Source organism: Pleomorphomonas sp. NRK KF1, assembly GCF_023721755.1.
Lineage (GTDB): Bacteria > Pseudomonadota > Alphaproteobacteria > Rhizobiales > Pleomorphomonadaceae > Pleomorphomonas.
Genome location: NZ_JAMDLH010000013.1, coordinates 5,715 through 63,385 on the forward strand (window position 1 = coordinate 5,715; position 57,671 = coordinate 63,385).

Here is a 57,671-nt window from a genome sequence, read left to right on the forward strand (position 1 = left end):
TGCTCGCGAAAGGGCAGAACGTTCCGGCCGATGTAGATAAGGGCCTCGCTCTGATCCAAGAAGTCGCCGAAAGTGGCAACGCCAACGCGCTCTATCAACTTGGCGATCTCTATACGCGTGGCGGCGCGGTTCCTGTCAACGGCCAGAAGGCGATCGACTTTCTGCAGCGCGCGGCAGATGAAGGCAACATTTCGGCCTATATTCGCCTTGGTGAACTCTATCGCGACGGAACGGTAGTGCCTGCTGATGGCACCAAGGCAACAGAGCTGTTCCAGAAAGCGGTCGAGGCGGGATCGAAGTCGTCCTTTACCAGCCTTGCGGACGCCGCCTTGCAAGGTATTGGTCAGCCGCGCGATGTGGACAGAGCTATAGACCTGCTTGAGCAGGGCATCGCCATGGGAGACCTAAATGCAACGCTCAAGCTAGCGACTGTTCTCTATAATGGAGAGTATGTAGCCACTGACAAAGAACGTGCTCTGCAACTCTATGAGGACGCCGCTACAAAGGGTAGCATGGCCGCACGTTACCAGCTCGCCATCATAAATCGTGACGGCGGGAAGGGTATACCAAGGAATCCTCAGCGCGCCCTGGCTCTCTTGAAGCAAAACGTTCTCGCAGGCCATGGATTGAGTATGTTAGCGCTGGCGGATGGACATCTCAATAAGAGGTTTGGCTCACTCTCAGATACAACATTAGGCGTGATAACGTTGCGTAAAGCTGAAGAACTTGGGGTTGAGGGAGCTGCACCAGCGTTAGCGGACGCGTACATGAGCGGCAGAGGGGGACTCCCCAAGGCGCCGCAAATGGCCATAAAGCTGTTGACCGATGCGGCGGAGGCCGGAAATCGCCAGGCCGCTCGTGCTCTAGTGACGCTTTATAGGAATGGTCGCGGCGAAGTAGTCCGAAAATCGCCAGCGACTGCCGCTCGCCTTATTGACCGCTATGCAGCGGCTTATGATCCCAACAGTTTGATGCAAGAAAAAGTGTTAATTGAAGCTGCCGCAGCGGCCGATAGTAAGGCATTTGCGGCGGTGTCAAAGCGTATCTGGGATGCGCCAGCACCGCTCCAATTGGGTATGCTTAACTCTCTCCGTTGGGCTAACGAGAATGCTTTCGTTTACGCGCTACAAGATAAGATGAAAGTCGCAGGTCTTTACAAAGGCCCACTCAACGGTCTACTCACGTCATCTACAATCAGGGCGTTATCAACTCTTTGCGATCAAGGGCCGGCTGGCGATCGCTGCAGATTAGGCCCCCTGAGCAATAGCGCTGCGAGAGTTTTGGCAATTCAGGCGCAATCCTTGGACATGTAGTCCGGAGCACGCAGTGGCTCGATGCGAATCTTCCGTGGTAGTATTATCGGTAGTATCGCGCGCCCCAACAGACTAGAGCGAACATTCTCGGCACCGAAGCTCTAGTCGATTGCAATCCTTCTAGTTATGCGACCAGCATGGCTAGAAGGATGCCTTACACGCCGAGGGAGTCAGAAAGAGCGTTCCATCCATCAGTCGCGACAAAGTCGAGAACGCATCTTTGGACCAAGAGCGTTCTCATGAGTTCGCCTCTTTCGCTCGCAGCCCGAGACCGGCTTGAGCCGTTACGGAGTCAACCATTGCGCTTGTCAGTAGACAGCAGTGATCAAACAATTTTCCGCATAGCGTCACTCAAATCACCCGGATAGATAGCCTCCACTCAGAAGGCCCCTTGAATCAAGTTCCCCACAGGCCAAAGGCAACTCTTTCAACTTAGCTTAAACAGGGGACGATTCGATGTAATATTTACCGCTCCGTCAATATGATTCTCATTTGAGCGAGTAACTCTTTACACTGGCGTTCAACTGACAAGAGTTCGCGCACAGCAACAGGGTCCCTATAGTGTCGCATCTGACCAGCACACGCCGTCCGAATCTCCAGCAATGCCCTGTAAAGATCACGCGCATCTCCCATCTTGAACAAACGACTATGCGTAAAGAACTTGGCAAGTTCCGCTGAAGCGCCAACATCGCTCGCCACCAATGCGGACTGACAATAGAGCGCCTCTGCGGTGACGCGTCCAAATGGTTCAGGCCATAGAGACGGCATTACGAAGATGTCGACGGATTTCAGAAACTCGATGGCGTTCTGAAACCCGATCAGTTTGGCATTGTCCGGTAAGCGTTGATGTAGCGTAGCTACATAGTCGGCGGGGCCGTTGCCCGCAATTAAGAAGGTTGCTGGAATTCTATTCTCGGCGAAGAAGCGCGCCGCGTCAATAAACTGGTCCAGTCCTTTCTCAGGCGTAATTCGACCAATATAGCCGACACGCAAAGCCTCGAGCGACGAGAACAGCCGGCCCTCTGGTAACAGTTTTGGGTCGTGCATGATGCCATTATAGATCACGCAACTTCTTCTGTTCGTTAAGAGGCCACGTTGCAAGAAAATTCTTCTCTGGGCTGCACTTATAAAGACCTGGCAGTCAATCTTCCGAGACATCCGCTTACGGAGATAGTACTGCGGCTTACACATAGCGCAAGTATTCTTGCACTCTTGGCCGCGACGAAAAATGCTGCCGCGCACGCACATTGAGAAATAGTCGTGGTTGACCTGCAGCGTTGGCACACCACTCAGCCGGCACGCTACCAATAGCCAGGGCGAGAACTCCTCTATGACATGCAATTGTATGAAGTCAGGCCTCACGCGCCAGATGAGTCGCAGGAACTCGACCACTCGATAGAATGACAGCATAGATACCAGATACCACAGTATCTGAAAGGGCAGGCTGTGCTGGGCATTACCGAAGCGCCAGTAGACATTGCGCGAGCGTAGCTCAATAAGTCGATAACCATCGCGACGTCGTACAGGGCAAGGACGTCGCGGCACAGACGTTACGACCGTCACGGCATTACCCATTCGCACGTATTGCTTCGCGATCTCCTCCGCGGTGGCCTCCGCTCCCCCAATTCGATACTCCCGCCACAGGGAGGAGAATTGCATAATGCGCACGCGGCGGGGAATAGACTGACTCATGTCGTCAACATCCTTGATGATTAAAGCGGAAGAGACTGGCCTCGTCCCTCCCTGGATTGACCGGTGGATAATTGTCAAGGGAGCTGCCTATAAGAGGGTTGATAGAATAAATAGAGTCATGGCCACATATATGACTATACCCACTCTGTCGGTTACTGATCCCGATATATGAAATTCTTCGGCTTGATTGGGCGGGCGCACAACCTATCCAAATAACAACCCCATATACGGCGGCTTGATAGGGGAAAACATTTCACACTCCTAGCCGAGTTGGGATATACCTTGACGACATAGCAGATCAGTTGCGTTGGGCCGACATTCCGTAGCCTAGCACAAAGGCAATGACTATTGTCTCAAGTCCCCCATTGGTAATGCAGGCTATGAGCGTGTAAAGGAGCATTAGTGCGACCGCCGCTGATATAGCCGGCATCTGCGGTTGTGTTCTAGCGAGAGACAGTAAGAGCATTGTCAGCAGCGGCAACGCGAATAGGCCAACTGAGACATACAGAAATACAAACAGGTTATCGGCCGAGTTCGGGTGCAGATATCGGCCAACGAACTGTACTGCGCCGATTCCACCTATACCACGCCCGAAGATATACTCGATCGGGTTCTGGTCCAACTCAACAAGAAGGAACGCGTTGGGCCACATCTCCGTCAGACGCACTTTGAATGAGTTCGTTGTATTACCCACTCCACCAAGAAAACTGTTGAGTTGGTTCAAAGCCGTTGCCGGAAACAGGGGAAGTAGAATCATAATGATGATGGCGGTGAGGCCGAGGACAAGAGTAAGTAGCTTAAAGTGCCTGGGTTTGTGGGCGAAACGTAGCCAGTGATAGCAAGCTGCCATCACCACGCAGATCAGAAAGGCAAGCAGCGGTCCCTTTGACGTTGTCAGGTAGATAACGTACGTCGAGATCGTTGCTACACCAGCGAACGAAATAACACTGGTCGTTAGACAAAGCAATGCGACAGCAGTAATCGCTATTTGATTAGCGGCATTGTCGCTTGATCGCGCAAAACCTGCCAGACGGCTGACACCAAAATCCTCCCAAACACGCGAAGTCACTGTCACCACATCGTTGACAATAAACGAGGTCCCTGCCCATGGCATTTCGACCACCGAGTTGATCGACACGCCGATGACAGCGGTGATCCATATTAGGATCGACAGCCGCGTCGTAAAAAAGTGGAACGTTGATGGCGACGTAACAAGGCCGAGAAAAAACGCCCCGACGACATACAGTGAGAAGAATATTTCAAATGGCGTGCGGCCGACGGCGGCACTATATATCATATAGAATAGCAAGATTATACATATAAAACTATCTCTTCGCTGACTTTGCGCACGCTGAAACATCGTAAACATCGAGTACGACAAAGCTGAAGCAAGAACCGCGTATATTAGTAGGGTTAGGCCGAGCGAGCTCAATGCAAAGCGCACGAAACCCGCAAAACAATCGTAAAGCAGAACAATAATCACAAGAATTAGCCCAGTGCGAGGTTTGATCGCTCGACCTGGAGACGTAGCGCAGCATTGGGACATTTGGCATCTTTTGCTTGAAGCTGATGGCCGGCACTCGGCGACTCTGGCAGTATGGTGCGTGGCCTAGCGATTGATGTCGACGTTGAGGTCATTTGCCTTCCGCAAATGGCGAATGTATGGGCCAATTGCCCCGGCCGGATCATCGTACACAACGGATCAGCATAGCGAAACCGACACAAAAGGCCGCGATGCATACGCCAAAAGCGACAACGGCCACAACCGGGGACACCGAGAGTGGACTTAGCGCTCCGAAGACTGCCTGACCAGCGATCGTTACGAGCACAATTACGCAGGCAAAGGCGAGCGGCCCTATGTATTTCTCACTACGCAACAGGTAAAATGAAAGCCCAATAGCTACCGAATTACCAATTACACCACCAAATGCTGAAAGGAACGGGATATCGAGCACGTAAGCCGATATCCATACAGCCGATGAGCAGCCAAGAACCAAAAGACTATTGTTAACCATCTGACGCGGGTTCCCAGCTGCGAAGAAAATAGCTTCGAACAGCATGTTGCGCAGCAAGTATAACGTTCCATAACACAGAGAGAGACTCAATGCCATGGGGCTGACCTGCTTCTGGCTGGCGCTATAGATCAGACGGATAAGGTCAGACTGAAACACAGGCAGCAACGCCCCGAACACGACAGCAGGCAGCACTTGCAGCGAACCGTAGATAACGATATTGCGGCTACCGAAGCGATTCTGACGCCTGAGCGATAGGAAATAGTTGCTGACAGCCCCGCCGTAGATTGAATAGATGCGAAACGCTACATCGATCGCGAACAGATAACCCGGCGCAAAGGATGACGGCAGCAGCGCAATAAGCACGATTCGCTCTCCGAAGACCGCCAGAATGTTTGGAATCGCTACCGCGCCGAAAGTAACGGCGCGTAAGCGCAGGTGTGGTTGGGCAAACAGCGCAAAGTCCCCGCGTTTGGCAGTCCAGGGTTTCGTGAGGAAGCTAACCATTGCTAAAGATAGGACACCGCCGAAACCAAGTAGAGTCCATACCCCTTGCGACGTTCCAAATACAACCAGCGCAAATATGACAGGAATAGTGATCATCAGCGCCTTGGCGATTTGAACATATAACGCAGCGAGCGAGCTTCCCAATAGTCGATCAAGATATACCAAATGGTCAGCACTAGCACTTCCAAGACAATAGAGCAGTAGAATGGGCAGAGAAGAAACTATAGGCCCCGCAACACCACCGTAGAAATATATTATAACTAAAGCTAATGACGCCATGACACTGTTTGTTGCAACTATTATCTGAATAACCCTATAGGGCTCGCCTTCCAGAATAAGAGATCCAAACAATAGACGCGCCCATTCGAAGCACATTATTGTCAATATACTTGCGACCGAAAATTTGTACGTAAATTCCACGTAATTTGAATTATCAAGATAAATGCCAGTCAGGAGCGAAATCGCAGCTGGCCCGATTGAGCCGACAAGATTGCCCAGAATGTTTAGGTAGGCTCCGGAACTGCTGACTCGCGTCTGCGACATAATAGCTCCCGTGCGTTCCGAGTACTCAATTTGAGGTTGGCGTTTCATCTCGAACCAAGTTACACTCGCAGGATCTGCTTAGCCGTATCGCCATGTGCATGAGAAGGGGGCCGCGTCCTTGACGGTCGGCAGCTCGCCGAACCTGGCTAGGGCAACCATCAACTGGTTTCTTCAATATCCCGAGCGAGGTTTTGAAAGAAACTGCTAAGCACGCCTTTGGTCTGGCTAGTAGCTATCGGAGGGGGTAGATTCTCCGGAGTCTGTGACGCGAAGCAAACATTGACAATTGCATCAGCAATAGATGAGACGGACAAAGGATCCACAACCCGGTCCCCTGGCTGTACAAGATCCACCATCGGGTGACGATTCGAAGTAATAACCGTTTTTCCCGCCGCATGGGCTTCGATAATAGGCAAGCCGAATCCCTCCTTCAGCGATGGAAACAGGACCGCTACCGCACCGATAAGCAGGCTGCACTTCACCTCGTCTGCAACTCCGTGAAGCGGCTTTATACCGACACCGCCGTATCCCGAGAAGTTCTTCGCCGCAAACTGCGGAGACGTCCCGAGGACTATGAGATCCGGAGCAGCACTCCCGAGCCGCGTTCGAGCAGCCATAAATGCCTCGATGACCCGCAGTGTATTCTTCGTAGAAGCGTCTCCGCCGATATGTAGTAAATAGCGCTTTGTGTGTGGGTAGGGCCTAGCTCCGACCAATATTGAGCGTAGATGATCGCAGGAATTCGGGCAGACCGTCGCACGAACGCACAAGTGTCGCCAGATAAGTTTCGCCGAGTGCTGGCTCACGGTAATGAAAAGATCACTCTGCCGAATCCAGCGAATAACTAAAGATCGATATAGATTGCCGACCTTCAGTTTTAGTGGGCCGGCGATACGCCACCAATGCAAGAATATGAGGTCGTGTAGAACAATGATTCGCCGAGTTTGGCCAAGGGTCACCAAGGGATAAGTGTTGTTCGGGCAGATTACGAAGGCGGCGTTAAGCGACCGCGCGGTGACGGGAACAAGGATCTGCTCCCAAAGTACCGCGCCTATGAGCCCTGAACCCATTATGAATCTTATATTAGGCAAGAGAGACGCATATTTGGCGGCTTGTTCGCGCGGCACAATACAAACGAAACGAAACGGCAACGTTGGCTGCAGTTGACTTAAGTGAAAAAGCAGCTCGCGAGTAAAATGGCCGATTCCACGCTTCTTGTCTACCTCACGGCCATCGATAAGAATTATGGGCAGCACGACATGGCCTCCTAAAACGGATTGCAGCTTGGCGGCCGAAGTGCACTATTGCCGCAACTAATTGGTGTTTGTCCGGTGGGGCCAGCCTCCTTCGCCGCCGCTAGCTCGTTTGCCTTGCGTAACGCCCTTAGGAAGCTCAGCAGGGATTTAGTGACGTCATTTAACGAATGACTCGCATCAATGTAGGCTCGGGCATTGCGCGAGAGTTCAGTACGAATCCCGGGCAATCGCGCCAGATCCAGCGCGTCCAAGTATGCATCTACAGTCTCGGCGATCAAAAACTCGCAGCCTGCACGCGCATCCAGCCCTTCGACGCCAATACTGTTTGTGAGCACGACCGCACCGTAAGCCATCGCTTCAATTATCTTGATCTTTATTCCCGTACCAGATTGATATGGCGCAAGCAAAAGATCGATAGAACCGTAGAAATCATCCACCTTCGTCACAAAACCCATGTAATTTACGTTTGCGGACTTGAAGCGTTCCACTAGAAACTTGGGAGCGCGGCCGGCAAATATCAAGCTTATATTTCGTGACGCCATCACTGGACTTAACTTATCAAGAATAAAAAGTGCGGCGTTTTGATTAACAGATGTTCGCATGTCGCCGATAAAACCGACCCGAAGATATGGAGGAGTTGACGCCGGGTCAGTATTGTCTTCTCTCGTTCTCCGCGAGATGTGATTCAGTTCGATTGCAGGCGGGAAATGGATAATTCTACCCTGCGGGCAATTATATTCAAGTAGATTCGCCTCATGTTTTGAAACTAGGTAGACGAAATCAAAGCTTCGACCAACCATCAACTCTCGGCGAGCCATCCGCCTTGCCTCCTGACGCAGAACTAGATTTCTTGCTAGCGCCAGCATTGGTTCTATAAACGACCAGAAGATACTACGATCGTAGGTGCCGAAAAAATCAACCTTCGTGGCCGATGTTTGTAACTGCTTATATCGCCGGGATAACAAATCGTCCATGTCGCAACCGATTAAAGGGCATTGTCCACTGGTGTCATCGCGCACACGGAATGCATAGCTAGCCGTACGAACCATATCGCATATTAGAATATCGGGCTTGACGGCCTTAACGATGTCGGAACATTCTCTCCCATTCTGAGGAGAATAGAACAAAGCCTCCTGCAACGCCGCAGATCTGCGAGATATCAGATTTACCAAAACCTGGAGCGGCGACGGCGGTTTCAGCACGACAACGTCTTTTATTATTTTCGGAATCTCTGGTGGATACTTTTCTCCTATGTATACGTATGTAATATCATAATCTATGTTCAATGCATTTAAACCTTGCGAAATCATAAATTCACGACCAGATCTGATCGGCCACGGCCAGCGTGTCGAAATATATACTAATTTATTACGCATCAGAATCTCTTATTTTGCAGAAGCGCAAGGTACAGTTTACTAGAAAGATTCCACCCGTTGATTATACGCTACATCCCGACGAAATTCTTTTTCTCCGCCCCCCATTCCCAACTCGCTCATAAAAGAACCCGTGCTTCTCGATCTCCTCGGGGCGATAGATGTTCCTGAGGTCGACCAGCACCGGTGCCTTCATCACGCCCTTGAGGCGGGGGAAGTCGAGGGCGCGAAACTCGTTCCACTCGGTGACGATGCAGAGCGCATCGGCTCCCTCGGCCGCCTCGTAGGCACTGCCGACATAGGCGATGTTGTCGATCAGCTTCCTGGCATTGTCCATGCCCTCGGGATCGAAGCCGCGGACCTTGGCGCCGGCATCCTGCAGTGCCTGGATGATGGAGATCGCCGGGCTGTCGCGCATGTCGTCGGTCATCGGCTTGAAGGTGAGGCCGAGCACGGCAATCGTCTTGCCGCGCACCTCGCCGCCCACCGCCTGGACCACCTTCCTCGCCATGGCCCGCTTGCGCGTGTCGTTCACCGCCACGGTGGTCTCGATCAGGCGGATCGGGCTGTCATAGTCCTGGGCGGTCTTGACCAGCGCCAGCGTGTCCTTGGGGAAGCACGAACCACCGTAGCCGGGGCCGGCATGCAGGAACTTCGCCCCGATGCGGCCATCAAGGCCGATGCCGCGCGCCACCTGCTGCACGTCGGCGCCCACCTTCTCGCAGAGATCGGCGATCTCGTTGATGAAGGTGATCTTCATGGCGAGGAAGGCGTTGCCGGCATACTTGATCAGCTCGGAGGTGCGGCGCTTGGTGAACAGAAGCGGCGCCTGGTTGAGATAGAGCGGCCGGTAGACCTCGGTCATCACTTCCCTGGCCCGCTCGTCCTCGTAGCCGATGACGATGCGGTCTGGCCGCTTGAAGTCGTCGATGGCGGCGCCCTCGCGCAGGAACTCCGGGTTGGAGACGACGGCGACGTCGGCCTCGGGGTTGGTCTCGCGGATGATGCGCTCGACCTCGTCGCCGGTGCCGACCGGCACGGTCGATTTGGTGACCACCACGGTGAAGCCCTTGACCGCCGCGGCGATCTCGCGGGCTGCCGCGTAGACATAGCTGAGGTCGGCATGGCCATCCCCGCGCCTGGACGGCGTGCCGACGGCGATGAACACCACGTCGGCCTCGGCCACCGGGCCGGCAAGATCGGTGGTGAAGGTCAGACGCCCCGCCTTGACGTTGGCGGCGACCAGCGCATCCAGCCCCGGCTCGTAGATCGGGATCTCGCCACGCTCCAGCGCCTCGATCTTCTCCACCGCCTTGTCCATGCAGACCACGTCATGGCCGAAATCGGCAAAGCACGTTCCCGATACAAGGCCGACGTAGCCAGAACCAATCATCACGATCTTCAAAATCGATACTCCAATCCGATGACTTCAAAACGTAGGCCGCGCCGCAAACAAGGCCAAATCTCGAAACATGCCGGCGGCCTTACCCAGACAAAAGCTACCGCACTCCGGGTGAAATCGCTTCACGCGGACCAAATTCATTATCGCCACATACGAACAGCCGCAGGATCGCTCTCCCACGCCTCGAACGGAGGCTATCAACGCAACAGCTAGCAGCCGGTCAGGCCACCTTCAGGACCATGTCGCGAGAGACACCCGCGCGCACCTGGCCACTCATCAAACTCATCAACAACACCAATCGGCCACCGCCATCGAGCCGTTCGATCACCCCGAGCTCGTCGGCGAATGGCCCCGCCCTGAGGCGCACTATCGTTCCAGGCTGCAACGGATCGATGAACTCGAGAATACCCTCGCCGTTGGTGGAGGCGACCAGGGTTTCCACGACGCCCGGCTTGATCGGCAAGGGAGAGGCGCCGTTGGCCACCAGGGACCGGACGCCCAGCGTTCCGTTGATGGAGCGCCAGCGCGCCCGCGTCGGATCCATCCGGACGAAGACATAGCCACGAAAAACAGGCGCCGTCGTCGCAATCGTCTTGCGCGCGTGGCGGCGCACCACCTTTTCAAGGGGAGAGAATGTGTGGAAGCCCTGGCGGCGAAGGTTGTCGACGGCGACCCCCTCTCGCTGCGGCTGGGTCATGGCGGCGAACCAACGCTCGCCCTCCAATGGTCGATCCGAAGCAGACCCCGATATGTCAGCAGCCTCTTGGGACAACGAACTTTCCATAAGGCCCCTTTTTGCGATTACCGCACACCCCTTGATCCCAAATGAAACTCCTGCGGAGTCATTGCGATCACCAAATAACTTAAAGCAATTATCGCGCCACTTTTCGCGAAAGCACAAATGCCGACGTCAGAGTCACAAACCAATCAGTCATCGTTCAGGCTGGCGCAGGCACGATGCAACACCAAACTCAACTTTGGATCGCCGCAATAAATCCCCGAACTTACTGCGCCAATTCTGAAACATAAAAGCCATGGTCCTATACGGAACCATTCAAGCCGAGCCCGTCTAAGACTAATAGCTAATGGTACTTTCAATTACGGCACAGTGTCAACCACATCCAGCCAAACTGTCTTCCGTGAAGCAAACCGGTCACGGTTCAGCGGCGCGGCAGGGGGGCGAGGTTCAGGAGGTATCTTCCGTACTCGCTTTTTCCGAGCTTCCTGCCGAGCGTCTCCAGTTGGTTGCGATCGATGAAGCCGTTGCGGAAGGCGATTTCCTCGGGGCAGGCGATCTTGATGCCCTGGCGACGCTGGAGGGTGCCGACGAAGTCGCCGGCTTCGAGCAGGCTGTCGGGCGTGCCGGTGTCGAGCCAGGCGTAGCCGCGGCCCATCAGCTCGACGTTGAGTTTGCCTCGTTCGAGATAGGCCTTGTTGACGTCGGTGATTTCGAGTTCGCCGCGCAGCGACGGCTTGAGGTTGGCGGCGATCTCGACGACATCCTTGTCGTAGAAGTAGAGCCCGGTCACCGCCCACTGAGACTTCGGCTTGGCCGGCTTCTCCTCGATCGACAATGCCTTCATCGTGCCGTCGAACTCGACCACGCCGTAGCGCTCGGGATCGGTGACGTGGTAGGCGAACACCGTCGCCCCCACCGGGCGCGAGGCGGCGCTAGCGAACAGGTCGGTGAGGCCGTGGCCGTAGAAGATGTTGTCGCCGAGGATCAGGCAGGACGGCTCGGAGCCGACGAAGTCGGCGCCGATGATGTAGGCTTGCGCCAAGCCGTCCGGTGACGGCTGCTCGGCGTAGCTGAGCGAGATGCCCCATTGCGACCCATCGCCCAAGAGGCGCTGGAAGCTCGGCAGGTCGTGCGGCGTCGAGATGATCAGGATGTCGCGGATGCCGGCCAGCATCAGCGTCGACAGCGGATAATAGATCATCGGCTTGTCGTAGACCGGCATCAGCTGTTTGGACGTCACCAGCGTCATCGGATGGAGCCGCGTGCCCGAGCCGCCGGCCAGAATGATCCCCTTCATCAAACGAACTCCTTCAAAATATCCGTCTCAAATCGAGTGGTGCCAAAAAGGCTGCGAGCGTCAGCCGGCGAGGAGCCGCCGGACGACCAGCTCCGTCGAGCCCTGCCAGTCCGGCAAGCGCACGCCGTGCAGCCACTCCAGCTTGCCGCAATCGAGCCGCGAGTTGCCCGGCCTCTTTGCCGGCGTCGGATAGGCGCTGGTGGGGATCGGATCGATCGTCACGGGCTTGCCGCCGAGCGTGGCCGACAGGCGGAAGATCTCCGCCGCAAAGCCCGCCCAGCTCGTCTCACCGCGACCCGTCATGTGGAAGGTGCCACGGAGTGCCGGATCGTTTGATGCGATGAGGTTGTCGGCCACCTTGAGCAGGCCGTCGGCGATGTCGAGGGCGGAGGTGGGGTTGCCGACTTGATCGGCGACGACGGCGACGCTGTCGCGCGTCTCGCCGAGGCGCAGCATGGTCTTGACGAAGTTCTTGCCGAAGGGGGAGTAGACCCAGGCCGTCCGGAGAACGGCGTGGTTGGGCGTGGCAGCGGCCAGCGCCAGCTCGCCGGCCAGCTTGGTGCGGCCGTAGGCGCTGAGCGGCCCCGTCGGATCCGTCTCGACATAAGGAGAGGGCTTGTCGCCTGAGAACACGTAGTCGGTGGAGAGATGCACCACGGGCACGCCGAGACGGGCCGCCGCCGTGCCGATCTCGCCCACCGCCGTGCCGTTCACAGCCAGCGCCGTCGCCTCGTCGCCCTCCGCCGCATCGACCGCCGTATAGGCGGCGACCGACAGGATGACGTCGGGCCTGAGCGCCTCGATCGCCGGGACGATCTTGTCGGTGGCGGTGAGGTCAAGCTCGGGCAGGCCGATCAGCGTGAGCTCGATGTCGTGGCGCCCGGCCGCCGCCTCGACGAGCGAGCCGACCACCTGCCCTTCGGTGCCGGTCACCAGGATGCGGCGGGTCATGCCTTCACCTCTTCCGGCTTCAGCAGACCCAGGCGGCTGCCGTCATAGCCCTTGCGCAGCGGCGCCCACCACCAGTCGTTCGCGAGGTACCACTCAACCGTCTTGTCGATGCCGCTGTCGAAGGTCTCCTCAGCCTTCCAGCCAAGTTCGGTCTCCAGCTTCGTGGCGTCGATGGCGTAGCGGGCGTCGTGGCCGGGGCGATCGGCAACGTAGGTGATCAGGCGATCGTGCGGCCCGCCGGCCGGATGGTACTTGTCCATCAGGGCGCAGATCCGCTGGACGACGTCGAGGTTCCTGCGCTCGTTGCGGCCGCCGACGTTGTAGGTCTCGCCGGGGCGGCCACGCTCGGCGATCAGATCGAGGGCACGGGCATGATCCTCGACGTAGAGCCAGTCGCGAATATTGGCGCCGGTGCCGTAGACCGGCAGCGGCTTGCCCTCCAGCGCGTTGAGGATCATCAGCGGGATCAGCTTCTCGGGGAAGTGATAGGGGCCGTAGTTGTTGGAGCAGTTGGAGACCACCACCGGCAGCCCGTAGGTGCGCTGCCAGGCCTTGGCGAGGTGATCCGACGACGCCTTCGAGGCCGAATAGGGCGAAGAGGGATCGTAAGGCGTCTCCTCGGTGAACAGCCCCTGCGCCCCGAGCGAGCCGTAGACCTCGTCGGTCGACACGTGCAGGAAGCGGAAGGCGGCCTTGTCCTCGGCCGACAGACCTGTCCAGTAATGGCGTGCCGCCTCCAGCATGGTGAAGGTGCCGATGACATTGGTCTCGACGAAGTCGCGAGCGCCGGTGATCGAGCGATCGACATGGCTCTCGGCGGCGAGATGCATCACCCTATCGGGCCGGAAGCTGTCATAGGCTTCAGTGATCGCTTGCCGGTCGCAGATATCGGCCTTGAGGAAACGGTGGTTCGGGTGGTTGTCAACGGCGCGCAGCGAGGTGAGCGTGCCGGCATAGGTGAGCTTGTCGACGGTGAGCACCTCATAGCCCCTGACGAGCACGAGATGGCGGACGACCGCCGATCCGATGAAGCCGGCGCCGCCGGTGACGAGAACGCGCATGAAACCACCTTGCGTCGGAGAATGACAAAAAGGAATTGGCCGGAGGAAGGCTCAGCCGGCGTAGATGAAATCGGCATCGAGTTCTGAAAGAAGCGGCTGCACACGGTCCTTGGCCGACAGGATTGCCTTATCCTCGGCCACCGGCCAGTCGATGGCGAGCGCCGGATCGTTCCAGCGCAGGCCGCGATCATGCTCGGGGCTGTAATAGTCGGTCACCTTGTAGGCGATGACGGTGTTGGGTTCGAGCGTGCAGAAGCCGTGCGCGAAGCCCGGCGGCACCCAGAGCTGCTGGCCGTTGTCGGCGGAGAGCTCGACCTTCACGTGCTGGCCATAGGTCGGCGATCCCCGGCGGATGTCGACGGCCACGTCGAGGATTGAGCCGACGAGGCAGCGGACCAGCTTGCCCTGCGCCCGTGGGTTCAGCTGGAAATGCAGGCCGCGCACCGTGCCGACCTCGGCCGACATCGACTGGTTGTCCTGAACGAAATGAACAGGACCGACAGCTGCCGAGAACAGGTCCTCGCGAAACGTCTCGACGAAATAACCGCGACTGTCACCGTGGCGATGGGGAACAACAACAAACAGGCCGTCTATGGCGGAACGTTCGAACTGCATCTTTGCTTCTGGGCTAGAGCCATTGTTGCGACAATGCATCTACTCAGCAGCGAAGGTCGTCAACGAATTTCGGCGAAAAGGCGGGTTATGGAAACGGAGGACTGCTCGCCGTATTCTCCTTGAAAACCCGCCTTTCCCTGGCCGCCGAGATGCCTGCTGCCTGAAACCATCGGTTCCCGGAAAGAACACCAGGTCACCGATGCGACGGCCGGTCGATCACCCTTTCGCTCTTGGCCTCGGGTGCAGCGGTTCGGCGCGGTGCCAGTTTTCGAGGATGCGGCCGTCGGTGTGGGTCTGTTTCACCCAGCGAATGCCGTTGGAAATGACCTTGTGAACCATCGGATCGTGGTAGATCGGGAAGGTCTCGTGGCCGGGACTGAAATAGAAAATGCGGCCACGACCGCGCTGGAAGGTACAGCCGGATCGGAACACTTCGCCGCCGGAATACCAGGACATGAAGACGATCTCGTCCGGCTGGGGAATGTCGAAGGGCTCGCCATACATCTCTGAGGCCGCCACCTCGAAATAGGGCGGCAGGCCCTCGGCGATCGGATGTGACGGATTGACGACCCAGACGCGTTCGAGGTCGCCTTCCGGCATCTCGCGCCAAGAGAGATTGCAGTTGGTGCCCATCAGCCGCTTGAACAGCTTGGAATGATGGCCCGAGTGCAACACCACGAGGCCCATGCCCCTGAGCACGCGCTGCTGCACGCGGTCGATCAGGCCGTCGCTGACGTCGTCATGGGCCATGTGCCCCCACCAGAGCAGAACGTCGGTATCCTCAAGAAGGCTCTGCGGCAGTCCTTCGTCGGGATCGTCGAGCGTGCCGCGACGGATCTCGAAATCGGCCTGGGCAATGCCCTTGGCGATCGCGCCGTCGATGCGGTCGGGATAGATGTCGCTCACCGCCTTGTGGACCTGTTCGTGACGGCCCTCGTTCCAGATGGTTACCTTGATGGACATGCGTTCCTCTTCGGATCAGGCAGCGTTGGCGGAGCGGAGGATCCGCCCGTCGGCGCTGAAGATGTGGCAGGCGGTGGGATCGGCGGCGAGCGGCACCCGGTCGCCCGGGCGGAAGGTGACGTCGCCCTCGACGCGGACGACGATCGGTTGATCGATCGAACCGACGGTGAGATAGGTCTCGACACCCAGCCGCTCGACGATCGCCACCTCGGCAATGAAATGGGCCGCTTCCTCAGCGACCACCCTGAGATGTTCGGGCCGCACGCCCAGCTTGGCGGCGCCATCGGGAAGCGGGGCGTTCGCGTCGGCCAGCGTCAACGCCATGCCGAGCGGACCGGCAAGATGGATGCTCTCCGAGCCCTCGCGGGTCATGGTGACCGGCAGGACGTTCATCTTCGGCGAGCCGATGAAGGTGGCAACGAACTCGTTGTCCGGCCGGTGGTAGAGGTCCATCGGCGGGCCGGCCTGGGCGACGGTGCCCTGGTTGAGCACGACGATCTTGTCAGCCATGGTCATGGCTTCCACCTGGTCGTGCGTCACGTAGACGACGGTGGCGGACAGCTCGCGATGAAGTCGCTGCAACTCGGCGCGCATCTGCACGCGCAGCGCGCTGTCGAGGTTGGACAGCGGCTCGTCGAACAGGATCAGCGACGGTTTCTTGATGATGGCGCGACCGATGGCGACGCGCTGACGCTGACCACCGGACAGTGCGCCCGGCCGCCGGTCGAGCAACTCGCGCAGTTGCAGGATCTCGGCGACTTCCTCGACCTGGCGGCGGATCTCGGCCGGCGCCACCTTCTTGAGGCTCAGCGAGAAGCCGATGTTCTCGGCCACCGTCATGTGCGGATAGAGCGCATAGGACTGGAAGACCATGGCGATACCGCGCTTGTCGGGCGGCACGTCGTTGATGCGCGTGCCGTTCAGCACCAGGTCTCCGCTGTCGATGCCCTCTAGACCGGCGATCATCCGCAGCAGCGTCGACTTGCCGCAGCCCGATGGACCGACGAAGACCGCGAACTCGCCATCGTCGACGGTCACGTCGACGCCCTTGATGACTTCCAGCGCGCCGTAGAACTTGCGGACGTTGTTGAGGTGAATCATTGGCTCGAACTCTTGTTTGGTCTCACCCCTTCACGCCACCCGAGAAGGTCTGGACGAGGAAGCGGCGCGCGAAGCCGAAGGCGACGACGGCTGGAACCAGGTAGATGAAGGCAAGGGCCGTCAGCAGGCCATAGTCGATCTCGTTGATGCGCAGGAAGGCGCGGAAGAGACCGAGCGGCAGCGTCTGCAGTTCCGGCGACGACAGCAGGATGAGCGGCAACAGGAAATCGCCCCAGGCCGACATGAAGGCGAACAGGCCGGAGGCGGCGAGGCCCGGCAGGGCCAGCGGTACCAGCACCCTGCGAATGCGCTGGATCATGGTGGCGCCGTCCATCAGGGCGGCTTCCTCGTAATCGCGCGGCAGACCGTCGAAGAAGGTCTTCATGATCCACAGCGACAGCGGCAGCTGCATGGTGGCGAGCACCAGGATCAGGCCGAGATAGCCGTCGATGAAACCGGTCCAGCGCATGATGTCGCGCGTGGCGCTGCCGAAGATGGGGCGCAGCAGGGCGCTTTCGGCGTTATTCAGCGTCAGCAGGAACTTGTAGAGCGGCACGATCAGCGCCGTCGACGGCAGCACGCGGATGAGCAGGATGGCGTAGAGGAAGGGCAGTTTCCACCAGGCGCGGGTTCGCGACAACGCATAGCCGCCGAGCCCTGAAAGGACCATCACGAGAAGCGTAGCGGAGCCCACGACGAACAGCGAGTTGAACAGCCACTTGGCGCCATCTTCCTTGGCGAAGACGCGCAGGTAGTTGGCGAAGGTCCAGGTTTCCGGCCAGCGCAGGAACAGCTGGGCGTTGCCGTCGAAGGAGGCAATCAACAGCCAGAAAAACGGAACGGCGCAGAAGATGGAGATCAGCGACAGCGTCGCATAGGCCATCAGGTCGCCGCGAAGGCGGTTGGCGGATTCGCCGGGGGGAGCCACGGACATGTCAGATCTCCACCTTGGCGGCGCGAACGTAGGCGATGCCGAGCATCAGCGACACCAGCAGGGCGATCACCGCCACCGCCGCGCCATAGCCGAGTTGGTAGGCCGTGAACGACTGGTTGTAGATGTAGATGCTGATGAGTTCGGTGGCGCCGCCGGGGCCGCCACGGGTCAACGCATAGACGAGGCCGAACACGGCGATCGTCGAGACTGTCGAGATCAGCATGTAAAGAAGAATGGTCGGCATCATCAGTGGCACGGTGATGCGGCGGAACATTTGCGATGGCGTGGCACCATCCATCCGGGCCGCCTCGTAGATCTCCTGCGGAACGGTGCTGAGACCGGCGGTGAGCAGGATCATCGCCGTGGCGATGCCGCGCCAAGTGTTGACCACGATGATCATGGTCAGCGGGAACACCTGCAGCCAATCGGCGGTCGGCAGGCCGAAGAAGGAAACGACGCGGCTAAGCGTGGCATGATCGCCTCCGGCCAGCATCGATATCCACATGAAGCCGGCCACGACTTCCGGCGCCGCGTTGGGCAACAGGATGATCGATGAGAACAAGGTGCGGAAGACGAGGCGACGGCGCAAAGCCAGGGCCGAAACGAGGCCGAGAACGAACTGGCCGATGATCGCCGACCCCAGCACGAAGACGAAGGTGACGAACAGGGCGTTCCAGAACTTGGCGTCGTTGAAGAGGCGCGCGTAATTGCGCGTGCCGACGAAGCGCGGCGCACGGGCGGCGGCGCCAGTCAAAGCTTCGTTGGTGAACGACAGATAGACCGAATAGATGGCCGGATAGATGACGAAGGCGAAAAGCAGCAGCAGCGACGGCAGAAGCACGATCATCAGCTGCCGTTCGGCGCGCCGTTCCTGGAGCGTTTTGGCCATGGGTCTCACTTGGCTGTTCGAAAGACCGGGGGACGCGAGGCGAGGCCCCGCGTCTCCTTGTTCGATGAGTGAGGTTCACTTCACCGCTTCGTCGCCGAGCGTTTCCTTGACGTAGTCGACGAGGATCTTCTGAGCGCCGGCGGCGTCGACTTCCTTGCGCAGCAGAGCGTCGGTCGCGCGAGCGACGCCTTCAGCCACTGTGCCGAAGCCGGCCGCCTGCTTCAGGAACGTACCGTTCTCGGCGGCGGCGTGGATCGGAACGAGTTCCGTGAGCTTCTGGAACTCGGGGTCAGCGGCGGCATCCTTGCTGGCGGGAATGTTGCCGATGCGGGCCGCGTAGGAGACCTGCGTCTCGACCGAGCCGATCTCGAGCAGCGCCTTCTTGGCGAGCTCGACGTTGGCCGAGTCGGCATTGACGGCCCAGGGCGCGGCGAGATTGGCGAGCACGAACTGGCCGCCTGACTGGCCGGGAACGGTCCAGGTGCCGACCACCTCGGTCACGTCGGGTATCGGGTTCTTGCTCTCGCGACCCCAATCGAAGATGTAGCACCAGGAGCCACATGTGGTGGCAACGAGCTTGCCAGCCGGGAACTGCTCATACTTGGGAATCACCCAGGGTTCGGGCCCGAGCAGCGGCTGTACCGGCATCAAGTCCTTGTCGATCAGCGTCTTGTAGACATTGAACACGTCCTTGACGCCCTCGCCGGTGAGGTCGAGCTTGCCGTCGTCGGTGACGATCTGAGGCGTCTTGGAACCAACGATCAGATGCTGGAAGCCCTCGTCGAAGGCGCCCGATCCCCAGCTGATGCCGGCCGGGAAAAGCAGCCCGTAGGCGCCGGTCTTGGCCTTGATCTCCTCGGCGCGGACGAGCAGGTCATCCCAGGTCTTCGGCTGTTCGGTGGAAATGCCGGCCTTATCCAGCACATCCTTGCGATAGTAGATCTCCTGGATGCCCAGCATGTAGGGCATCACGTAGGTCTCGCCGTCGGGGCTGACCGCCAGCTTCTTGGCGACGTCGTAGAAGTTCTTGTAGCCCTCCCAGGCGTTGATCTCGGCGGTGATCGGCGCGAGATAGCCGGCTTCGACCATGTCGGCCACGGCGGCCGTCGACGGCATGGAGAACAGGTCCGGACCATTGCCGGCGCCAAGCTCGGTCAGAAGCTTGGAAAGATAGTCCTTGTCGGGCGCCGGGTATTCGACAACCTCGACCTTGACGCCGAGCTTCTTCTCGATGCGCTCTACCGTCGATTTCATCGCGTCGATACCGGCCTGGCCGTGATTGGCCAGACGGAGCGTCTCGGCCTGCACGAGCGTGGACGTGCAGCCAAGCAGGATGGCGCAAAGGCCACCAAAGACCGTCTTTTTCAACGGACAATCCTCCCATGATGGACGACCCGGCGCCCTCCAGCGTCGGTCGCGAGGAGTGTACACGTTTTCGCAATATCGACAAGTAACCCTATCCTTTCGTCTGATACCCCTCACAACATACTGAAAAATCCCGATAAAAATCGACTTGTCAGGAAAAATGCGCCCGTGTACACGTTTGCACAAAGAGATGCGGGGATTTCACAAAATGATCACGCGGTTGCGGATGGGGGTGATCGGCGCAGGCCTGAAGGCGGCCGAATATGCCGCAAGCTGGGTGGCGATGCCGGACATCGAGTTCGTCGCGCTAAGCGACACCTCGCCCGCCTCGCTCGACAGGCTGGCGGATATTTGTGAGGCCGCCGGCGCAGCGCGGCCGCAGTGCTTCTCCGACTATCGAGACATGCTCGCCACCTGCGGCGACAGGCTAGACATCGTCTACGTCTCGACGCCGCACGCCTTCCACGCCGAACAGGCGGTTGCCGTTGCCGAGCGCGGCATCGATCTGTTTCTCGAAAAGCCGATGGTGACGACCGTTTCCGAAGCCCAGGCGCTGATCGCCGCGCAAAGGCGCGGCAAGGGAACCATCGTCACCGCGTTCCAGGGCGGGCTGTCGCCGCTGGTGCTCGATACGCGCAGGCGGTCACTGGCCGGCGAGTTCGGGGAACTGGTCGCCATTTCCGGCATGATCTGGGAGAGCTGGGCCAGCAACTACGCCGGCCATTGGAAGCAGAAGCCGGAAATCTCCGGCGGCGGTTTCATGTTCGACACCGGCGCTCACCTGATGAACACCGTCTGCCTCCTCGCCAACTCCGATTTCGCCAGCGTCGGCGCCTATATGGACAATCGCGGAGCGCCGGTCGACATCGTCACTGCCGTATCCGCCCGCCTCGCCAACGGCGCTCTGGCGACGCTGACGGCGGCGGGAGAGGGGCCGAAGGGCTGCGCCTCGTTCATCTCGCTTTTCTTCACCAAGGCCATCGTCCGCATCGACGCCTGGGGCAGCTGGCGCGAGCTTATTCTGGACGGGGCGTCACAGCCACGCGAGACCGCGGAAATCCTCGACAATCCCCTCAAAAGCTTTCTTGCCATCCGCGCCGGCAGCATGGAGAACACCGGGTCGGTGGAGATGGGGTTGAGATTTGCCCGGTTGTGGGATGCCATAAAGGCGTCGGCACGGGCAAACGGCGCCCCGGTTCACATCGGCAGAGATGAGGGGCAGGCGGATCGATGAGCAGGAAGCGCATTACGTCGAAAGAACTCGCGGAACTCGTCGGTGTGTCGTCGGCGACCATCTCGCGAGCTTTTTCGCCGGATGCCCGCATCGGCGAGGAGACGCGGAGCCGCATTCTGGCGGCGGCGCGCAAATACGGCTACCAGCCGAACGCCATCGCCCGTTCCCTCAACAATCAGAGATCGCGCCTCGTCGCCGTGGTCGTTAATGCCATCGGCAACCCTTGCGAAGCCGAAGAACAGCAGTTGCTCGTTCACGCCCTTCAGGCGCGGCAGCTGCTGCCGATCATCCTGTGCTGCGGCGACCATAGCGACCGCTTGCAACTGATGCGCCTCGCCGCCACCTATCAGGTCGATCATGTGGTGATCTTCTCCGACATGGTGTCGCTGCGCGACGCTGTTGACATCTTTCCCACCACCAAGCCGATCATCGTTTCCTTCGAGCCGCTCGACAACGAGGATGTCTCGGCCATTCGTATCGACGGTTCGGCGGCAGTGGACGAGATCGTCGACAGGCTGACGACCAACGGCAAAAGCCGTTTCACCTATCTCTCCGGCACCAGCTCGAGCTGGATCGACAAGCTCCGGCGCAAGTGGTTCGCCGACGCACTCGCGCGGCGCGGCCTCGCCTTCGTGGCCGACGCCACCGGCACCTACTCCTACGACAGCGGCTTCAAGGAAGCCGTGCCGCTGGTCCACCGCTTCAAGACCGACGCCATCATCTGCGGCAACGACGTGATGGCGATCGGCGCCCGCGACGCCGTGAAACGCGTGCTGGGCAAGTCGGTGCCGGAGGATGTTGCCGTCGTCGGGCAGGATGGCATTGCCATGGCGGCGTGGGATTGCAACGACCTCACCACGCTCAGTCTCGACCATGTCGCCTTCATCAACGCCGTGGTGGAGCTCATCGAACGACATCAGGCCGGGGACGACAAACCCGATACCATCACGCTCACCTGCTCGACCCGATGGGGTGCGACGGCCTGACGCGTCTCGACCACCCTTTCCTCCTCCCGACCGCCTTCCAAAGGACAGTCGTCCACCCTCACCGACTGGAAATCAGACATGCGTCCCTACCGCGACCGCCAGAGAAGCCTGGAACAGCTTTCCCATCACATCGCTACCTGGATGGACGAGCTGGAGGCATTCGAGCTGAAGGCTCGCCGACATCTCGGTCCATTCCTGGAAATCGGCCCTGACGGCGCGCGGCGACAGGTCGCCATCGGTGAGGGATGGGGCGACCGCCACGGCATCCATCGCTTCGAACTCGACGAGCCGGTGACGCTGCCGGAAGGGCCGGGCGTCGAACTCCGCTTCGACTTCGGCGGTGAGTCCCTGGTACGCCTCGTCGGCAGCGACGGAGCCCTCATCGACAGCTTCTCCGCCAATCCGCGCCATCGCCGGTTCGACGCGCCGCGCGGCGTTCCTTTCCGCATCGTGGTGGAGGCCGCCGCCCGTACGCTGTTCGGTATCCCCAATCGGGAGCCGCGCCTCGGCATGGCCGAAATCTACGAGTACTACCCGGAAGTTCGCCATTTGCGCCGCCAGCTCGCGACACTGAGAGCGACGGCCGATGCCGTTGACGACAAGGAGTTGGCGCGGTCGCTATTCGAAGCGGCCTCTGTCGTCGTTTCGGGGTTGCGCTTGCCGACAGTGACCTCCGAAATCGGGCCGCGCCTCGCCGATCGCGCCTGGGCACGCGACATCTGGGAACGCAGTTTCGAGCCGTCATCCGAGCCGGTACCACTGTCCGACGAGGTCATCGCTTCTGTGATGGAGGCCAGCCGCCGGTTCGACGAGCTCGTCGCCGAGCTACGCACCGCCTATCCCAAGCAGGGCAATGTGCTGGTCAGCGGCCATGCCCACATCGATTACGCCTGGCTGTGGCCGCAGCCGGAAACCGTGCGCAAGATCGTCCGCACCTTTTCGAGCGTCAACTCACTGATGAAGCGCCACCCGGATTTCCGCTTCCTGCAGTCGTCGTCGATTTTCTATGCCCATATCGAAGAGGAAGACCCTGCCCTTTTCGAGCAAGTCCGTCGCTGGGTCGCCGAAGGGCGATGGGAACCGATCGGCGGCATGCTGATCGAGTGCGACACCAACATGCCCTCGGCGGAAGCCTTCCTGCGCCAGTTCGTGATGGGACAGGGCTATTTCCTGAAGCATTTCGGGCGCATCAGCCAGGTGGCATGGCTGCCGGATACCTTCGGTTTCACCGGCGCCATGCCGCAGATCATGCGCCACGCCGGCATCGAGGCGCTGGTGACCATCAAGGTGACCTGGAACGAGACCAATCGGCTGACCGACAACCTGTTCCGCTGGCAGGGCAACGACGGCTCACGGGTGTTCGTGCACACGTTCGACGCCTCGGCGCATGAAGGCTACAATATGACCATCTCGCCGCCCGCCCTCCTGGAGGTCTGGCGCAACCATGGCGGCAAGGACCTGTCCGATACCGTCATCGCCTCCTACGGCTGGGGTGACGGCGGCGGCGGACCGGATCCCGATCAGATCGAATCCCTACCGCTTCTCAACACCATGCCGGCGATCCCGACCGTCAGCCACGGCGCCCTGGAACCGCATGTGCTCGGCTTGGCCAAGAGCCTTGAAAACAGCGCGCTGCCAACATGGCGGGGCGAACTCTACCTCGAATACCATCGCGCAACGCTGACGACGCAGGCGCGGGTCAAGCAGCTCAACCGGCGAGCCGAAGCCGGCCTTGTCGCCGCCGAGGCGCTGTCGGTGATCGATGCGCTCGATGGCGGAGCGCCTGAGATGCCCGACCTCACCTCCGATTGGACGCTGCTGTTGCGCAACCAGTTCCACGACATCCTGCCGGGTTCATCGGTCCGTGAGGTCTACGAGCAGACCGAAAAGGAGCTTTCCGGCGTGGTTTACCATGCCACGGCCATCGGCCATCAGCGCCTCGCCGCGATCGCTGCCCGACGCTCGGGCCCCTGCGATGGCGTGCTTCTCGCCAATATCTCGGGCTCGGCCAAGACGGCGCTACAACTCGAAAGCCGGGATCCTCTGCCCGCCGGGTTCAAGCCGCAACGGATCGAAGGCGGCTATGTCGCGGCCATCGATCGCCCGGTTGCCCCTCTGTCGCTCGCCTTCATGGGAACAGCCGGCACACGCACCGTCACGACGGATGGCAACGTGATGGAGAACGACTTCGTCAGAGTGACACTCGACGAGTTCGGCCGCCTCGCAAGCCTCTTCGACAAGCGATGCAGCCGTGAACTGCTCGACGGCCCCGGCAACCGGCTGATGCTCTATCGCAACGATCTGCCGCGCCAGTACGATGCCTGGGATATCGAAGCCGGATTCGAGCTCGGCGAGGAGGAATGGCTGTCGGTCGAGAGTCGCCGGGTGACGGCGGAGGGGCCGCATCTCGCCGAAGTCGAGATCGTTCGCCGGCATTCGGCCAGTACCATCCGCCAGCGGCTGCGCCTCTGGGCCAACAGCCCGCGCCTTGAGGTCGTGACCGATCTCGACTGGCACGATCGCCGCACCTATTTGCGCGCCACCTTCCCAGTAACCGTTCTGGCCGAGGAAGCGGTGTTCGACCAGGCGATCGGCGTCACCCGCCGGCCAACTCATGACAATACCACCTGGCAGCGCGCCCAGTTCGAGGCCTGCGGCCACCGCTTCGCCTCGCTGTCCGAAACTGACTGGGGAGCAGCGCTGCTGTCGGCCGACAAATACGGCTTCTCGGCCAAGGGCAACCTGTTGACGCTGAGCCTCATCCGCGGGCCGATGTACCCGGACATGCTGGCCGACGAGGGGCGTCACCATTTCGTCTATGCGATTCTGCCGCACGACGGCCGCTGGTGGAGCGAAGCGGTGCAAGCCGAGGCCGATTGTCTCGCCACACCGCCTATCTTCGTCAGCGCACGTTCCGATACCGACTACGACATCGCGCCGATCGGCCTTTCCGGTCAGCAGGTGCGTTTGCATGCGCTGAAGCCGGCCGAGGTTGGAGAGGGCTACGTGGTGCGCCTGTCGGAAGCGGCCGGACGGCGCGGAGCCTTCTCGCTCGCCTTGCCAGAAGGCAGGGTCGCAACGCCCGTCGATGCGCTCGAGCGAAATCTGGAGGAGGGAGATGGCGCGCTCGCGCGTCCGTTCGGTCTCGCCAGCTATCGGTTCTAGCCGCCCACGATCGTGCCCGCGCGTCGACTGCCGACGCGCTGGCGCCTACACCTGAATGACGAAGTTGACCCGATTGCTGGGCGTCAGGAGCAGCGAGCGCTGTAGCGGGGTGCCCGCGTCGTCGAACACGATCTTCTCGACCTCGAACAGCGGCTCGCCGCTGCGGCAATGAAGATGTTCGCGCTCGTCGGGGCCAGCGAGGCGCACGTTGATCACCCGGCGGGCGTGCCGGACCTCGCGGCCATAGCGGATCTTGAGCAACTTGTAGATCGAGCTGGCGCCGGCAATTTCATCGGCAAGGCCGGGAAACAGCGCCAGCGGAAAGTCCGAGATCTCGATGGTCATCGGCGCTTCGGCCGCCATGATCAACCGCCGGATGGTCAGGATCGGCGCCCCCTTTGAGATCGCGAGCTTCTGGGCAAGGGCGCTGTCGGCAACACCCTCCGTGACCCCGAGAAGCACCTTGCTGACCTTGTAGCCCCGCAGCGAGTAGGTCTCCGAAAAGCCGGCGAGGTCGACGAGGCTGGTCTCCATGCGACGGAAGGACACGAAGGTGCCCTTGCCGTGCCGCTTTTCCAAGAGGCCTTCCTCTTGCAGCTCGCTGATCGCCCGCCGCACGGTAATGCGGCTCACTGCATACTGCTCGCAGAGCTGCGTCTCGGTCGGCACCGGCTCGCCGGGCGCATAGCGCCCGCTCCGGATCGCCTCCGTCAGGCTGTTCTTGAGCTGGAGATACAGCGGCGAGACATCCTGCCTCGCGAGACCGTCGGCGGACTGGGACAAGACGAGTGTTTCTCCCCGGCTACGGATTGCAATACGGGTGACCGTGCCACAGAACACCTGCCGAGTCACCGCCTCCACGTCGAGCCATGGGCTCTTGCGCTTGCTGACACTCCACCTTGAAAACGCCGTTGACAGACATCGACCAGCCATATTAGCGTATATGACGTCATAGGACGTTATCAAGGAATCAATCATGACGGAAGTGGTGAAGAACGTCGAGGCGGCGGTGAAGGCAGCGGCCGCCCGCGAAGCGGTGACGGACATCTTCTTCGTGGCCTGCGGCGGCTCCAACGCCCTGCTCATGTCCGGCCATTACGCGGTCGAACGCGAGGCCGAGAAGATCGCCAGCTTCTCCTACAGCTCGGCCGAGTTCCTGGCCCGTGCGCCCAAGCGCCTCGGGAAGAGTTCGGTCGTCATTCTCTGCTCGCATTCGGGCAACACGCCGGAGACGGTGGCCGCCGCGAAATACGCCCGCAAGGCCGGCGCGCTGACCATCTCGTTCACCAATCTCGAGAACTCGCCGCTCGATCAGGCGTCCGAAGCGACCATCCTCTACCAGTACAATCCGTTGGCCGTGTCCGAAGACCACGCAGCGCCGATGCTGATGCGCCTCGTCTTCGGCATCCTGGCCGCCCGCGAGGGCAACGGCAAGCTCGCCAAGGTCGAGAAGGCGCTGGGCGGCATGGCGACGACCATCGAGAATGTCATCGCACGCCACAAGCCATCGATCGCCGCCTGGGCCGAGAGCTACAAGCGCGAGCCGGTGATCTACACCATGGGTTCAGGCGCCAACTGGGGTTCAGCCTATTCCTTCGCCATCTGCATCCTGCAGGAAATGCAATGGGTGCATTCGGCGGCGATCCACGCCGGCGAATACTTCCACGGCCCCTTCGAGGTAACCGACTTCGACGTGCCCTTCATCATCCTCAAGGGCCTTGGCAATGCTCGCAAGATGGATGAGCGAGCAGTCGCCTTCGCCGAGAAGTACTCCAAGCGCCTGCTCGTGCTCGACGCCGCCGAGTTCGGCCTTGAGGCACAGGCCGGCGACGCCGCCGAATATCTGACGCCGATGCTGTTCACGGCGCTGCTGCGCGCCTATGCGGTGGCGCTCGCCGACAGCCGGGGCCACCCGTTGACCGTTCGCCGCTACATGTGGCGCATGGAATACTGATAGTTTGCCGCGGGGCGGATTGCCGCCCCGCGCATGCTTCCTGTGTGGCGTGGCCGTGCCGCGACGGCCGAAAGGATGAATGATGGTGGCTTCGGTGTCCTCGTCGGCCCTGCTCGGCATCGGCGACAACGTGGTGGATTTCTACAGGGATCGCGGCGAGTTCTTTCCCGGCGGCAACGCCCTCAACGTCCCGGTGCTGGCCAAGCGCTATGGTCTTGCCCGTGCCGGCTATATCGGCCTGATCGGCAACGACCCCGAAGGCGCCCACGTTCGCGACAGTCTTGAGCGGGAAGGCATCTGGATCGACCGCCTCCGGCAGGCGGTCGGGCCGAACGGCAAGGCCGTGGTTTCGCTCGACGACAAGGGTGATCGCGTCTTCCTGGGCTCCAACAAGGGCGGCATTCAGCGGGCCCTCTCCCTTCGCATGGACGGCGAGGATATCGACGCCATCGAAAGCTTCGGCAACGTCCATACGTCGGTGTTCAGCTACATCGAACCCGAACTCCCCAAGATCCGGGCGCATGCCAAAACCCTGACATTCGATTTCTCGACCCACCGCGATCCTGCCTATATCGCCTCGGTCGCACCGCAGATCACAGGCGCTTTCCTGTCCGGCTCCGGCCTGTCCGACGGCGATGTCGACGATCTCATCAACTATGTCGCCGGCTTCGGCGTCACCACGGTCGGCGTGACGCGCGGGAGCGACGGCGCGTTCTGGCTTGCCGCCGGGCAGCGTTATCGACAAGGGATCAAGCCGGCGAAGGTTGTGGACACATTGGGAGCCGGCGATTCGTTCCTCGCCGGCTATCTCACGGGGGTCCTGACCGGCCGCTCCATAGAATCGGCACTCGATTTCGCCGCCGAATGCGCCGCCGCGACCTGCGGCTATTTCGGCGCTTTCGGCTATCCTCACCCAGCCAGCGACTGAGGCCGCCTTGCCCGCCGCGACGATCCAGCGCTTCCCAGGAGCCACGACAGACCGGCAATCAGATAGCCGCCAACAACCGGCGCGGCGCACCGATGGACTCCCTCGCGATGAAACGGGTGGGCAGGATGCATTGACGAACGGGCGACGTTTCGCCGTTGATGCGGGCGATCAGAAGCTCGGCGGCACGCGTACCCATATCGTAGACGGGCTGATCGATGACGCTGATCGGCGGCGTCGTCACCGACGTCCACTCGGCGTCATAGAAGGAAATCAGCGACAGGTGATCGGGGATGCGCAAACCCCGCGCCTGGGTCGCCTTGAATATCTCGAAAGCAACGAGACTGTCGGACGCCAGGATCGCCGTCGGCGGCTCGGGATCGGCCAGCAGCCGCTCGACCGATGCTCGCTGCTGGCCGGCAATGGCGCCGCCGGCAAGGCAGATGCCTTGCTCGGGCGCCTCGATGCCGGCGGCGTGACAGGCAGCGAGAAAGCCGTCGATGCGCGCCTTGACCGACGACGTATAGAGCTGCTCCGGACCGATGAAGACAGGTGGTTCGGCGTGGAGCGCGGTCACATAGGCAAGGCGCCGATGACCGGCCTCGATGAGGCGCATCGTTGCAGCGTACGCGGCATCGCGATCATCGGTAGCCACCACATCGACGGAGAGTCCTTCGATGGGGCGATCGAACAACACGAGTGGGCGTCGGGACCGGACGATATCCCGCAAATGGGCGATGGTCCGGTTGTCGGCCGGCGTGACGATCAGGCCGTCGACCCGCTTGCCGACCAGCACCTTGAGTGCCGCTTTCTCCGCCTCCACCTCCTCGCCCGAGTTGGCCAGGATGACGTTGAAACCGTGCCGATGGGCAGTGTCGGAGATGCTGCGAACCGCGATGCCGAAGAAGGCGTTTTCGATGTCGCCGACCACGATGCCAATGGTGCCCGACTTGCCGGTGCTCACCGAGCGGGCCAGTTCATTGGGACGGTAATCAAGCGCCTTGGCGGCGGCCTGGACGCGCAGTTTCACCTCTTCGCTGACCGGGCCATAGCCACCCAGCACACGCGCGGCCGTCGCCTTGGAGACTTCGGCTCGCCGCGCCACGTCGGCCACCGTCACGGGGCGAAAGGGAGACGTTTTTCTGTCCATGGGCTGTAGCACTACATAGCGATTGACGTCACGTCAATGTCGCAATAACCTCCCAATTGAGACCGGTCTCATAATACATCCGAACCGGTACCAACGTTGAAAACAGGCATGTCCGATGGATGCGAATCAACATTCATCGTCATGAGGGACAATCACAGGTTATACCACCGGTCCGCAGGGTTACGGAGCGCGTTGGAATCTTTCCCGGGCGAAGCTGAGTGTCTTTTACTTCGTCTTTCGAAGAAATCCGGCCGGGATACCGAAAGGACATCCGTCCGGAGCGAAGTCACCGCCACCACGAATGAAACGGCGGAAGTCGACGACAACAAGCTAAACAACAAGGAGAACAGCACATGATCAGCAGTGCAATGAAAGGGTTGGGCCGCCAGATCCGCACCTTTGGCCTTATGGCCGTTCTCGCCGGAACCGGCGCCTCGACCGCCCTGGCCGCCAGCGACAATCCCTATGACCTGATCGATCCGGCGACCATCAGCGTCGGCACCATGGGCGACGCCAAGCCCTATGCCTTCGTCGACGCCAACGGCCAGTTCAGCGGCTTCGATATCGAGTTCTTCCTCAACGTCGTCTCGCGCATGGGCTTCGACAAGGATCACGTGACCTTTACGGGTCAGGATTTCTCGGCCCTCATGCCGTCGGTTGCCAACGGCCGCTTCGACGTGGCGGTCGCCGCCATCGGCACCACCGAGGCGCGCAAGAAGAACGTCGATTTCTCCGATGGTTATCTTGCCGGTTACCTGACGGTGTTGACGTCCGAGGACTCGATCACCGACGCCGACAGCCTGAAGGGCAAGCGCCTTGGCGTGGTGCAGGGTACGCTGCAGGAAATCTATGCCGAGAAGAACTTCACCGAAGCCGACATCGTGAAGTTCCCCGACAACAACTCGGCCGTCTCCGGCCTCAACAACGGCACGATCGATGCCCACTTCCTCGATTACGAGGCCGCCAAGCAATATGGCGAGACCTATCCGGCCCTGAAGCTCGCCATCAACATTCCGTCCTTTGACGCGCCGGCCGGCTTCGTCGTCCGCAAGGGCAACGACGCCTTCCGGGAAGCCCTCAACGAGAACCTGCACGCGGCCATGGAAGACGGCACGTGGCGGGACCTTTACCAGAAGTGGTTCCCCGGCTCGCCGATGCCGGACCAGTACCTGCCGTCGAAGAAGTAAGACGGCCATCCGCGCCCGGACTTGGGTTCGGGCGCGGCGACCGGTCCCCGTGAAAGCCGTCCGCCCCCTGCCGGACGGCCCCCTTGACCGGGACGCTCTCTCGCGTGCCCGGTTTCTTTTTGTCTTGCGCAGCAGCCGACTTGGAAAGTCTTCCACAATGGATTGGTTCGAGAACGTTCGTCGCAGCTTTCTGGACTTCGATGCGATGGCGGCCGTGTTGCCGAACATGCTGTTCATCGGTCTCAAGAATACGCTCATCCTCGCCTTCGCCTCGACGATTCTCGGCGTGCTGGTCGGTATCGTCCTCGCGGTGATGGGTATTTCCCGGTCGCCCTGGGTGCGGTTGCCGGCCCGTATCTACACCGACATTTTCCGCGGCCTGCCGGCCATCCTGACCATCCTGATCATCGGGCAGGGCTTCGCGCGCATCGGTCGGGAACTCTTCGGCCCCTCCCCCTATCCGCTCGGCATCATCGCGCTCAGCCTGATCGCGGGCGCCTACATCGGCGAAATCTTCCGCTCCGGCATCCAGAGTGTCGAACGCGGCCAGATGGAAGCCTGCCGGGCGCTGTCCATGAGCTACGGCCAGGGCATGCGCCTCATCGTCATTCCCCAAGGCATTCGGCGGGTGCTGCCGGCTCTCGTTAACCAGTTCATCGGCAACGTCAAGGACTCGAGCCTCGTCTACTTCCTCGGCCTGCTCGCATCCGAACGCGAAATCTTCCGGGTCGGCCAGGACCAGTCGGTGGTGACGGGCAATCTGTCGCCGCTGCTGCTTGCCGGCATCTTCTACCTCGTCATCACGGTGCCGCTCACCCACCTCGTCAACTATGTCGACAACCGCCTCCGGACCGGCCGGCGCCCGACGACGCTGGTGTCCGGTCTCGAGGAGGTCGGCGAGCTTCAAGGCAGCACCGCCTCGGCGAAGGAGACCGAGAAGCTCCCGACCTTCAAGGGCGGCAGCCTCACCGTGCGCGGTCTCGGCATGGCCTATGGCGACCTCGAGGTGCTGAAAGACATCGACCTCGACGTCAGGGCCGGCACGGTGACCTGCATCATCGGCCCATCAGGCTCCGGCAAGTCGACGCTCCTGCGTTGTCTCAACCGGCTGGTGGAGCCCAGGGCCGGTGACGTGATGATCGACGGCGCGTCCATCCTGACCATGAAGCCCGAGACGCTGCGTCGGCGCGTCGGCATGGTGTTCCAGCAGTTCAACCTGTTCCCGGACCATACCGCGCTGGAGAACGTCATGCTGGCGCTCACCAAGGTGAAGAAGATGCCGCCGGCCGAAGCCCGCCGCATCGCCGAGGCGCGGCTCTCCGACGTGGGGCTTGCCAGCCGCATGGATCATCGGCCGAGCAGCCTTTCCGGTGGCCAACAGCAGCGCGTCGCCATTGCGAGAGCCCTTGCCATGGCGCCCGAGGTCATCCTGTTCGACGAGGTGACCAGCGCCCTCGATCCCGAACTCGTCAAGGGCGTCCTCAATCTGATGTCCGAACTGGGCCAGCGAGGCATGACCATGATCGTGGTCACCCACGAGATGGGCTTCGCCCGCAAGGCGGCCGACCAGGTCGTTTTCATGGACGAAGGGCGCATCGTCGAGGCCGGCACGCCCGACGACATCTTCGACCGGCCGAACAGCCCGCGCCTCCAGCGCTTCCTCAACGAGGTGCTGTAGCGGGCAGCGGCTGCCGCTCGTCGCGATGGTGGCGGCTGGTCAGAGCAACGGGCTGACCAGCCGTGCCAGATTCTCGGCAAGGCTCACCGCCATCGGCCGGCGCCGCCACTCCCGGAGATCCAGGCGATCGCTCCGCGCCATGCACTCGGCCTGCCTGGCAACCAGATCGGCCACGTGAGCCGGGTCGTAGAGCAGCATGCTGACCTCGGCGTTGAGCATGAAGGACCGGAGATCGGCGTTGCCCGAACCGATGACGCCGACTCGTCCATCGATGGAAACATGCTTGGCGTGCAGGAGGTGGTCGCGATAGCGGTGGATGCGAACGCCCATCGACATCAACTCGTCGTAGAAAGAGCGCTGGGCGAGACGAACCAGCCTCTGGTCCACCACACGAGACACGACGAGGTCGATGACGACGCCGCGATAGGCCGCCGTCTGGAGAGCGGCAAGCAGCGCCTCGTCGGGTATCAGATAGGGGCTGACCAGCGTCACCTGCGTCTTCGCGGCGTGGATGAGGGCGACCAGAAGGCGCTCGAAGCCCGGCACGCCGTAGTCCGGCCCGCTCGGCATGATCTGAACGGGGGAGAGGGCCTCTTCCGACACCGGTGGGGCCGACAGGATCTCTCGGGTTTCGAGATACCAATCGCTGGCGAAGACCCCGGCGACGGTCGCCGCTGCCGCCCCCTCCACGCGAGCGACCAACTCGTCGTTGACGATGCCACGGCGAAAATCGCGATCGACGATGTTCTGCGAGCCGACATAGGCGAGGCGGCCATCGATTACCGCGATCTTGCGGTGATTGCGCAGGTCGGCCCGCGCCCTCCGCACGGTCGTCCACCAGCGCACCGGCAAGGTAAGCCGGCATTGTACCCCTTCGGCTTCGAGCATGGCCAGAGTTCGTCGCGCCCAAGGACGAGACCCGATGGCGTCGATCAGGACTCGAACGTCGGCGCCGCGACGAACCGCACGGCCGAGCGCGGCGGCGACCTTCCGGCCCGTTGCATCGTCGGCAAAGATATAGGTCAGCAGGTGAACGCTGGCCTCGGCCGCGTCGATATCGGACACAAGGCGGTCGATCGACTGCTCATAGTCGCCGATCAGCGCCAGGCTTGAGGCGCCCGTCACGGGAAACTCGCCGAGCCGCTCCGCCAGGTCGGCGATTCCGGGGACCAACTGGGCCGGCCGCGGCAGGGAGATCGCCACGCGCCGGCGGACAACGGCGGCCTCGGCGAAGCGTTGCTGCCGCCAGGCAGGAAAGCGCGGTCGGCCGATCAGGCGGTAGAGAACTAGGGCCGGCAACGGCAGGAAGAAAACCAGGAGGAGCCAGCTACGCGCCGCTTCGGGCGGGCGGCGCAGAGGCACCACCACAACCATGACCAGGCGGATCGACCACTCGACCAGAAAGTAGACGAGCGCCAGATGCTCGGTCCAGGCCAACGACGCCCCTCCCCCTCAAACCGGAGCCGAGCGATGCCGGCCCGCCTTTTCTCTATGACCGAAACCGCGGCACTTATCCAGAGCCACCCCAGCGCTGCAACCTGCGGAACGGCGCGGAAGACGGCGGATTTCCGCCCTCATCCCCTCCTCAAAGCGGATTGGTGAAAGATGCGGGCGCGCCTATGATCGGCTTGGTTGCGAAGGCGCCCGGAACGGCAGGCGTGCCGAGCATCGGCGCAAGCGACAAAGGGAGGGCGACATGGACAAGGTTGATCATCTCGGCGCCGGCAAGTGCCCGGTCATGCATGGGGTCAGTCCCAACGCGATTTCCGCCGGCCGGTCCAATCGGGACTGGTGGCCAAACCAGCTGAATCTTCGAATCCTCCACCAGCACTCCAGCCGGTCGGACCCCATGGGACCGGACTTCGACTATGCCGAGGCATTCAAGAGGCTGGATCTCAAGGCCGTGAAGGCCGACCTCTACGCGTTGATGACCGACAGCCAGCCCTGGTGGCCGGCCGACTGGGGGCATTATGGTCCGTTGTTCATCCGCATGGCATGGCATAGCGCCGGCACCTATCGGCTGATGGATGGCCGTGGCGGTGGTGGCACCGGCAATCAGCGCTTCGCCCCGCTCAACAGCTGGCCCGACAACGTCAACCTCGACAAGGCGCGCCGCCTTCTCTGGCCGATCAAGCGCAAGTACGGAAACAGCCTGTCCTGGGCTGACCTCATGATCCTCGCCGGCAACTGCGCCCTGGAGTCGATGGGCTTCAAAACCTTCGGCTTCGGCGGGGGGCGGGCCGATATCTGGGAGCCGGAGGAAGACGTCTACTGGGGCGCCGAAACCGAATGGCTCGGCGACAAGCGCTACAGCGGCGAGCGAGACCTGGAAAACCCGTTGGCCGCCGTCCAGATGGGCCTCATCTACGTCAATCCCGAGGGGCCCAACGGCAACCCCGATCCCGTCGCCTCGGGTCGCGACGTGCGCGAGACCTTCGCCCGCATGGCGATGAACGACGAGGAGACGGTAGCTTTGGTTGCCGGCGGACACACCTTCGGCAAGTGCCACGGCGCCGGCGATCCGACGCTGGTCGGCCCCGAACCGGAGGCCGCGCCGCTCGAAACGATGGGGCTTGGCTGGAAGAACGCCTTCGGCTCCGGCATGGGCATACATACCACCGGCAGTGGTATCGAAGGCGCATGGAAGAAGAACCCCACGCAATGGGACATGGGCTATCTCAATACCCTGTTCGGCTATGAATGGGAGCTGGTGAGAAGCCCGGCGGGCGCCCATCAGTGGCTGGCCAAGGACGTGGCGGAGGCGGACCTCATCCCCGATGCGCACGACCCGACGATCAAGCATCGGCCGATGATGACCACCGCCGACCTGTCGCTGCGCTTCGACCCGATCTACGGACCGATCGCCCGGCGGTTCCGCGACGACCCCGCCGCCTTCGCCGACGCCTTTGCCCGCGCCTGGTTCAAGCTGACCCACCGCGACATGGGGCCGAAGGTGCGCTATCTCGGGCCGGAAGTGCCGGCCGAAGATCTGATCTGGCAGGATCCGGTTCCGCCCGTCGATCACGAGTTGGTCGATGCGGATGACATCGCCGCGCTCAAGGCGAAGGTGTTGGCCTCGGGCCTGACAGTCGCCGAACTGGTCTCGACCGCCTGGGCGTCTGCCTCGACCTTCCGAGGCTCCGACATGCGGGGCGGCGCCAACGGTGCCCGTGTCCGCCTCGCTCCCCAGAAAGACTGGGAAGTGAACGAGCCAGCGCGGCTCGCCCGCACGCTGTCAGTGCTGGAAGAAATCCGGCGGGCGTTCAATACGACCTCTCCACGCCTCATATCGCTGGCGGACCTGATCGTCCTCGCGGGAACGGCAGCCGTGGAGGAAGCGGCGAAGAAGGCCGGATACACCGTCGATGTGCCCTTCTCTCCGGGGCGCACGGATGCCACACAGGAGCAGACGGACGCCGCTTCCTTTGAAGCGATGGAGCCGAAGGCGGACGCTTTCCGGAACTATGCGAAGGCCGGCCGACCGGTGGCCACCGAGGAGCTGATGATCGATCGAGCGCAGCTCCTGACCCTGACCGCGCCGGAGATGACTGTCCTCGTCGGCGGGTTGCGCGTGCTCGGCGCCAACTGGGGCGGAACCCAGCATGGCGTCTTCACCGACCGACCGGGGGTGCTCAGTACCGACTTCTTCGTCAACCTCGTCGATATGGGCACCGAATGGAGGCCGATCTCGGAAGGCGAAGAGACGCTGTTCGAAGGACGCGACCGGGCGACCGGCGAGGTGAAGTGGACCGCCACCCGCGTCGATCTGGTGTTCGGGGCGAACTCCCAGTTGAGGGCGCTGGCCGAAGTCTATGCTCAGGATGACGCCGGTGAGAAGTTCGTGCGCGATTTCGCCAAGGCCTGGGTCAAGGTGATGAACGCCGATCGCTTCGATCTGGCTTGATGGGAGGCGGCCGGCCTCGCCTCATGAGGCCGGCCGCCAATCCGCATCTGTCGACGCCAGCGGGCAGATAATCCGGTCGACGACCCAAAGCCTGTATCCGCCACCCCGCACAGGCTCGATCCTCCGAATCACCACAGCGCCAACCAAGCGGACACGCCTCCCCGGGCCGCGTCGGCACGCTTTCGCACGCTGCCATCATCCATAAGTATAAACACTGGACGCAAAAGACCCGTCGGTTTGTACTTTACATCTCGACATCACTTTCGTAAAGTTTTGGCCATCACGCACGGTGACGGCAGACGCGCGAGGTTTTGGCTACATGACGAGCAAGGAGCGGACTGCCAACCAGAAAGAAAGCAAAACTCGCGACCATATGGCGGTCGCGGCGCATATTCGCATGCTACTACCTGCGCTTTCACAGGGGGAACAGACTGTTGCCCTCTGGTTGTTGGAGCGTGGTAATTTGACGAGTAACCCAAAGATCGGTGAAGTCGCCGCCGCGCTTGGCATTTCGGAAGCCATGGTCGTCAAGGTGGCTCGTCGGCTTGGGTACGGCGGCTTCAAGGAGCTGCGCGCCGATCTCATGGCCTATTACGCCAACCTCAGGGTGGAGATCGACGAGGAGCTCAGGCGGGAGGATTCCATCCCGCAGATCGTGCGCAAGGTGTTTGCGACGGAACGTTCGGCGCTGGAGGAAGTGGAAAGCATCCTCGACATCGACGCCATCGCCGAGGCGGCGCGTATTTTCATGAGGGCGCGTCACCGCGACCTCTACGGCGTCGGCGGCTCGGCCACCGTGTGCGCCGACGCCTCTCACAAGTTCCTGAGGATCGGCATCCGGTCGAGCGTCTTTTCCGACGCGCACCTCATCGCCATGTCGGCGAGCCTTCTCGAAGAGGGGGACGCGGCATTGGTAGTTTCGCACTCGGGCGAATCCAAGGACGTGATTCTCGGCGCGGAAGTGGCCCGCGCCTCCGGCGCCAAGGTGATCACCATCACCAACTCGATCGCCTCGACGCTGGCCCGCAACTCGGATGTCGTGCTGTGCGCACCGGCCAAGGAAGCCCCGCTGATGGGACAGAACGCCGCGGCCCGCATCGCACAGCTCGCCATCCTCGACACGATGTTCATCTGCCTGGCGCGCGAGGACTACGAGACCGCCGAGCGGAACCTGAACAAGGTGCTGACCTCAGTCGCCGTCTATTCGACGAACGACCGTGGCCGGACCGAAAGACGCGGCACGCCCCGCGCTGACAAAAACTCGCCGGACGGCGTCCAGCCGGCGAAGGAAACCGCAAGGAAAAGGGTGGAGTTATGAAAATCAGAGGTTTGCTCATCGCCACCGTCGCCGCTGCCGGCGTGCTGGGCTTCTCGGCCAGCGCCATGGCCGCCGACTACGCCATCGTCCTCAAGACGCTGTCCAACCCGTTCTGGGTGCAGATGAAGGACGGCATCGAGGCCAAGGCCAAGGAACTGGGCGTCGAGGTCGACATCGTCGCCTCGCCGTCGGAGGAAGACTTCCAGGCCCAGCTTCAGCTGTTCGAGGACATGCTGAACCGCGACTACAAGGCCTTCGGCTTCGCGCCGCTGTCGCCGGTCAACCTCGTCAATCCGGCCGCTGCCGCCTACAAGAAGGGCAAGCCGATCGTCAATATCGACGAGAAGGTCGACATGAAGGCCCTCGAGGCCGCCGGCGCCAACGTCGAAGCCTTCGTCACCACCGACAACGTCAAAGTCGGCGAGAAGGGCGCCCAGTTCATCATCGATCAGCTCGGCGCCGAGGGTGGTGAAGTCGCCATCGTCGAGGGCAAGGCGGGCAACGCCTCGGGTCAGGCCCGTCATGACGGCGCCAAGGCCGCCTTCGAGGCGACCTCCAACGTCAAGCTGGTGGCTAGCCAGCCGGCCGACTGGGACCGCCTGAAGGCGCTCGACGTCGCCACCAACATCCTGCAGTCCTCGCCCGACCTCAAGGCCTTCTACTGCGCCAACGACACCATGGCGCTCGGCGTCATGCAGGCGGTGCAGAACGCCGGCAAGGCCGGCAAGGTGCTGGTGGTCGGCACCGACGGCGCGCCGGAAGCCCGCGAGATGGTGGCCGCCGGCCGCCTGACGGCGACCGTCGCCCAGGACCCGGCCCAGATCGGCGCCACCAGCCTCGAAATCCTGGTTGAGGCCGTCAAGGCGGGCACGCTGACGGCTGTCGGCGCCGAGCCCAAGCAAGTGGCCGTGGACTCGGTTCTCGTCACCAAGTGATCGACTTGGCCGGATGAGGCGGTCGTCGCGCATGCGACCGCCTCCATCCTCCTCCGTTCGGCGCGTCACTCCCCCGGCGCGCCGGACGATTTCTGAACAGCCGACCGATCGACGGCCCTAGCGAGATCGACATGTCAAACCTGGCTCCGAACACCGCCGGTCCGACCGGCATCGAAGAAGCCGCTCCGATCGTCCGCATGATCGGCATCGAAAAGCATTTCAACAACGTCGCGGTGCTGAAAGGCGTCAATCTCGACATTCGCCCCGGAGAGGTGCACGTCCTCCTCGGCGAGAACGGCGCCGGCAAGTCGACACTGATGAAGATCCTGACCGGCATCCACGAGCCGACCGGCGGCGAGATCATGCTCGACGGCGTGTCCCATTCGCTGGTGACGCCGCGCGAGGCGAGCGAAGCCGGCATCTCGATCATCTATCAGGAACTCTCCGTCATCAACGAGCTGTCGGCGCTTGAGAACCTGTTCGTCGGCCGCCTGCCGGTGAAGCGCCGCCTCGGCGTTCCCGTCGTGGACTGGAAGCTGATGGAAGACGAGGCGCGGTCGATCATCGGCCGGCTCGGTCTCGGCAATCTGGATCTGCACAAGCCGGTCGGCGAGATGCCGATCGCCCACCGCCAGATCATCGAGATCGCCAAGTCGCTGATGAAGAACGTGCGCGTGCTCGTCATGGACGAGCCGACGTCGTCCCTCACCTCGGTCGAAACCGAGCGGCTGTTCGCCCTCGTCCGCCAGCTCAAGGCGGAAGGCACGGCCATCCTGTTCATTTCCCACAAGCTCGATGAGGTGCGCGAAATCGGCGACACCTTCTCGGTGCTGAAGGACGGCGTCTCCACCGGCCACGGCCGCATCTCGGAGTATACCAACGACGACCTCGTGCGCATGATGGTCGGTCGCGTCGTCAAGCAGCGCTTTCTCGCCGAGGAGCCGATCGACCGCACGGCGGTGCCGGTCCTCAAGGTCGAGAACGTCACCAGCGCCGACCGCAAGCGGGTACGCGACGTCAGCTTCGAGGTGCATCACGGCGAGGTTCTGGGCTTTGCCGGCCTTGTGGGGTCCGGACGCACCGATCTCATGAACTGCCTGTTCGGCGCCGAGCCGCGCGCCGCCGGCAAGATCGTCCTCAACGGCAAGGATATCACGCCGAAGAATCCCGTCGACGCGGTGAAGTCCGGCATGGCCTACCTCACCGAGAACCGCCGCCAGACCGGGTTCACCCCCAATTTCACCATTGAGGGCAACATTGCCGTCACCAAATCGGTGAAGGACGCCCCGTTCCGCGGGACCTGGGGGCTCGTCGACCGCAAGGCCGAGCGGGTCATCGCCGAGGAGCAACGCAAGCAGCTCTCCATCCGCTGCGCCGGCATCGATCAGAGCATCCTGGAGCTGTCGGGCGGCAACCAGCAGAAGGTGCTGGTCGGCAAATGGATGTCGATCGCTCCCTCCGTCATCATCTTCGACGAACCGACGCGCGGCATCGACGTCGGCGCCAAGTCGCAGATCCACGAAATCATCCGGACGCTCGCTGCCGCCGGCAAGGCGGTGATCATGGTGTCGTCCGAACTCCCCGAAATCCTGGCCGTCTGCGACCGCGTCGCGGTGTTCCGCAACGGCCGCATCATGGACATCCTCGACGGCGCCACGGCAACCGAGGAATCCATTCTGAGCGTCGCAATGAGGGACGGCAAATGAGCCAGCGGCTTAAACTCGGCAAACTTTGGGACATCTACGGGACGCTCTGCATCCTCCTGGTGATCGTGGTGCTGTTCAGCGCCCTGTCCCCCACCTATTTCACACGTCCCGAAAACATCGTGCAGATCTTCCTGCAGAGTTCGATCACCATCATGATCGCGCTCGGCGAGTTCTTCCCGATCCTGATCGCCGGCATCGACCTTTCCGTCGGATCCGTCCTGGCTCTCACCGGCATGATCACCGCCCAGTTGATGGTGGCCGGCTTCGATCCGACGCTCGCCGTGCTGATCGGCGGTGTCGGCGGCGGTCTGGCGCTCGGCGCGGTCAATGGTCTGCTCGTCAACTTCACCGGCCTGCATCCCTTCATCATCACGCTCGGCACCAACGCCATCTTCCGTGGCGTGACGATGATCATTTCCGGCGCCAGCCCGGTGTTCGGCTTCTCCTACGACTTCGTGAACACGGTGACGGGCTTTGTCGGCTTCGTGCCGGTGCCGGTGATCTTCGCGCTGTCGTTCGCCGCGGTGCTCTGGTTCTTCACCGCCAAAACACGTCTCGGCCGCAACATCTACGCCGTCGGCGGCAACAAGGAATCGGCCTTCTACTCGGGCATCGACGTCAAGCTGCACACGCTGATCGTCTTCATGATCTCCGGCCTCTGCGCAGGTCTTGCCGGCGTGCTGTCCATCGCCCGCCTCGGCGCCGCCGAGCCGGCGGCCGGCACGGGTTTCGAGACCTATGCCATCGCGGCGGTGATCATCGGCGGCACCAGCTTCTTCGGCGGCAAGGGGCGCATCCCCTCGGTGGTGATCGGCGGCCTGATCATCGGCACCATCAACAACGGCCTCAACATCCTGCGCGTACCCACCTTCTACCAGCTGGTGGTCATGGGCGGCCTGATCATCTCGGCCGTGGCGCTCGATCGTCTGATCGCCCGCATGCGCTGATGCAAAACACGCCGGACACCATATAAGCAGTCCCGTCCCGCCTTCCTCCCGGCGGGGCGGCCCGCCCTCGCCGTTCCTCCCCACGGCGGGGGACATGCCGGAACGCTCCGGCCCAGACCAGGACGACCCGATGAAGATCAAGATCTCCCCCTCCCTGATGTGCATGGACCTCCTGCGCTTCAAGGAACAGCTTACCTTCCTCGACAGCCATGCCGATTTCCTGCACATCGACATCATGGACGGCCACTACGTGCCGAACCTCACGCTGTCCCCTTTCTTCATGGAAAGCGTCGCCAAGGTCTCGAAGCTGCCGATGGATTGCCACCTGATGACCACGGACCCGTGGATGTGGGTGCCGATCATGGCCAAGGCCGGCGCCGGCTACATCTCGCCGCAGGCCGAGACCATCAACGCCATCGCCTTCCGCATCATCGCCAAGATCCGCGAACTCGGCTGCAAGCCGGGCATCGTGATCAATCCGGCGACGCCGCTCGACAGCCTCAAGCACTACATTCACCTGATCGACAAGATCACCATCATGACGGTCGATCCCGGTTACGCCGGCCAGCCGTTCATCGAGGAGATGCTGGACAAGATCACTGAAGCCAAGCGCCTGCGCGAGGAACGCGGCCTCAACTTCCTGATCGAAATCGACGGTTCCTGCAACAAGCGCACCTATGCGCGCCTGGCCAAAGCCGGCGCCGACGTGTTCATCGTCGGCACCTCGGGTCTCTTCCACAATCATGAGGATATCGCCGAGGCCTGGAAGATCATGACCGCCGATATCGAGGCGGCCCTCGGAGCCGCGCAATGAGCGTCTTCGCCGGCATCGACCTCGGCGGCACGCACACCCGTTTCGCCGTCATGGCGGATGGGGAGTTCATGCTGTCCGAGAAATACGGGACCGCCGACCTGATGGCGGCCGGGCCGGAGCTCGCCGGAACCATCGCCCGTTATCGGGACGTCGTGGACCGTGCCGGCCTCAAGCCGCAGGCGGTGGGCATCGGTCTGCCGGCGACCCTCGATGCGGATCGTCGCGTCGTTCTGTCGGCACCCAATGTCGACGGGCTCGATGGGCTCGATGTGGTGTCGCTTCTGGAGGACGCCTTCGGCGTGCCGGTCGTGGCGGAGCGGGACGTCAATTTCCAGTTCTTCCACGACATGAGGGCCAGCGGGCGGACGCCCAAGGTGGCGCTCGGCGTCTACATCGGCACCGGCGTCGGCAATGCCGTGTGGATCAACGGTTTCTACACCGGCGCCCACGGCTCGGCCGCCGAGCTCGGCCATATTCCGGTGCCCGGTGCGACCGGCACCTGCGGCTGCGGCAAGGTCGGGTGTCTCGAAACGGTCTGCTGCGGCCGCTGGCTGAAAGGCTGGCAGGAACGCAACGTCCCGGAGACGCCCATCGCCGAGATCTTCGCTCGCCATGGCGATCACCCGGACATCGTCAACTTCGTCGAGACGGCGGCCATGGGGATCGCGACCGCCGTTAACATCATCGACCCCGAGCTGGTGTTCCTGGGCGGCGGCGTCCTCGAAATGCCGGCCTTCCCCTTCGACACCCTGAAGACGCGGCTTCTCGCCCACGCCCGTGCGCCCTTCCCGCGCGACGTGCTTGAGGTGCGCCTCGCTTCCAACCTCGGCGATAGCGGCGCGCGCGGCGCCTGCCTCTATGTCGCCGGCAAATTCGGAGCCGTCCAATGACCGGCAAGCTCAAGATCGTCATCTCCTCCGACCACGTCGGCCTCGACCTCAGGAAGACCGTCGCCGCCCACCTCACGGCACTCGGCCATGCGGTCGAGGACGTCGGCCCGGCGAGTGCCGAGCGCACGGACTATCCCACCTGGGGCGAAAAGGCCGCCCGCATGGTTCAGGCCGGCGAGGCCGACTTCGGCGTCGTCATCTGCGGGACCGGTTTCGGCATCTCGCTCGCCGCCAACAAGCTCAAGGGCATCCGTTGCGCCGTCTGCTCGGAGCCCTACACGGCCCGCCTGTCGCGCCAGCACAACAATGCCAACATGCTGGCCTTCGGCGCCCGCGTTGTCGGGCAGGACCTGGCCCTGATGATCGTCGATGAATTCTTCACCGCGGAGTTCGAGGGTGGACGCCATGCCCGCCGCGTCGACATGATCGGCGAGATCGAGACGCGCGAAGGGCGCTGATCGATTCCTCGGATTGATGCCGATGGCCGCGCGCCTCAGGACGCGCGGCTGTTTTCTGCCAGGAGAGCCTCAACCTCCTGCCGCGTCGGCGCCGCCTCGGAAGACCCTTCCTTGGTGCAAGCGAGCGCGCCGGCCGCCGCCGCGAAGCGAACGGCGCTTTCCACCGCCATTCCCTCGGCCAGCGCCACGGCCAGTCCGGCCGCAAAGCAGTCGCCGGCCGCCACGGTATCGATGGCCTTGACCACGAAGGGTGGCACGTGCCCCCGGAAGTTGGCGCTGTCGACGTAGACGCCGCGGGCGCCCATCTTGACGAGGGCGAGCGGCAACCCGGTCTCCCTCAACCGGCCGGCGGCGGCCGCCGCCGCCTCGACATCGACCGGCGCGATGCCGGTCAGCGCTTCGGTTTCGATCTCGTTGGGGGTCAGCGCGTCGAACATGCGGATGGTGTCGGCCTCGAAGGGGAAGGTCGGAACCGGCGCCGGATCGAGAATGGCGAGCGCGCCAGCCCGGCGTGCCAGTTCGACGGCTTTCAGCGTGGCCGAAAATGGATGTTCGAGCTGGGCAAGCAGAACCTTTACGCCGGAGAACAACGGCGCAGCCGCCGCGACCTGTTCAACTGCGAGGGCGGTATTGGCGCCGGGTACGACGGTGATGGCATTCTCGCCCCGGCCATCGACGCCGATGACGGCAATGCCGGTCGGCAACGACGCATCGATAGCCAGATAGGTGGGATCGACGCCGAGGCCGGCAAGCCTTGAGCGGATGAACTCGCCGAAGGAGTCGGCGCCAATGCGGCCGATGAAGCGCACGGGCGCACCCAGCCGTGCAACGGCCACCGACTGGTTGGCCCCCTTGCCGCCGAGCACCATGGAGTAGCGATGGCCGGTGAGCGACTCGCCCGGGCGCGGCGCCCGGTCGGCATAGGTGACGATGTCCACGTTGACCGAGCCAATGACGATGACGGACACAACGATCTCCATTCGGGGCGCGACAGGAACGCACTTGCCACACAACACGCCGCCGTCAGGGTTTGGCGGAACTTTGCTTTCGGACGGCATCGTTGTATCGCTAGGGCTTCCACCCGGAAAGCAACATTTCGGACGGGCTGGAGAACGATTGCAGGGACGGGGCGATGACGGGAAATCTTCGGTCGACGACGACGCGCCTTCGGCGGACGCCGTCTTCGATCAAGGATGGGCCGGGCATCAACCACGGCGACATTGCCGACCACAACTCCCGCATCGTGCTCGAGCTCCTGCGCGTCTTCGGCGTTCTCACGCGCCGTGAGCTTTCCCAGCGTCTCGGACTGACCGAACCGGCCATCACCGGCATACTCCGGCGCCTGGAAGGGCGCGGTCTCGTCACGTCGCGACGACAGACCGATGCGAGCCGCTATCCCGTCACCGAATTCATGATGCGGCCTGAGGGGTGTGTGTCGCTCGGTCTGAGGCTCGCCCGACGGGCAGCAACGGCTGTCCTCATCGATGCGGCCGGTGGCGTCATCGCCGAACAGTGCGACATTTCACCGGACAAGCTGATCGCCACCGGGAAAATGCTGCTCGAACGAAAGCCGGCCGAAGCCGAAGTTCTGGGGGTTGGCGTCGCCCTGTCTCCGGACGATGGTGTCGGCCTCGAAGAGGTACGATCCGCCTTCGCGCCGTTGACCGTGCTGGCCAATGCCGACAGTGCCACCGCCGCCACGGCCGAACGCTTGATCGGCGCCGGTGACCGGGACGGCGGCTTCGTCAGCATTCTCGTCACCCGTTCGGGCGTTCGGGCCGGGTTGTCGATCGGCGGTCGGCCTTTCCATGGCATGCACGGCTTTGCCGGCGGCATCGGCGCCATGCGCACCGGCCAGGATCGCGCACCGCTGGCCGAGGGACTGTCGCCGGACCGGCTCGATGCTGCCATCGCCGCCGGCGACGACCGTGCGGCGGCAATCGCCGACTGGGCCCGCGAGGCAGCCGACCATCTGCTCGACGCGGTGGTGGCGATCTCCGGCGTGGTGGTGCCCGGCCTCATCGTCATCGGCGGCGACCTGCCGGACGACGCGATCGACGCGGTCGTCGCCGAAATCCTGGCCGCGCCGGTGGCGATCGGCGGACGACCGACAACCACATCCTGGATGCCACCGCTTTGCCGATCATCGTTGCCTGCGGCCGGCGTCACCGTTGGCGCGGCTTTGCTGCCGATCGTCGAGTTTCTGTTACCGGATCCAAGACGGCTCCGGGAGGCCCCCACTCAAACCGAGGGCGCCGCGGCAAGGGTGTGATCGGTCCTGAGGGGCACACGCTCAAGCTGCCCGGCATCGGCCGATGGCAGGCCCAGCCGATGGGCGAGCGGCATGGCTGCTGCGCCGAGAGCCGCGGCGTCTTCCGAACAGACGGCGCGGTGCAGCGTCACCTGCGGCAAACCGGCGCGCAGGCACTCCTTCTGCGCCTGGACGATCAGTTCGTCGATCAGGCGCACCGGCATGCGCCCACCAATCAGCACCGCCTCGGGATCGGCGATCAAGGCAATGTGCGACACCGCTTCGGCCAGCCAGCCGGCGGCGCGGCCGATCCAATCGGACACCAACGCCCGGCCACGTCCGTCCAAAGCGGCGAGCTCGGTCGGGGTGTTGACGACGATGCCATGGGCACGAAGATGATCGTAGAGCAGGAACATCGAGAACAGCTCGCCAAGCTGCCGGATGCGTCCTGCACCGCTCTCGTCGACCTCGCGCACCGGCAGGCAACCGATCTCACCGTTGATGCCCCCCGCCCCCTTGTGACGGACGCCGTCGATCACCAGGGCGCCGCCGACGCAAGCATTGGCCAAGATGTAGAAGAAGGAGCCGATTTCCGTGCCGAGGCCATAGTCGATCTCGCCGAGGGCGGCAGCGTTGGCATCGTTATCGATGAACACCGGATGGGGTGTCACCGCCTCGACGGCGCCGCGCAGATCGAACTCGGTCCATGCAGCATAGGCATCCGGGCGACCGATCACGTCAATTTCGCCCAGCCAGTCGGGAATGGCGAGCCCGACACCGGCGAGGCGCCCCTCGTCCACCAGCTTGCGGCGGCGGAAGGTGGAGAGCGCGTCGGAGAACAGCGCCATGAACTCGTCGGGAAGAATGAAGCTTTTCTCGTGATGGACGCGGCCGCGCACCGTGCCGGTGGCGTCAACCACCACCACCGTCAGATGGTCGCGATCGATGTTGGCGCCGACCGAGAACATGCCCTCCGGGTCGATCTCCAGCTCGATGGCCGGCTGCCCGCGAAGGCCGTGCCGGCGCCGCGCTTCCATGACGAGGCCTTCATCGACCAGACGGTCGACGATGCGGGCGATGGCCTGCTTGGTCAGACCGCAACGCTCGGCGAGCTCGGTACGCGAAATTGGCGCGCCGCGATGAATTGTTGCCAGCACAAGCTGGCGATTCTTCGCGGCGGCCTGTTCGGCGTTCGACCCGAGAAAATTCACCGGCACTCCCTCCCCGCCCGCCGGACGACCGGCGGACAGAAAGAGATTAGCCCGAGGCCTCATGCCTTGCAAAGGCGCCAGCTCTTCACCTCGAACGGCTTGAGGCCGCGCACCGGCACGTCCATCGGCTCTTCGAGAATGGTCACCGGCTCCCCGACGCTCCAGCCATCCTTGAGCGATAGACCGAAATCGCCCCGGCGGCCCGCCGGCTCCCAGACGCGCAGAACCAGACCGTCGCCTTCCTCGCTCGGCTTGAGCACCGACAGCGCCGCCGGGATGCCCTCGGCCACGACCGGCTGGAAGACGCCCGCCGCCACATCGGGAACCGACCGGACGAGCAATGGCTGGTTGAGATCGTCGGCTTCCTCGCGGACGCCGCCGTCATGCCAGGCGCCGGCATGCGGCATCAGCGCGTAGGTGAAGGTCTGCTCTCCCTCGTCGGCCATCGGGTCGGGATAAACGGGCGAGCGCAGAAGGCTGAGACCGAGCACGTTCTCGCGAACGCTGTGCCCATACTTGGCGTCGTTGAGGAGAGCAACGCCGAAGTCCGGCTCCGAAAGGTCGAGGAAGCGATGCGCCGCGGCCTCGAACATCGCAGCGTCCCAGGAGGTGTTGGTATGGGTCGGGCGCGAGACGACGCCATAGGCGCATTCGGCGGTGGCGTTGCGGCTCTTGGCATTGACGGCGGTGAGCGTCCTCAGGAAGACGCGGCGGTCGTGCCAGTCGAGTGTCGTCCTGATGTCGAGGCGACGAGCACCCGCGGCAAGGCTCAGAACCTGGGTGATGGTCGACGACCGGAAGCGACGGACGAGTTTGACGGCGACGCGATGCGGTCCATTCTCGATCACCTCCAGGCTTTCGAGATCGGTGATTTCCTCACCCCGCTCGGCATAGTCGCCTTCGATGTCCCATGCGTCCCAGTTACGCGGCTTGTCGACCGGGTAGGCCATGAGGCGGTTGCCGTAGCCGTCGAGCGCTTCGCGGCCGGTCGGCTTGTGCTGGATCGAGACGATGGAGCCGTCGGCGGCCAGCGTCACGCGCAGAATGTCGTTTTCGAGGTGCGAGCGGCTGACCGACAGCGAACCGTCAGGCTTGAGGCTCTCGGCATCGACGACGGCGACGGCAAGCGGAGACAGAACGTCTGCCGACGAGACGAAGGTCCCGTCTTCGAGCGTCAGACGGATCGGCCGGGCGTCGAGCGACGGGTTGACCACCAGGAGGCGCTCGCCCTTCGCCTTGGGCAGCGTTCCGGCGATGGCATCAAGGGCCGCAGCCTGCACCCTGAGGCCGGTATCGATTACCTCGCCCAGTTCCTCGGCGGCGTCTTCATAGACCTCGCGGATCGATGATCCCGGCAGGATGTCGTGGAACTCGTTCTTCAGCACGACGCGCCATGCCGGCTCAAGGCTTTCCGGCTTCGGCGCCCCGAGGAGATGGGCAAGCGACGCGGTCGTCTCGGCGGTGATCAGCGCCCGCTCGGCCTTGCGATGCAGGCGCTTGACCACGCTCTGGCTCGTCAGCGTGCCGCGATGGAGCTCGAGATAGATCTCGCCCTGCCAGACCGACAGCTTCTTCTCCACGGCCGTTCGATGGGCTCGATCGAAGAAGTCCTTGACGCGAGTCCAGCGCGCCTTGGGCAATGTCGGGAAGACGCGCAGCTGCTCTTCGCGCGCCACCATTTCCGGCGTCGGACCACCACCGCCGTCGCCGTAGCCGACGCAAAGCAGCGTCTCGGGGTGCAGCGCCTTCTCGCGGAAGTTCCGCCAGGTCGGCACATGACAATCGGGGCGAACGAAGCCGTTGTAGCCCTGCATGGGATTATCGAAGGTGTGAGCGAGCACCCGGCTGCCGTCGAGACCCTCCCACCAGAACAGGTCGGATGGGATATGGTTGGTTTCCGACCAGTTGACCTTGATGGTGAAGAAGCTGCGGATGCCGGCCTGCTTCAGAAGCTGCGGCAGGGCGCCGGTGAAGCCGAAGCAATCGGGCTGCCAGCAGATGTCGTGACGGATGCCGAAGGTCTTCTCGAAGAAGCGCTGGCCGTAGAGATACTGGCGCGTCAGACTTTCGCCGGTGGGCATGTTGGTGTCCGGCTCGACCCAGCTGCCGCCCAACGTTTCCCATTCGCCGGAGCGAACCCGCGCGGCGATCTTCTCGAACAGAGCCGGATCGTCCTCGGCCACCTGCGCATAGTAGTGAGCGGTCGACTGGTTGAAGCGGAAATCCTTCGACGTCTCCATCAGCGAGATGGCCGTCGAGAAGGTGCGGCGGGTCTTGCGGCGGGTCTCGCCATAAGGCCACAGCCAGGCAAGGTCGATATGAGCGTGACCGGTCAGGCCGATCTCGCCTTCCGGCGGGAAGCGCTGCTGCAGAGCTTCGAGCCGCTTGATCAGCTCATCATGGGCGGCGGCAACGGTCGCCTGCTCGGCTTGGTTAAGACCAGCCGGCGCTTCGATCAGCTCCGGTAGCTGCCAGATCTTCTGTTGGCTTTCGCTGCCGGCCGTACGGGCAATGTAGTCGGCCGTCGAGGACGGCCAGTCGAGGCCGCGCAAGGTGTCCTCGGCGGCCGCGATCAGATGCGGCACCACGTCATGGCCATCGAGCACGCTCACCGCCTCGATGACTTGGGTGACCAACAGCCACAGCGCCTCGACGGACGGCTCTGACAATCGAAGTTCGGCGCGGTTGACATGCGGCCGCCGAACCGGTTCGCCGAAGGGTAGACGAGCGACGGTTTCCGTCGTCACCTTGAAGCTGCGCCCCGAAAGCGGGAAGCTCTGGTGGTAGGGATCGAGACCGTAGGACACCGGTTCTCCGCCATCGCAGGCGACTGCGATCAGGCTCTCGCCGCCGAGGTCCAGGCTCAGACGGGTGTCATCGAGCGGCCAGTCTGAAGGGACGCGACCTTCTAGCGTGAAGTGGACGAGGCCATCCTTGCGGGGCCAAGGGGCGCCAACTTCGATCGCGCCCCCCTCGAAGGCGATGGCGGCTAGCGGCGCCGTCGAGCGAACCTTCCAGGACTCCAATTCGGCGACGCGGACTTTCAGGCGATCAAGTCGTTGAGCAAGAGTAAGCGACATTTGGGATATCCAATTCAAACCGAAAACGGATCGAAGCGTGTGCGGCTAGCCCTTGACGGCTCCGGCCGTCATGGCGCTCAGGATGAGCCGCTGCAGGGCAAGGAAGGCAATGATGGCCGGCACGACCGAGATAAGGCAGGCAGCGGCCAGCACCTGAATGGTGCTGGCGTTTTGCGTACCGGCATACTGAAAGATGCCGACGCCGATCGGGACGAGCGAGTCCTTGGTGATCAACAGGAAGGGCACCAGGAACTGCGACCAACCGGCGATCACCGTGATGATGAAGGCCGAGGCCACGCCCGGCGTCGATAGAGGCAGTATGATGCGGATGAAGACCGAGAGACGGTTGCAGCCGTCGATCAGGGCCGCCTCGTCCAGGCTTTTCGGAATGCCGTCCATGTAGCCCTTGAGCAGCCAGGTGACCATGGGCACGCCGAGGGCGATATAGACCATGGTGGTGCCGAAGTGGCTGTCGATCAGACCGAGCCGGCTCATGTAGCGGTAGAGCGGCACCATGATGACCAGCGGCGAGATCATCTGGAAGGCGAGGATACCGAGCATCCACGCGCCCTTGCCCTTGAAATCAAACCGCGAGAAGGCATAGGCGGCCGGCGCGGCAATGATCAGGCAGCCAACGGCGGACAGACAGGACAGCTTCAGGGCGTTGAACAGGTAGACCGGGAACTGGCTGGAGGTCAGCACCGCGCTGAAGTTGTCGAGGGTCGGATACTTGGGAATCAACCGGGCGACTCCCAGGAACACCTCCTTGCGGGTGCGGAGCGCCATGGAGAGGAGCCAGATCAATGGCCAGGAGAAGAAGACGAACATCACCGCCATGAAGACATAGCTCAGGAAGTCGCCGAGACGGTCGCGGGTGCTGAGTTTCATGCCTTTTCATCCTTCGGCAGGAAGGAAGCGTAGACGAGCGCCAAGCCAAGGCTGATGACGAGCATCAGGATCGACAGCACGCTGCCGGCCGCGAGGTCGTAGTTCCGGAACACCACATTGAAGGTGTAGAGCGACAGCACCTCGGTGGCTCGGCCCGGACCGCCGCCGGTCAGCGAAATGATGGCGTCGAAGGTGTTGAGCGTCTGGATGGTGATCAGGATCATGTTGACCAGGATCGCCGGACGGAGCTGTGGTAGCGTCACGAAGAACAGCTTCTGCCGCGCACTGGCGCCATCGACCTCGGCCGCCTCGTAGAGCGACGGATCGATCGCCTTCAGAGCCGCATACATCACGACCATGGAAAAGGCGGTCCCACGCCAGACGTTGGATAACACCACCGACCACATGACCACGTCGGGATCGGAAAGCCATTGCACGGGCGCCATGCCCATCAGGCGCAAGAGCGAGTTGAGACCACCGAAGGGAGCCTCGTTGAACAGCATCTTCCAGATGATGCCGCCGGCGATGCCGGGCACGACCCAGGCGATCAGGGCTGTGGTTCTAAGGATTGTCGTTCCGAAAAGATGCCGCTTCTCGGCTCGCACGACGACCAGCGCCATGGCAAGGCCGATGAGCTGCTGACCGACCACCGAACCGGCGGTGAAGACGAAGGTCACCCAGACGATCTGCAACAGCTCGGGACGCGTCAGCACGTTGGCGAAGGTCGAGAGCGTGTAATGTCCCTCACCGCCCAGAAGGGTGAGGTCGGTGAAGGCGTAACGGAAAACGTCGACCACCGGATAGAGATAGAACAGCCCCATAACCAGGATCACCGGCATCAGCCAGGGATACGGGGATGGAACGCGGTTGTGTCGGCCCGCCACTCCAAGGAAGGACAGCTTCGGCCTCACGGCGCGTGCGGACATGGGCACCTCTGTAGCAATGGGTCGGCGAAGCGAAAGCGGCCGCCATGGCAGGCGGCCGCCCTCGGCGTAGCGGCTCCGAGGCATTTATCGGAACCGCCATCTGGCCGGAAGCCGTCCGCCGGGAGGGACGGCGGGCGGCGGGGCATCAGAGCCGGGCGTAGGCGTCGAGCGTTGCCTTGAAGGCGTCGTCCACGGCGGCGTCAGTGGTCGCGGCGCCGGTCAGCACCTTGCCCATCATGATCTGGATCTGGTTGGAGATTTCCGGATAGATCAGCACGCCCGGGCGAGCCTGTCCGACCTTGAGCGCCTTGGCGAAGGTCTGGTTGGCCTCGCTCTTGAAGACGTCGTACTTGTCGTAGAGGTCGGCGCGGGTCGGCAGCTGCTCCTGCAGGGCATTGGCCGGTCCCATGTAGATCTCGCGAGCAAGCGCGGCGCACATCTCGACCTTTTCAGGCTCGGACGAGAAGGCGGCAACCGTCCAGCCACCGGTGCCCGTCGACCGCTCGTCGACGGTGATGCCCGGCAGCATCGAGAAGCTCCACTTGGCGAACTCTTCGGGCTCCATCGCATTCTGCAGCTGGCGATACTGCCAGTTGCCGCCGACGAACAATGCGCTCGTTCCGGCCAAAGCGGCAGCGTTGAGGTCATCATAGTTGCCGATGGTGGTGACACGCTTGGGGGCAGCGCCGGATTCAACGAGGTCGCGGTAGTAATTGACAGCCTTCACGAACTTGTCGCGATTGTCGGCGTCGGCGAACACCGGCTTGCCTGCATCATCAACCAGCTTGCCGCCCTGACCCCAGAAGTTGCCGAGCCAATCGAAGGTCGTGCCCTCGTAGCGGCTGCCATTGAACAGGATGCCTTCCATGCCGGCTTCAACCGACTGGAGCGCGGCGGCCTTGGCGTCGGCCCAGGTTTCCGGCGCGTTGGGCACGATTTCCGTGTTGCGGTAGAGCACGCGGAGGTCGGTGGACCACCACCAGGCATAGATCTGGCCGTCCTTGCCGGTGATGCCATCACGCACGAATGGGAAGAGCTGGTCGATCTCTTCCTTGGTGAAGTAGGGCGACAGCGACTTCAGGACGCCGGCCTCCTTGAAGAGCGGCAGCACGAAGCTGTCTACGGCGGCGCAGTCCGGTGCATGGCCGGCCTTGGCCTGCTCCAGCATGCGCGCCTGCTCCTGACTGATATCGCCGGTCATCATCTGCAGCTCGAGCTGCCAGCCGGGGTGGTTGTTGATGAAGTCCGTGTAGAGCTTGGCGTAGCCGGCCGCCCAGGTTGGATCGGTGCTCGACGGGCCATCACCCGTCATACGGAACACCATCTTTTTGGGGGCGTCGGAAGGGCCGACGCGGTCGCTGGTAATGAGATCCTCAGCGATTGCAGGCAGACAGCCGAGCGCGGTCGCGGCAGCAAGCGCCGCCATCAAAGATTTCTTCATGGCTTTTCCTCCCAGAAGGCGCGGAAGCCATTCCTCTAAAATACGGCTTCCCAAACCAACAGCAATTAGATTAAATCACTTTGCTTTGTTGTCAAGCCAGCGTCTGGGAGGTTCGCATGGCCACTGTCGAAATCAGAAATTTGCGCAAGGCCTACGGGGCGCTCGAGGTATTGCACGACATCACGATCGACATCGCCGACGGTGAGTTTGTCGCTCTCGTCGGCCCGTCGGGCTGCGGCAAGTCCACGCTGTTGCGGTGCATCGCCGGCCTCGAAACCACTCGCGGCGGCGAAATCCGCATTGACGACAAGGTCGTCAACGACCTCGCGCCGAAGGATCGGGACATCGCCATGGTGTTCCAGAATTACGCGCTCTATCCGCATATGAACGTGGCCGCCAACATGGGTTTCGCCCTGAAACTGTCCGGCCGGCCCAAGGCGGAAATCGAGAAGCGCGTCGGCAAGGCGGCGACCATTCTCGACCTGACGCGTCAGCTCGGCCGCAAGCCGGTGGCCCTGTCGGGCGGCCAGCGCCAGCGCGTCGCCATGGGGCGCGCCATCGTTCGCGATCCCAAGGTGTTCCTGTTCGACGAGCCGCTTTCCAACCTCGACGCCAAGCTGCGCGTGCAGATGCGCGTCGAGATCCGCGAGCTGCAGCAACGGCTAGGCACGACGACCATCTACGTGACCCACGACCAGACCGAGGCCATGACCATGGCCGACAAGATCGCCGTGCTGAACAGTGGCCGCCTCGAACAGGTGGGGGCGCCGCTCGAGCTTTACCGCTCGCCGGCCAATCTGTTCGTCGCCGGGTTCATTGGCTCGCCGCAGATGAACTTCATCACCGGCAATCTTGCCCAAAGGGCCGGCGCCGACACCATCGGTGTCCGCCCCGAGCATCTCGTCGTCAGCCGCGATGGCGATGGCTGGCGGGGGCGGGTGGTCTCAGCCGAGCATCTGGGCAGCGATACGTTCATCCATGTCGAAATGGCTGATACGAGCCGCCTCACGGCCCGTACTGTGGGCGACATGCCGGTGGCGGCAGGCGACGATGTCGTGTTGGCGCCGCAGGACGGCCATCTCCACCGCTTTGATGCCGATGGCAAGGCGCTCTGATCGAGCGCAGACGAAGACGGCAGAACATACATTGGGATCGACTGGGGCGGGACGAAGATGGAGGTGATCGGACTCGATGCCCTGAGCGTCGAGCTTATCCGGCATCGCGTCCCGACACCGCGCGAGGATTATGACCTCGATCCGAGCAGGGCAGCGAACTGGTACACGTGAAGACGGCAAGCGTGCCGCACCTGCCTTCCCATCAGTCCGGAGCGGCCTTGCTCTGGCAGAACGTAGGACGAGTGCGCACAACTGAACATGCTTAATCTCTTGACAAGGGCTGAGTGGGCTGGCATTGGGTAATCGATAACTCAAGATGCAAGTCGGAGACGGACGAGGAAATCGTCGACGGCATATAAGGAACGTCTTGGGAGGAGAGTTGCTCGTGGCCGTTTCGCTGCAGGATATCGCAAGCATTGCCGGAGTGTCGGTCAAGACCGTCTCCGGCGCGCTGCATGGCGGCTCGGCCCGCATGGCGGATGAAACGCGCGACCGGATCCGCAAGATCGCCGACGAGCTCGGCTACGTCACCAACTTCGCCGCCCGCAGCATGCGCCAGGGGTGGATGCCGCTGATCGCCATCATCGGCGACGAACTGCTCACCTCACCGTTTGCCACCGAGATCATCCGCGGACTCGACAATTCCGCCCGCAAGGCCGACCTATCGGTGTTCTTCACCACCATCGGCGGCGACCGCGACATCATCAAGGTCTATGACGACGTCAGTCGCTTCAGGCCGCGCGCCATCGGCTACGCGGCGATGTACCACAAGGAAGTCGTCCTGCCGCCTGAAGTCGCGGACCGCATCGGCGTGATGATCAACTGTCGCGATGCATCGGGGCGCGTGGCCTCGCTCGTTCCCGACGAGGAAGGCGCCGGCAACATCATCACCAACCATCTGATCGACGCCGGCCGGCGCAGGATCGCCTTCATAAACCTGCCGGGTCTCTTGGCCGGGGAACTGCGCGAACGCGGCTTTCGCGCTGCGTTGAGTGAGGCTGGACTTGAACCCGTCGCCGTGCTTCCGGCGGTGAAGCGCGCCGTTTACGCCGATCGCGCACGAAGCCTCGTCGTCCAGCACGTCACCGATCTGATGACCGGTCCTGACCGGCCCGATGCCATTCTCTGTGGCAACGATCGCGTTGCCATGGAGACCTATGCCGCGCTCCGAAAGGTCGGCGCCGGCATTCCCGACGACGTCGCCGTGGCGGGGTTCGACAATCAGGTCGATATCGCCACGCGTCTCGACCCGCCGCTGACCACCATGGCGCTGCCGCACAGAGCGATGGGCCGGATGGCGGCGGAGATACTTCAGGCGGCCGAACCGCCGGAGAGGGGGCTGAAACTGCTCCCATTCCAGCTCGTGGAACGAGCTTCCATCTGAGCTGGCGAGAAAACCAAAGAGTGGAGGAGATTTTCACAATGGGTAATCGTTTACTTAGCGTTCTTGCCGCCACCACCGCGCTGATGGCAGTCGCAACCGCCGCCGACGCCAAGACCGTCGTGCGCATGATGCACCAGGGCGATCCCGGCTGGGTGGCGCTCTACGGTAAGGTCGCCGAACGCTTCGAGGCCGCCAACCCGGACGTCGATATCGAGCTGATCTATGCCCCGCACGACGCCTACAACGAGAAGTTCTCGTCGGCCGTGATGTCCAAGCAGTTGCCGGATATCATGGAGCTCGATGCCCCATTCCTCGCCAATTACGTCTGGTCGGGCTATCTCAAGCCGATCAAGAGCTACATCGATCAGGACCTCCTCGACGACATGACGGAGTCCAACGTCGCCCAGGGCACCTACCCGATCGACAAGGATCTCTACGCCATCGGCCTCACCGACAGCTCGGTGGTGCTCTATGGCAACAGGAAGTATCTCGAACAGATCGGCGCCCGCATTCCGACGTCCGTGGACGACGCCTGGACGCGGGCCGAGTTCGAGGACTATCTCGCCAAGCTGGCCAAGGTGGACGGCATCAAGTGGCCGATCGACACCTTCCGCGGCTATGGCATCAAGACCGAGTGGGTGACCTATGCCTACCAGCCGATCCTCAACTCTTTCGGCTGCGACCTGATCGACCGCACGACCTGGACGGCCACCGGCACGCTCGACAGCCAGCCTTGCGTCGATGCGCTGACGATGATGCAGACCTGGGTGAAGAACGGCTGGGTCGTACCGATGTCGTCCGGCACCAACCAGTTCTACGCCGACGGAGAGCCGGCGGCGCTGGCCTGGGGTGGTCACTGGTTCTACGCCGAGGCCGCCGCCAAGCTGAAGGACGACGTGGTGGTCATGCCGCTACCCAAGTTCGGCGACAAGAGCGCCAGCCCCGACGGAACCTGGATCTGGGCGATCACCACACAGTCCGAGCACCCCGACATCGCCGGCAAGTTCCTGAGCTTCCTCCTGAAGGACAAGGACTACCGCGACTATGCCGTAAGCCAGAGCGCCTACCCCGGCCTCAAGAGCTTCGCCGCCCAGTCGCCGCTCTATGCCGAGGGTGGTCCGATGGCCGTCGCCTTCGAGCAGGCGTCGAAAGTGGCCGTGCCGCGCCCGCCGCATCCGGCCTATCCGACGATCACCTCTGCTTTCATGCAAGCCGTCGACCAGATCTTCAACGGCGAGGACGCCCAGAAGGCGCTGACGGCCGCCGCTGAGAAGATCGACGAGGACATCGCCGACAACGACGGTTATCCGCCGTTCGACGGCAACTGATGTCCGCCTCGCGAGCCTGACGTTCCCCGGGACGGCGGGTTTGCGATCGGAACGCCGGGCGGCGCCGATCTGCGCATGCCCGGCACGGCTTGCCGGCGCGCGCCCGCCCTCCCTTCGGGCGCGCGCCGCCCTCCTGCCACCTATCGCCCGGCGAGGGGTCCATGTCCGCACTCACTACCGTTCCGAAGCGGCGTCGCCGTTCCATCATCGCCCGCGTCGGCTGGCCGCGTTTCCTTCAGGAAATCGGCATGCTGGCACCGGCGATCGTGCTGATGACCGTCTTCCTGATCACGCCCTTCGTGCTGTCGTTCTGGACGGCCATGACCAACCAGCCGCTGGTGCCCCGGCCGACGCCGGTGCGCTTCATCGGGCTCAAGAACTTCCTGCGCATCCTCAACGACGACCTGTTCTGGACGTCGCTCTGGAACGTCACCCGCTTCACCCTGTGGGTGTTGCCGGTGCAATGCGGTCTGGCCTTCGTGACGGCGCTGATCCTCAATCAGAAAATTCCGTTCCGGAACGTGTTCCGCGGCATGTTCTTCCTGCCGGCCATCACGTCGATGGTGGTGGTCTGCGTCATCTGGGGCACGCTGTTCCAATATCCGACTGGCCCGCTCAACCACATCGTGGTGACGCTATCGGGTGGCCACGTCGAACCGATCGACTGGCTGGGCGATCCGGACTGGGCGATGTTCTCGATCGTCCTCCTGTCGGCCTGGCAGGCCTACGGTTTCCAGATGATCATCTATCTCGCCGGCATGCAGGGCATTCCCGACGAACTCT

General features: G+C 62.4%; 46 protein-coding genes (1 of these 46 only partly in view). 21 read left to right on the forward strand and 25 right to left on the reverse strand.

The genetic code is table 11. The annotated features are described in order from the left end of the window. The coding region (locus M4J39_RS22335) for a tetratricopeptide repeat protein (protein ID WP_251730712.1) at positions 1-1,313 on the forward strand (1,313 nt) is incomplete at its 5' end. Positions 1,314-1,778: 465 nt separating this feature from the next. On the opposite strand, the gene M4J39_RS22340 is transcribed toward M4J39_RS22335, so the two are convergent. The 16 genes from M4J39_RS22340 to M4J39_RS22415 form a co-directional block, all read right to left on the reverse strand. After that, positions 1,779-3,005, reverse strand: coding sequence for a glycosyltransferase (locus M4J39_RS22340; RefSeq protein WP_251730713.1), 1,227 nt, complete (start codon positions 3,003-3,005; stop codon positions 1,779-1,781). A 298-nt stretch (positions 3,006-3,303) separates the two neighbouring features. Beyond that, entirely contained in the window at positions 3,304-4,365 is a 1,062-nt protein-coding gene (locus M4J39_RS22345) for an O-antigen ligase family protein (RefSeq protein WP_251730714.1), read from the reverse strand. A gap of 325 nt (positions 4,366-4,690) precedes the next feature. Further along, the gene (locus tag M4J39_RS22350) at positions 4,691-6,067 is read right to left on the reverse strand and encodes a hypothetical protein (RefSeq protein WP_251730715.1); all 1,377 of its coding nucleotides are present in this window, start codon (positions 6,065-6,067) and stop codon (positions 4,691-4,693) included. A 158-nt stretch (positions 6,068-6,225) separates the two neighbouring features. Beyond that, positions 6,226-7,323: a glycosyltransferase gene (locus M4J39_RS22355; RefSeq protein ID WP_251730716.1), complete on the reverse strand. Its 1,098-nt coding sequence runs from the start codon at positions 7,321-7,323 to the stop codon at positions 6,226-6,228. Positions 7,324-7,334: 11 nt separating this feature from the next. Beyond that, positions 7,335-8,699, reverse strand: coding sequence for a glycosyltransferase family 4 protein (locus tag M4J39_RS22360; protein WP_251730717.1), 1,365 nt, complete (start codon positions 8,697-8,699; stop codon positions 7,335-7,337). Positions 8,700-8,760: 61 nt separating this feature from the next. Continuing rightward, positions 8,761-10,101, reverse strand: a complete 1,341-nt coding sequence (locus M4J39_RS22365; protein ID WP_251730718.1) for a UDP-glucose/GDP-mannose dehydrogenase family protein — start codon at positions 10,099-10,101, stop codon at positions 8,761-8,763. 217 nt (positions 10,102-10,318) lie between these two features. After that, positions 10,319-10,822 (reverse strand): transcription termination/antitermination protein NusG, encoded by a 504-nt coding sequence (locus tag M4J39_RS22370; RefSeq protein WP_251730719.1) that lies wholly within the window; start codon positions 10,820-10,822, stop codon positions 10,319-10,321. A gap of 436 nt (positions 10,823-11,258) precedes the next feature. After that, entirely contained in the window at positions 11,259-12,134 is an 876-nt protein-coding gene (gene rfbA, locus M4J39_RS22375; RefSeq protein ID WP_251730720.1) for a glucose-1-phosphate thymidylyltransferase RfbA, read from the reverse strand. A gap of 60 nt (positions 12,135-12,194) precedes the next feature. After that, entirely contained in the window at positions 12,195-13,085 is an 891-nt protein-coding gene (gene rfbD, locus M4J39_RS22380; protein ID WP_251730721.1) for a dTDP-4-dehydrorhamnose reductase, read from the reverse strand. Next, on the reverse strand, positions 13,082-14,146 hold the full coding sequence (rfbB, locus tag M4J39_RS22385) for a dTDP-glucose 4,6-dehydratase (RefSeq protein ID WP_251730722.1): 1,065 nt from the start codon (positions 14,144-14,146) through the stop codon (positions 13,082-13,084). The genes rfbD and rfbB overlap by 4 nt, the downstream gene beginning before the upstream one ends. Positions 14,147-14,197: 51 nt before the next feature. Continuing rightward, positions 14,198-14,761: a dTDP-4-dehydrorhamnose 3,5-epimerase gene (rfbC, locus tag M4J39_RS22390; RefSeq protein WP_251730723.1), complete on the reverse strand. Its 564-nt coding sequence runs from the start codon at positions 14,759-14,761 to the stop codon at positions 14,198-14,200. A 216-nt stretch (positions 14,762-14,977) separates the two neighbouring features. After that, positions 14,978-15,724 carry a ThuA domain-containing protein gene (locus M4J39_RS22395; RefSeq protein WP_251730724.1) on the reverse strand — a complete coding sequence of 249 codons (747 nt, stop codon included), beginning with the start codon at positions 15,722-15,724 and terminating at the stop codon, positions 14,978-14,980. 15 nt (positions 15,725-15,739) lie between these two features. Beyond that, entirely contained in the window at positions 15,740-16,825 is a 1,086-nt protein-coding gene (locus M4J39_RS22400; RefSeq protein ID WP_251730725.1) for an ABC transporter ATP-binding protein, read from the reverse strand. 22 nt (positions 16,826-16,847) lie between these two features. Next, positions 16,848-17,759: a carbohydrate ABC transporter permease gene (locus tag M4J39_RS22405; protein ID WP_251730726.1), complete on the reverse strand. Its 912-nt coding sequence runs from the start codon at positions 17,757-17,759 to the stop codon at positions 16,848-16,850. A gap of 1 nt (position 17,760) precedes the next feature. Then, the gene (locus M4J39_RS22410) at positions 17,761-18,648 is read right to left on the reverse strand and encodes a carbohydrate ABC transporter permease (protein WP_251730727.1); all 888 of its coding nucleotides are present in this window, start codon (positions 18,646-18,648) and stop codon (positions 17,761-17,763) included. Positions 18,649-18,723: 75 nt separating this feature from the next. After that, entirely contained in the window at positions 18,724-20,016 is a 1,293-nt protein-coding gene (locus M4J39_RS22415; RefSeq protein ID WP_251730728.1) for an ABC transporter substrate-binding protein, read from the reverse strand. A 205-nt stretch (positions 20,017-20,221) separates the two neighbouring features. On the opposite strand from M4J39_RS22415, the gene M4J39_RS22420 reads away from it, so the two are divergent. The 3 genes from M4J39_RS22420 (at position 20,222) to M4J39_RS22430 (ending at position 25,398) form a co-directional block, all read left to right on the forward strand. Then, on the forward strand, positions 20,222-21,247 hold the full coding sequence (locus M4J39_RS22420) for a Gfo/Idh/MocA family protein (protein WP_251730729.1): 1,026 nt from the start codon (positions 20,222-20,224) through the stop codon (positions 21,245-21,247). Beyond that, on the forward strand, positions 21,244-22,233 hold the full coding sequence (locus M4J39_RS22425) for a LacI family DNA-binding transcriptional regulator (RefSeq protein ID WP_251730730.1): 990 nt from the start codon (positions 21,244-21,246) through the stop codon (positions 22,231-22,233). Before M4J39_RS22420 ends, M4J39_RS22425 begins: the two co-directional genes overlap by 4 nt. 78 nt (positions 22,234-22,311) lie before the next feature. Further along, positions 22,312-25,398: a glycoside hydrolase family 38 C-terminal domain-containing protein gene (locus M4J39_RS22430; protein ID WP_251730731.1), complete on the forward strand. Its 3,087-nt coding sequence runs from the start codon at positions 22,312-22,314 to the stop codon at positions 25,396-25,398. Positions 25,399-25,443: 45 nt separating this feature from the next. Here the strand turns inward: M4J39_RS22430 and M4J39_RS22435 are convergent, their stop codons facing one another. Beyond that, positions 25,444-26,181 carry a GntR family transcriptional regulator gene (locus tag M4J39_RS22435; protein ID WP_251730732.1) on the reverse strand — a complete coding sequence of 246 codons (738 nt, stop codon included), beginning with the start codon at positions 26,179-26,181 and terminating at the stop codon, positions 25,444-25,446. A gap of 193 nt (positions 26,182-26,374) precedes the next feature. Between M4J39_RS22435 and M4J39_RS22440 the strand changes: the two genes are divergently transcribed. Next, the gene (locus M4J39_RS22440; RefSeq protein ID WP_251730733.1) at positions 26,375-27,352 is read left to right on the forward strand and encodes an SIS domain-containing protein; all 978 of its coding nucleotides are present in this window, start codon (positions 26,375-26,377) and stop codon (positions 27,350-27,352) included. A 79-nt stretch (positions 27,353-27,431) separates the two neighbouring features. Continuing rightward, the gene (locus M4J39_RS22445; RefSeq protein WP_251730734.1) at positions 27,432-28,280 is read left to right on the forward strand and encodes a PfkB family carbohydrate kinase; all 849 of its coding nucleotides are present in this window, start codon (positions 27,432-27,434) and stop codon (positions 28,278-28,280) included. Between the two features lie 58 nt (positions 28,281-28,338). On the opposite strand, the gene M4J39_RS22450 is transcribed toward M4J39_RS22445, so the two are convergent. Continuing rightward, on the reverse strand, positions 28,339-29,427 hold the full coding sequence (locus tag M4J39_RS22450) for a LacI family DNA-binding transcriptional regulator (RefSeq protein ID WP_251730735.1): 1,089 nt from the start codon (positions 29,425-29,427) through the stop codon (positions 28,339-28,341). 407 nt (positions 29,428-29,834) lie between these two features. Between M4J39_RS22450 and M4J39_RS22455 the strand changes: the two genes are divergently transcribed. Then, complete coding sequence (locus M4J39_RS22455) at positions 29,835-30,614, forward strand: ABC transporter substrate-binding protein (protein ID WP_251730761.1); 780 nt, start codon at positions 29,835-29,837, stop codon at positions 30,612-30,614. Between the two features lie 157 nt (positions 30,615-30,771). Next, a complete protein-coding gene (locus tag M4J39_RS22990; protein WP_305884138.1) occupies positions 30,772-32,292 on the forward strand; it encodes an amino acid ABC transporter permease/ATP-binding protein in 1,521 nt (506 codons plus the stop codon). A gap of 39 nt (positions 32,293-32,331) precedes the next feature. Here M4J39_RS22990 and cls read toward each other — a convergent pair whose 3' ends face one another. Continuing rightward, entirely contained in the window at positions 32,332-33,729 is a 1,398-nt protein-coding gene (gene cls, locus M4J39_RS22470; protein ID WP_251730736.1) for a cardiolipin synthase, read from the reverse strand. Positions 33,730-33,988: 259 nt separating this feature from the next. Between cls and katG the strand changes: the two genes are divergently transcribed. The 8 genes from katG (at position 33,989) to rpiB (ending at position 43,264) form a co-directional block, all read left to right on the forward strand. Further along, positions 33,989-36,196, forward strand: a complete 2,208-nt coding sequence (gene katG / locus M4J39_RS22475) for a catalase/peroxidase HPI (RefSeq protein WP_251730737.1) — start codon at positions 33,989-33,991, stop codon at positions 36,194-36,196. Between the two features lie 373 nt (positions 36,197-36,569). Further along, the gene (locus M4J39_RS22480; protein ID WP_256469870.1) at positions 36,570-37,514 is read left to right on the forward strand and encodes an SIS domain-containing protein; all 945 of its coding nucleotides are present in this window, start codon (positions 36,570-36,572) and stop codon (positions 37,512-37,514) included. Then, positions 37,511-38,449 (forward strand): D-allose transporter substrate-binding protein, encoded by a 939-nt coding sequence (gene alsB / locus M4J39_RS22485; RefSeq protein WP_251730739.1) that lies wholly within the window; start codon positions 37,511-37,513, stop codon positions 38,447-38,449. Before M4J39_RS22480 ends, alsB begins: the two co-directional genes overlap by 4 nt. 131 nt (positions 38,450-38,580) lie before the next feature. Further along, positions 38,581-40,155 carry a sugar ABC transporter ATP-binding protein gene (locus M4J39_RS22490; protein ID WP_251730740.1) on the forward strand — a complete coding sequence of 525 codons (1,575 nt, stop codon included), beginning with the start codon at positions 38,581-38,583 and terminating at the stop codon, positions 40,153-40,155. Further along, positions 40,152-41,102, forward strand: coding sequence for a D-allose ABC transporter permease (gene alsC / locus M4J39_RS22495; RefSeq protein WP_251730741.1), 951 nt, complete (start codon positions 40,152-40,154; stop codon positions 41,100-41,102). Before M4J39_RS22490 ends, alsC begins: the two co-directional genes overlap by 4 nt. Before the next feature lie 130 nt (positions 41,103-41,232). Then, positions 41,233-41,916, forward strand: coding sequence for a D-allulose 6-phosphate 3-epimerase (gene alsE, locus M4J39_RS22500; protein ID WP_254005063.1), 684 nt, complete (start codon positions 41,233-41,235; stop codon positions 41,914-41,916). After that, positions 41,913-42,806 carry an allose kinase gene (alsK, locus tag M4J39_RS22505; protein ID WP_251730742.1) on the forward strand — a complete coding sequence of 298 codons (894 nt, stop codon included), beginning with the start codon at positions 41,913-41,915 and terminating at the stop codon, positions 42,804-42,806. Before alsE ends, alsK begins: the two co-directional genes overlap by 4 nt. Next, the gene (rpiB, locus tag M4J39_RS22510; RefSeq protein ID WP_251730743.1) at positions 42,803-43,264 is read left to right on the forward strand and encodes a ribose 5-phosphate isomerase B; all 462 of its coding nucleotides are present in this window, start codon (positions 42,803-42,805) and stop codon (positions 43,262-43,264) included. The genes alsK and rpiB overlap by 4 nt, the downstream gene beginning before the upstream one ends. A gap of 35 nt (positions 43,265-43,299) precedes the next feature. On the opposite strand, the gene rbsK is transcribed toward rpiB, so the two are convergent. After that, entirely contained in the window at positions 43,300-44,232 is a 933-nt protein-coding gene (rbsK, locus tag M4J39_RS22515; protein ID WP_251730744.1) for a ribokinase, read from the reverse strand. Between the two features lie 164 nt (positions 44,233-44,396). On the opposite strand from rbsK, the gene M4J39_RS22520 reads away from it, so the two are divergent. After that, entirely contained in the window at positions 44,397-45,536 is a 1,140-nt protein-coding gene (locus M4J39_RS22520) for an ROK family transcriptional regulator (protein ID WP_251730745.1), read from the forward strand. On the opposite strand, the gene M4J39_RS22525 is transcribed toward M4J39_RS22520, so the two are convergent. The 5 genes from M4J39_RS22525 to M4J39_RS22545 form a co-directional block, all read right to left on the reverse strand. Beyond that, on the reverse strand, positions 45,506-46,789 hold the full coding sequence (locus M4J39_RS22525; RefSeq protein ID WP_371875504.1) for an ROK family protein: 1,284 nt from the start codon (positions 46,787-46,789) through the stop codon (positions 45,506-45,508). The two genes, M4J39_RS22520 and M4J39_RS22525, sit on opposite strands and share 31 nt — an antisense overlap. After that, on the reverse strand, positions 46,786-49,806 hold the full coding sequence (locus tag M4J39_RS22530; RefSeq protein WP_251730747.1) for a glycoside hydrolase family 38 C-terminal domain-containing protein: 3,021 nt from the start codon (positions 49,804-49,806) through the stop codon (positions 46,786-46,788). The genes M4J39_RS22525 and M4J39_RS22530 overlap by 4 nt, the downstream gene beginning before the upstream one ends. A gap of 45 nt (positions 49,807-49,851) precedes the next feature. Then, positions 49,852-50,694, reverse strand: coding sequence for a carbohydrate ABC transporter permease (locus tag M4J39_RS22535; protein WP_251730748.1), 843 nt, complete (start codon positions 50,692-50,694; stop codon positions 49,852-49,854). Further along, the gene (locus M4J39_RS22540) at positions 50,691-51,533 is read right to left on the reverse strand and encodes a carbohydrate ABC transporter permease (RefSeq protein WP_251730764.1); all 843 of its coding nucleotides are present in this window, start codon (positions 51,531-51,533) and stop codon (positions 50,691-50,693) included. Before M4J39_RS22540 ends, M4J39_RS22535 begins: the two co-directional genes overlap by 4 nt. 232 nt (positions 51,534-51,765) lie before the next feature. Beyond that, entirely contained in the window at positions 51,766-53,061 is a 1,296-nt protein-coding gene (locus M4J39_RS22545) for an extracellular solute-binding protein (RefSeq protein WP_251730749.1), read from the reverse strand. 116 nt (positions 53,062-53,177) lie between these two features. Here M4J39_RS22545 and M4J39_RS22550 point away from each other — a divergent pair, with 116 nt between their 5' ends. From M4J39_RS22550 to M4J39_RS22565, 4 genes are all read left to right on the forward strand, one after another. Then, positions 53,178-54,176, forward strand: coding sequence for an ABC transporter ATP-binding protein (locus M4J39_RS22550; protein WP_251730750.1), 999 nt, complete (start codon positions 53,178-53,180; stop codon positions 54,174-54,176). A gap of 385 nt (positions 54,177-54,561) precedes the next feature. Then, entirely contained in the window at positions 54,562-55,560 is a 999-nt protein-coding gene (locus M4J39_RS22555) for a substrate-binding domain-containing protein (protein ID WP_251730751.1), read from the forward strand. A gap of 38 nt (positions 55,561-55,598) precedes the next feature. Further along, positions 55,599-56,888 (forward strand): sugar ABC transporter substrate-binding protein, encoded by a 1,290-nt coding sequence (locus tag M4J39_RS22560; RefSeq protein WP_251730752.1) that lies wholly within the window; start codon positions 55,599-55,601, stop codon positions 56,886-56,888. Positions 56,889-57,049: 161 nt separating this feature from the next. Next, on the forward strand, positions 57,050-57,671 hold the 5' portion of the coding sequence (locus tag M4J39_RS22565) for a carbohydrate ABC transporter permease (RefSeq protein ID WP_251730753.1). Its footprint extends 314 nt past the window's final position; the window shows 622 of its 936 coding nt (coding positions 1-622); its start codon is at positions 57,050-57,052; its stop codon lies beyond the right edge, outside the window.

What these genes read in the sequence shown, in the direction of transcription:
- M4J39_RS22340 (WP_251730713.1), bottom strand. Translation starts at nt 3,005, where the DNA reads ATGAGTCAGTCTATTCCCCGCCGCGTGCGCATTATGCAATTCTCCTCC.
- M4J39_RS22345 (WP_251730714.1), bottom strand. Translation starts at nt 4,365, where the DNA reads ATGTTTCAGCGTGCGCAAAGTCAGCGAAGAGATAGTTTTATATGTATA.
- M4J39_RS22350 (WP_251730715.1), bottom strand. Translation starts at nt 6,067, where the DNA reads ATGTCGCAGACGCGAGTCAGCAGTTCCGGAGCCTACCTAAACATTCTG.
- M4J39_RS22360 (WP_251730717.1), bottom strand. Translation starts at nt 8,699, where the DNA reads ATGCGTAATAAATTAGTATATATTTCGACACGCTGGCCGTGGCCGATC.
- rfbA (WP_251730720.1), bottom strand. Translation starts at nt 12,134, where the DNA reads ATGAAGGGGATCATTCTGGCCGGCGGCTCGGGCACGCGGCTCCATCCG.
- rfbD (WP_251730721.1), bottom strand. Translation starts at nt 13,085, where the DNA reads ATGACCCGCCGCATCCTGGTGACCGGCACCGAAGGGCAGGTGGTCGGC.
- rfbB (WP_251730722.1), bottom strand. Translation starts at nt 14,146, where the DNA reads ATGCGCGTTCTCGTCACCGGCGGCGCCGGCTTCATCGGATCGGCGGTC.
- rfbC (WP_251730723.1), bottom strand. Translation starts at nt 14,761, where the DNA reads ATGCAGTTCGAACGTTCCGCCATAGACGGCCTGTTTGTTGTTGTTCCC.
- M4J39_RS22395 (WP_251730724.1), bottom strand. Translation starts at nt 15,724, where the DNA reads ATGTCCATCAAGGTAACCATCTGGAACGAGGGCCGTCACGAACAGGTC.
- M4J39_RS22400 (WP_251730725.1), bottom strand. Translation starts at nt 16,825, where the DNA reads ATGATTCACCTCAACAACGTCCGCAAGTTCTACGGCGCGCTGGAAGTC.
- M4J39_RS22405 (WP_251730726.1), bottom strand. Translation starts at nt 17,759, where the DNA reads ATGTCCGTGGCTCCCCCCGGCGAATCCGCCAACCGCCTTCGCGGCGAC.
- M4J39_RS22410 (WP_251730727.1), bottom strand. Translation starts at nt 18,648, where the DNA reads ATGGCCAAAACGCTCCAGGAACGGCGCGCCGAACGGCAGCTGATGATC.
- M4J39_RS22420 (WP_251730729.1), top strand. Translation starts at nt 20,222, where the DNA reads ATGATCACGCGGTTGCGGATGGGGGTGATCGGCGCAGGCCTGAAGGCG.
- M4J39_RS22425 (WP_251730730.1), top strand. Translation starts at nt 21,244, where the DNA reads ATGAGCAGGAAGCGCATTACGTCGAAAGAACTCGCGGAACTCGTCGGT.
- M4J39_RS22430 (WP_251730731.1), top strand. Translation starts at nt 22,312, where the DNA reads ATGCGTCCCTACCGCGACCGCCAGAGAAGCCTGGAACAGCTTTCCCAT.
- M4J39_RS22440 (WP_251730733.1), top strand. Translation starts at nt 26,375, where the DNA reads ATGACGGAAGTGGTGAAGAACGTCGAGGCGGCGGTGAAGGCAGCGGCC.
- M4J39_RS22445 (WP_251730734.1), top strand. Translation starts at nt 27,432, where the DNA reads ATGATGGTGGCTTCGGTGTCCTCGTCGGCCCTGCTCGGCATCGGCGAC.
- M4J39_RS22450 (WP_251730735.1), bottom strand. Translation starts at nt 29,427, where the DNA reads ATGGACAGAAAAACGTCTCCCTTTCGCCCCGTGACGGTGGCCGACGTG.
- M4J39_RS22455 (WP_251730761.1), top strand. Translation starts at nt 29,835, where the DNA reads ATGGCCGTTCTCGCCGGAACCGGCGCCTCGACCGCCCTGGCCGCCAGC.
- M4J39_RS22990 (WP_305884138.1), top strand. Translation starts at nt 30,772, where the DNA reads ATGGATTGGTTCGAGAACGTTCGTCGCAGCTTTCTGGACTTCGATGCG.
- katG (WP_251730737.1), top strand. Translation starts at nt 33,989, where the DNA reads ATGGACAAGGTTGATCATCTCGGCGCCGGCAAGTGCCCGGTCATGCAT.
- M4J39_RS22480 (WP_256469870.1), top strand. Translation starts at nt 36,570, where the DNA reads ATGGCGGTCGCGGCGCATATTCGCATGCTACTACCTGCGCTTTCACAG.
- alsB (WP_251730739.1), top strand. Translation starts at nt 37,511, where the DNA reads ATGAAAATCAGAGGTTTGCTCATCGCCACCGTCGCCGCTGCCGGCGTG.
- M4J39_RS22490 (WP_251730740.1), top strand. Translation starts at nt 38,581, where the DNA reads ATGTCAAACCTGGCTCCGAACACCGCCGGTCCGACCGGCATCGAAGAA.
- alsC (WP_251730741.1), top strand. Translation starts at nt 40,152, where the DNA reads ATGAGCCAGCGGCTTAAACTCGGCAAACTTTGGGACATCTACGGGACG.
- alsE (WP_254005063.1), top strand. Translation starts at nt 41,233, where the DNA reads ATGAAGATCAAGATCTCCCCCTCCCTGATGTGCATGGACCTCCTGCGC.
- alsK (WP_251730742.1), top strand. Translation starts at nt 41,913, where the DNA reads ATGAGCGTCTTCGCCGGCATCGACCTCGGCGGCACGCACACCCGTTTC.
- rpiB (WP_251730743.1), top strand. Translation starts at nt 42,803, where the DNA reads ATGACCGGCAAGCTCAAGATCGTCATCTCCTCCGACCACGTCGGCCTC.
- M4J39_RS22520 (WP_251730745.1), top strand. Translation starts at nt 44,397, where the DNA reads ATGACGGGAAATCTTCGGTCGACGACGACGCGCCTTCGGCGGACGCCG.
- M4J39_RS22525 (WP_371875504.1), bottom strand. Translation starts at nt 46,789, where the DNA reads ATGAGGCCTCGGGCTAATCTCTTTCTGTCCGCCGGTCGTCCGGCGGGC.
- M4J39_RS22530 (WP_251730747.1), bottom strand. Translation starts at nt 49,806, where the DNA reads ATGTCGCTTACTCTTGCTCAACGACTTGATCGCCTGAAAGTCCGCGTC.
- M4J39_RS22535 (WP_251730748.1), bottom strand. Translation starts at nt 50,694, where the DNA reads ATGAAACTCAGCACCCGCGACCGTCTCGGCGACTTCCTGAGCTATGTC.
- M4J39_RS22540 (WP_251730764.1), bottom strand. Translation starts at nt 51,533, where the DNA reads ATGCCGGTGATCCTGGTTATGGGGCTGTTCTATCTCTATCCGGTGGTC.
- M4J39_RS22545 (WP_251730749.1), bottom strand. Translation starts at nt 53,061, where the DNA reads ATGAAGAAATCTTTGATGGCGGCGCTTGCTGCCGCGACCGCGCTCGGC.
- M4J39_RS22550 (WP_251730750.1), top strand. Translation starts at nt 53,178, where the DNA reads ATGGCCACTGTCGAAATCAGAAATTTGCGCAAGGCCTACGGGGCGCTC.
- M4J39_RS22560 (WP_251730752.1), top strand. Translation starts at nt 55,599, where the DNA reads ATGGGTAATCGTTTACTTAGCGTTCTTGCCGCCACCACCGCGCTGATG.